This is a genomic window from Salipiger marinus, from assembly GCF_035481585.1.
Taxonomy (GTDB): domain Bacteria; phylum Pseudomonadota; class Alphaproteobacteria; order Rhodobacterales; family Rhodobacteraceae; genus Salipiger; species Salipiger marinus.
Genome location: NZ_JAYKSL010000008.1, coordinates 56380 through 112349 on the forward strand (window position 1 = coordinate 56380; position 55970 = coordinate 112349).

At 67.3% G+C, this 55970-nt stretch carries 53 protein-coding genes and 2 tRNA genes (2 of these 55 only partly in view); 30 read left to right on the forward strand and 25 right to left on the reverse strand.

The annotated features are described in order from the left end of the window. The 3 genes from VK682_RS12325 to VK682_RS12335 all read right to left on the reverse strand — a co-directional run. Positions 1–168, reverse strand: partial view of a M23 family metallopeptidase gene (locus tag VK682_RS12325; RefSeq protein ID WP_324782015.1) — the beginning only. Its footprint begins 1134 nt before the window's first position; 168 of the gene's 1302 nt are visible here — the first part of the coding sequence; the start codon lies at positions 166–168; the stop codon falls past the left edge of the window. Between the two features lie 197 nt (positions 169–365). Beyond that, positions 366–1181 (reverse strand): ferritin-like domain-containing protein, encoded by an 816-nt coding sequence (locus VK682_RS12330; protein ID WP_324782016.1) that lies wholly within the window; start codon positions 1179–1181, stop codon positions 366–368. Further along, positions 1178–1642 (reverse strand): peroxiredoxin, encoded by a 465-nt coding sequence (locus VK682_RS12335; protein WP_089849931.1) that lies wholly within the window; start codon positions 1640–1642, stop codon positions 1178–1180. The genes VK682_RS12330 and VK682_RS12335 overlap by 4 nt, the downstream gene beginning before the upstream one ends. A 147-nt stretch (positions 1643–1789) precedes the next feature. Here VK682_RS12335 and VK682_RS12340 point away from each other — a divergent pair, with 147 nt between their 5' ends. The 7 genes from VK682_RS12340 to VK682_RS12370 all read left to right on the forward strand — a co-directional run bounded on the left by VK682_RS12340 (position 1790) and on the right by VK682_RS12370 (position 12938). Continuing rightward, positions 1790–5020: a YhdP family protein gene (locus VK682_RS12340; RefSeq protein WP_324782017.1), complete on the forward strand. Its 3231-nt coding sequence runs from the start codon at positions 1790–1792 to the stop codon at positions 5018–5020. Between the two features lie 5 nt (positions 5021–5025). Beyond that, complete coding sequence (gene queA / locus VK682_RS12345; RefSeq protein WP_230796857.1) at positions 5026–6075, forward strand: tRNA preQ1(34) S-adenosylmethionine ribosyltransferase-isomerase QueA; 1050 nt, start codon at positions 5026–5028, stop codon at positions 6073–6075. Between the two features lie 236 nt (positions 6076–6311). Next, positions 6312–7613 carry an MFS transporter gene (locus VK682_RS12350; RefSeq protein ID WP_089849937.1) on the forward strand — a complete coding sequence of 434 codons (1302 nt, stop codon included), beginning with the start codon at positions 6312–6314 and terminating at the stop codon, positions 7611–7613. Positions 7614–7748: 135 nt separating this feature from the next. After that, on the forward strand, positions 7749–8330 hold the full coding sequence (locus VK682_RS12355; RefSeq protein ID WP_089850003.1) for a DUF924 family protein: 582 nt from the start codon (positions 7749–7751) through the stop codon (positions 8328–8330). 138 nt (positions 8331–8468) lie between these two features. After that, a complete protein-coding gene (lpdA, locus tag VK682_RS12360) occupies positions 8469–9863 on the forward strand; it encodes a dihydrolipoyl dehydrogenase (RefSeq protein ID WP_324782018.1) in 1395 nt (464 codons plus the stop codon). A gap of 458 nt (positions 9864–10321) precedes the next feature. Continuing rightward, positions 10322–11620 (forward strand): DEAD/DEAH box helicase, encoded by a 1299-nt coding sequence (locus VK682_RS12365; RefSeq protein WP_089849942.1) that lies wholly within the window; start codon positions 10322–10324, stop codon positions 11618–11620. Between the two features lie 79 nt (positions 11621–11699). Beyond that, a complete protein-coding gene (locus tag VK682_RS12370) occupies positions 11700–12938 on the forward strand; it encodes an Hsp70 family protein (protein ID WP_230796852.1) in 1239 nt (412 codons plus the stop codon). On the opposite strand, the gene VK682_RS12375 is transcribed toward VK682_RS12370, so the two are convergent. Beyond that, positions 12935–13741: a VOC family protein gene (locus VK682_RS12375; protein ID WP_230796850.1), complete on the reverse strand. Its 807-nt coding sequence runs from the start codon at positions 13739–13741 to the stop codon at positions 12935–12937. The genes VK682_RS12370 and VK682_RS12375 overlap by 4 nt on opposite strands. A gap of 123 nt (positions 13742–13864) precedes the next feature. On the opposite strand from VK682_RS12375, the gene VK682_RS12380 reads away from it, so the two are divergent. Further along, on the forward strand, positions 13865–14755 hold the full coding sequence (locus VK682_RS12380; RefSeq protein WP_324782019.1) for a LysR family transcriptional regulator: 891 nt from the start codon (positions 13865–13867) through the stop codon (positions 14753–14755). 3 nt (positions 14756–14758) lie between these two features. Here the strand turns inward: VK682_RS12380 and VK682_RS12385 are convergent, their stop codons facing one another. Genes VK682_RS12385 through VK682_RS12395 form a run of 3 tightly spaced genes read right to left on the reverse strand, consistent with a single transcriptional unit; the run spans position 14759 to position 16239 of the window. Then, positions 14759–15343: an HD domain-containing protein gene (locus VK682_RS12385; RefSeq protein ID WP_230796847.1), complete on the reverse strand. Its 585-nt coding sequence runs from the start codon at positions 15341–15343 to the stop codon at positions 14759–14761. Beyond that, positions 15340–15570 carry a hypothetical protein gene (locus tag VK682_RS12390; protein WP_089849951.1) on the reverse strand — a complete coding sequence of 77 codons (231 nt, stop codon included), beginning with the start codon at positions 15568–15570 and terminating at the stop codon, positions 15340–15342. The genes VK682_RS12385 and VK682_RS12390 overlap by 4 nt, the downstream gene beginning before the upstream one ends. Positions 15571–15585: 15 nt before the next feature. Continuing rightward, the gene (locus VK682_RS12395; protein ID WP_089849953.1) at positions 15586–16239 is read right to left on the reverse strand and encodes an alpha/beta hydrolase; all 654 of its coding nucleotides are present in this window, start codon (positions 16237–16239) and stop codon (positions 15586–15588) included. 164 nt (positions 16240–16403) lie between these two features. Here VK682_RS12395 and iscR point away from each other — a divergent pair, with 164 nt between their 5' ends. The 10 genes from iscR to VK682_RS12445 all read left to right on the forward strand — a co-directional run bounded on the left by iscR (position 16404) and on the right by VK682_RS12445 (position 24853). Further along, positions 16404–16865, forward strand: a complete 462-nt coding sequence (iscR, locus tag VK682_RS12400) for a Fe-S cluster assembly transcriptional regulator IscR (protein ID WP_089849955.1) — start codon at positions 16404–16406, stop codon at positions 16863–16865. A 145-nt stretch (positions 16866–17010) separates the two neighbouring features. After that, entirely contained in the window at positions 17011–18054 is a 1044-nt protein-coding gene (locus VK682_RS12405; protein WP_230796846.1) for a cysteine desulfurase family protein, read from the forward strand. Positions 18055–18103: 49 nt separating this feature from the next. Continuing rightward, positions 18104–19624 carry a Fe-S cluster assembly protein SufB gene (sufB, locus tag VK682_RS12410; RefSeq protein WP_230796845.1) on the forward strand — a complete coding sequence of 507 codons (1521 nt, stop codon included), beginning with the start codon at positions 18104–18106 and terminating at the stop codon, positions 19622–19624. Between the two features lie 13 nt (positions 19625–19637). Further along, a complete protein-coding gene (locus tag VK682_RS12415) occupies positions 19638–19832 on the forward strand; it encodes a hypothetical protein (protein WP_230796844.1) in 195 nt (64 codons plus the stop codon). 84 nt (positions 19833–19916) lie between these two features. Then, positions 19917–20516 (forward strand): hypothetical protein, encoded by a 600-nt coding sequence (locus VK682_RS12420; protein ID WP_230796843.1) that lies wholly within the window; start codon positions 19917–19919, stop codon positions 20514–20516. A 19-nt stretch (positions 20517–20535) separates the two neighbouring features. After that, the gene (gene sufC / locus VK682_RS12425) at positions 20536–21288 is read left to right on the forward strand and encodes a Fe-S cluster assembly ATPase SufC (protein WP_089849963.1); all 753 of its coding nucleotides are present in this window, start codon (positions 20536–20538) and stop codon (positions 21286–21288) included. Positions 21289–21290: 2 nt separating this feature from the next. Beyond that, positions 21291–22568: a SufB/SufD family protein gene (locus VK682_RS12430; RefSeq protein ID WP_089849965.1), complete on the forward strand. Its 1278-nt coding sequence runs from the start codon at positions 21291–21293 to the stop codon at positions 22566–22568. Next, complete coding sequence (locus VK682_RS12435; RefSeq protein ID WP_324782020.1) at positions 22568–23056, forward strand: YIP1 family protein; 489 nt, start codon at positions 22568–22570, stop codon at positions 23054–23056. Before VK682_RS12430 ends, VK682_RS12435 begins: the two co-directional genes overlap by 1 nt. Next, positions 23053–23640 carry a YIP1 family protein gene (locus VK682_RS12440; protein ID WP_110506217.1) on the forward strand — a complete coding sequence of 196 codons (588 nt, stop codon included), beginning with the start codon at positions 23053–23055 and terminating at the stop codon, positions 23638–23640. Before VK682_RS12435 ends, VK682_RS12440 begins: the two co-directional genes overlap by 4 nt. After that, the gene (locus tag VK682_RS12445; protein WP_230796842.1) at positions 23633–24853 is read left to right on the forward strand and encodes a cysteine desulfurase; all 1221 of its coding nucleotides are present in this window, start codon (positions 23633–23635) and stop codon (positions 24851–24853) included. The genes VK682_RS12440 and VK682_RS12445 overlap by 8 nt, the downstream gene beginning before the upstream one ends. An 82-nt stretch (positions 24854–24935) precedes the next feature. Here VK682_RS12445 and VK682_RS12450 read toward each other — a convergent pair whose 3' ends face one another. From VK682_RS12450 to VK682_RS12465, 4 genes are all read right to left on the reverse strand, one after another. Continuing rightward, on the reverse strand, positions 24936–26423 hold the full coding sequence (locus tag VK682_RS12450; protein ID WP_089849970.1) for a replicative DNA helicase: 1488 nt from the start codon (positions 26421–26423) through the stop codon (positions 24936–24938). A gap of 193 nt (positions 26424–26616) precedes the next feature. Continuing rightward, positions 26617–27300: an orotate phosphoribosyltransferase gene (locus tag VK682_RS12455; protein WP_230796841.1), complete on the reverse strand. Its 684-nt coding sequence runs from the start codon at positions 27298–27300 to the stop codon at positions 26617–26619. Between the two features lie 172 nt (positions 27301–27472). Further along, entirely contained in the window at positions 27473–28507 is a 1035-nt protein-coding gene (gene pyrC, locus VK682_RS12460; protein WP_230796839.1) for a dihydroorotase, read from the reverse strand. Positions 28508–28651: 144 nt separating this feature from the next. Beyond that, positions 28652–29848 (reverse strand): bifunctional cytochrome b/YceI family protein, encoded by a 1197-nt coding sequence (locus VK682_RS12465; protein ID WP_230796837.1) that lies wholly within the window; start codon positions 29846–29848, stop codon positions 28652–28654. Between the two features lie 160 nt (positions 29849–30008). Here VK682_RS12465 and fabD point away from each other — a divergent pair, with 160 nt between their 5' ends. From fabD to VK682_RS12480, 3 genes are all read left to right on the forward strand, one after another. Beyond that, entirely contained in the window at positions 30009–30950 is a 942-nt protein-coding gene (fabD, locus tag VK682_RS12470; protein WP_230796836.1) for an ACP S-malonyltransferase, read from the forward strand. Between the two features lie 119 nt (positions 30951–31069). Continuing rightward, positions 31070–31807, forward strand: coding sequence for a 3-oxoacyl-ACP reductase FabG (gene fabG, locus VK682_RS12475; protein WP_089849979.1), 738 nt, complete (start codon positions 31070–31072; stop codon positions 31805–31807). Positions 31808–32030: 223 nt separating this feature from the next. Further along, a complete protein-coding gene (locus VK682_RS12480; protein WP_007800270.1) occupies positions 32031–32264 on the forward strand; it encodes an acyl carrier protein in 234 nt (77 codons plus the stop codon). Positions 32265–32484: 220 nt separating this feature from the next. On the opposite strand, the gene VK682_RS12485 is transcribed toward VK682_RS12480, so the two are convergent. Continuing rightward, positions 32485–33243 (reverse strand): hypothetical protein, encoded by a 759-nt coding sequence (locus tag VK682_RS12485; RefSeq protein ID WP_230796835.1) that lies wholly within the window; start codon positions 33241–33243, stop codon positions 32485–32487. 82 nt (positions 33244–33325) lie between these two features. Here VK682_RS12485 and VK682_RS12490 point away from each other — a divergent pair, with 82 nt between their 5' ends. Beyond that, positions 33326–34204, forward strand: a complete 879-nt coding sequence (locus tag VK682_RS12490) for a glycosyltransferase family protein (RefSeq protein ID WP_230796834.1) — start codon at positions 33326–33328, stop codon at positions 34202–34204. Between the two features lie 9 nt (positions 34205–34213). Here VK682_RS12490 and VK682_RS12495 read toward each other — a convergent pair whose 3' ends face one another. Both VK682_RS12495 and VK682_RS12500 read right to left on the reverse strand, forming a co-directional pair. Then, complete coding sequence (locus tag VK682_RS12495) at positions 34214–34750, reverse strand: hypothetical protein (protein ID WP_230796833.1); 537 nt, start codon at positions 34748–34750, stop codon at positions 34214–34216. Between the two features lie 216 nt (positions 34751–34966). Then, positions 34967–36340 (reverse strand): M20/M25/M40 family metallo-hydrolase, encoded by a 1374-nt coding sequence (locus tag VK682_RS12500; protein ID WP_089849984.1) that lies wholly within the window; start codon positions 36338–36340, stop codon positions 34967–34969. 245 nt (positions 36341–36585) lie between these two features. Here VK682_RS12500 and hemA point away from each other — a divergent pair, with 245 nt between their 5' ends. The 4 genes from hemA to VK682_RS12520 all read left to right on the forward strand — a co-directional run bounded on the left by hemA (position 36586) and on the right by VK682_RS12520 (position 42237). Continuing rightward, the gene (gene hemA / locus VK682_RS12505) at positions 36586–37809 is read left to right on the forward strand and encodes a 5-aminolevulinate synthase (RefSeq protein ID WP_230796832.1); all 1224 of its coding nucleotides are present in this window, start codon (positions 36586–36588) and stop codon (positions 37807–37809) included. Between the two features lie 246 nt (positions 37810–38055). After that, positions 38056–39681, forward strand: coding sequence for a helix-turn-helix domain-containing protein (locus VK682_RS12510; RefSeq protein WP_230796831.1), 1626 nt, complete (start codon positions 38056–38058; stop codon positions 39679–39681). Between the two features lie 127 nt (positions 39682–39808). Then, positions 39809–40945 carry a flavodoxin-dependent (E)-4-hydroxy-3-methylbut-2-enyl-diphosphate synthase gene (gene ispG, locus VK682_RS12515; protein ID WP_089849988.1) on the forward strand — a complete coding sequence of 379 codons (1137 nt, stop codon included), beginning with the start codon at positions 39809–39811 and terminating at the stop codon, positions 40943–40945. Between the two features lie 5 nt (positions 40946–40950). After that, positions 40951–42237, forward strand: coding sequence for a sensor histidine kinase (locus VK682_RS12520; RefSeq protein ID WP_230796830.1), 1287 nt, complete (start codon positions 40951–40953; stop codon positions 42235–42237). A gap of 31 nt (positions 42238–42268) precedes the next feature. Here VK682_RS12520 and VK682_RS12525 read toward each other — a convergent pair whose 3' ends face one another. Beyond that, positions 42269–43078, reverse strand: coding sequence for a DsbA family protein (locus VK682_RS12525; RefSeq protein ID WP_380715223.1), 810 nt, complete (start codon positions 43076–43078; stop codon positions 42269–42271). Continuing rightward, the gene (locus VK682_RS12530) at positions 43078–44418 is read right to left on the reverse strand and encodes a M48 family metalloprotease (RefSeq protein WP_089849992.1); all 1341 of its coding nucleotides are present in this window, start codon (positions 44416–44418) and stop codon (positions 43078–43080) included. The genes VK682_RS12525 and VK682_RS12530 overlap by 1 nt, the downstream gene beginning before the upstream one ends. Positions 44419–44486: 68 nt before the next feature. Between VK682_RS12530 and VK682_RS12535 the strand changes: the two genes are divergently transcribed. The 4 genes from VK682_RS12535 (at position 44487) to VK682_RS12550 (ending at position 49846) form a co-directional block, all read left to right on the forward strand. After that, positions 44487–45632, forward strand: coding sequence for a pyridoxal phosphate-dependent aminotransferase (locus tag VK682_RS12535; RefSeq protein ID WP_230796828.1), 1146 nt, complete (start codon positions 44487–44489; stop codon positions 45630–45632). Positions 45633–45697: 65 nt separating this feature from the next. Then, entirely contained in the window at positions 45698–46909 is a 1212-nt protein-coding gene (locus tag VK682_RS12540) for an N-acetylmuramoyl-L-alanine amidase (RefSeq protein ID WP_089849996.1), read from the forward strand. Between the two features lie 139 nt (positions 46910–47048). Next, on the forward strand, positions 47049–49586 hold the full coding sequence (locus tag VK682_RS12545) for a penicillin-binding protein 1A (protein ID WP_230796827.1): 2538 nt from the start codon (positions 47049–47051) through the stop codon (positions 49584–49586). A 183-nt stretch (positions 49587–49769) separates the two neighbouring features. Then, a tRNA-Arg gene (locus tag VK682_RS12550) sits at positions 49770–49846 on the forward strand. A gap of 68 nt (positions 49847–49914) precedes the next feature. Here the strand turns inward: VK682_RS12550 and VK682_RS12555 are convergent. The 9 genes from VK682_RS12555 to VK682_RS12595 all read right to left on the reverse strand — a co-directional run. Then, entirely contained in the window at positions 49915–50310 is a 396-nt protein-coding gene (locus tag VK682_RS12555; RefSeq protein WP_230797198.1) for a YbaN family protein, read from the reverse strand. A 116-nt stretch (positions 50311–50426) separates the two neighbouring features. Then, a tRNA-Met gene (locus tag VK682_RS12560) sits at positions 50427–50503 on the reverse strand. Positions 50504–50596: 93 nt separating this feature from the next. Further along, positions 50597–51904 carry a DUF8689 domain-containing protein gene (locus tag VK682_RS12565; protein ID WP_324782021.1) on the reverse strand — a complete coding sequence of 436 codons (1308 nt, stop codon included), beginning with the start codon at positions 51902–51904 and terminating at the stop codon, positions 50597–50599. A gap of 99 nt (positions 51905–52003) precedes the next feature. Next, positions 52004–52501, reverse strand: coding sequence for a prepilin peptidase (locus tag VK682_RS12570; RefSeq protein ID WP_207543552.1), 498 nt, complete (start codon positions 52499–52501; stop codon positions 52004–52006). An 11-nt stretch (positions 52502–52512) separates the two neighbouring features. After that, a complete protein-coding gene (locus VK682_RS12575; protein WP_324782022.1) occupies positions 52513–53373 on the reverse strand; it encodes a tetratricopeptide repeat protein in 861 nt (286 codons plus the stop codon). 29 nt (positions 53374–53402) lie between these two features. After that, on the reverse strand, positions 53403–53978 hold the full coding sequence (locus VK682_RS12580) for a tetratricopeptide repeat protein (protein ID WP_230797196.1): 576 nt from the start codon (positions 53976–53978) through the stop codon (positions 53403–53405). A gap of 6 nt (positions 53979–53984) precedes the next feature. Then, the gene (locus VK682_RS12585; protein WP_089844610.1) at positions 53985–54959 is read right to left on the reverse strand and encodes a type II secretion system F family protein; all 975 of its coding nucleotides are present in this window, start codon (positions 54957–54959) and stop codon (positions 53985–53987) included. 13 nt (positions 54960–54972) lie between these two features. After that, complete coding sequence (locus tag VK682_RS12590) at positions 54973–55938, reverse strand: type II secretion system F family protein (RefSeq protein WP_089844608.1); 966 nt, start codon at positions 55936–55938, stop codon at positions 54973–54975. 6 nt (positions 55939–55944) lie between these two features. Continuing rightward, positions 55945–55970, reverse strand: partial view of a TadA family conjugal transfer-associated ATPase gene (locus VK682_RS12595; protein ID WP_230797195.1) — the 3' portion only. Its footprint extends 1405 nt past the window's final position; the window shows 26 of its 1431 coding nt (coding positions 1406–1431); its start codon lies off the right edge, out of view; the stop codon is at positions 55945–55947.

Sequence of the window (55970 nt, forward strand, 5' to 3'; positions counted from 1 at the left end):
GATGATGGTCCAGGAGACAAGAAGGCCTCCTCCCGCAAAGGCCAGAGCCTGTGTGCCCGGCCTCAGGCGGATGAAACGAGTGTCGGAGTCCGACCTAAGAAAGAGCCGACGTTCCGGAAAGAAGCGCTCCATGAATGCATGGAGTCGTATCGCGAGCCGCGTTCGCACCTGTCTGTCCCTTGTTCCGTCCCTACCTTCGGTGCTCGGTTCCCCAAAAACTCCGGCACCTTGGGAAAAGGGCAGTACCAGACAGAGGGCATTACGCAAGAATTTTGGACCTGTGGCGCGGAAGTGACGGCAGATCCGCGCCTAGGCGGCGAGAATCCGCCGAAATCACGCGTTTATGACAGAAACATGATATCTGCTCAGGCGTCCGCCGACTCGACCAGCGGCCAGTAGAAATCCAGGGGCAGTCCGGCCTCGGCGCGCTTTTCATCATTGAAGGGCGGCTTCAGGTTGCCGTGGAAATAGGTGCGCACCAGTTTGTGGAACACGTCGCGCGGATCCAGATCGTGCCTGCCGCAGAGAAAATGGAACCATTTGGAGCCATAGGCGACATGGCCCACCTCTTCGGCATAGATGGTTTCCAGCGCGGCAACGGCGCCGCTATTGCCCGCCTTGCGGAAATGTTCGATCATGCCCGGCGTCACGTCGAGCCCGCGCGCCTCCAGCACCATGGGCACCACGGCAAGGCGGCCCATCAGGTCTTCGGCGGTGTCTTCGGCGGCGCGCCACATCCCGGCATGGGCGGGCAGGGCGCCGTAAAAACTGCCCTCCGCCTCAAGACAGTCGCACATCAGGTTGAAATGTTTGCTTTCCTCGTCGGCGGCTTTCACCCAGTCGTCATAGAATCCGGGCGGAAACGGCACATCGGTAAAGCGCGCAAGGATGTCCCAGTGCAGATCCACGGCGTTGAGTTCGATATGCGCCACCGCATGCAGCAGGGCGATGCGGCCCTGCGGGCTGCCGGGCTTGCGCTTGGGCACCTCGCGCGGGTCCAGCAGGGCGGGCGCCTCGGGGCGGGCCGGGCGCAGTGGCGGCGTGGCCTGTCCCACCGGCAGCGGCGTGCCCGCCGCGCGCGCGGCGAACCACGCGGCGGCATGGGCGCGCGACTTGGCGGTCTTTTCGCGGCCATCGGCGGTGGTCAGAACGTCCACCGCCATCTCTGCAAGGCTGGTCATAGGGCTTTTGCCGCCTCCAGCACCGCCTCGGCATGGCCGGGCACCTTCACCTTGCGCCATGCCTGCGCGATGCGCCCCTCGCCGTCGATCAGGAAGGTGGAGCGTTCGATCCCCATGAAGGTCTTGCCATACATGCTTTTCTCTTTCCACACGCCATAGGCGGCGCAGGCCGTGGCGCCTTCGTCGGACAGCAGCGGCACGGTCAGCGCCTTCTTGCGCATGAATTTTTCGTGGCTTTCCAGACTGTCGGCAGAGATGCCAAACACCCGGATACCGGCGGCATCAAACTCGGGCAGCAGGCGGGTGAAATCCTGATTTTCCACGGTGCAGCCCGAGGTGTCGTCGCGCGGATAGAAAAACAGCACCACCGGCGCAGGGCGCAGCGCGGACAGCGTGACCGTCTCGCCCCCCGTGGCTGGCAGGGTGAAATCGGGGGCCAATTCGGACGTGATCTCGGACATGGGAAGCTCCAACACTTGGGTCGCAAGTTCCGGCCTATGGGCTAGAACGGATGGGAGCAAGTGTAACCGCGAAAGACGGCATTTCCAGTGACGGACCACCCTTCTCCTGTAAAACTTGCCCCGCGCCGCCGCTGGCACTGGCGTCTGATGAAAGGCTGCCTGCTGGGGGTCGTGCTGCTGGTGGCGCTGGCCACGGGGATGCTGTGGTATGCGATGGGGCGCACGATGTCGGCGCCCGTCTGGCTGCGCGACCAGATCGAGTCGCGGCTGGCCGTGGCGCTGCCCGGCTTTCAGGTCGATTTCGGCGATCTGCGCCTGCAGCTGCAGGGCGAGGGGCTGACCCGCATCGCGCTGAGCGATGTGGCGGTGCGCAGCCCGACCGGCGCGCAGATCGCGGTGCTGTCCGATCTGGAGGTGGGGCTGGCGCCGACGCGGCTGCTGCTGGGCCAGTATGAGCTGCGCGAGGTGCGGCTGACCGGCGCCATGCTGACCATGCGCCGCGACGAGGAAGGCCGCATCGGGCTGGCGCTGGGCGATGTCTTCGCCGCCGACACGCCCGCGCCCGACCTGCCCACCATCATCGCGCAGCTGGATCAGCTTGCCGCCGATCCGCGGCTGGCGGGGCTGTCCTTGGTGGCCGCCGAGGCGCTGACCATCCGCTATGAGGATGCGCGGGCCGGGCGCGGCTGGACAGCGGATGGCGGGCGGCTGCAACTGACCCGCGACGCAGGGTCGCTGAGGCTGTCGGGGGATGTGGCGCTGCTGGGGCAGGGCGATGTGGCGGCGACGCTGGCGCTGAATGCCGACAGCCTGATCGGGCAGACCAGCGCGCGGTTCGGCATGAACCTTGAGGGGCTCGCGGCGCAGGACATCGCCAGCCAGAGCCCGGCGCTGGCATGGCTGAACGGGCTGCGCGCGCCGATCTCTGGCGCGCTGCGCGGCGAGATGGCGGCGGACGGCGCGCTGGGGGCGCTCAGCGCCACGCTGCAGATCGGCAAGGGCGTGCTGCAGCCGCGCCCCGAAACCCGCCCGATCCGGTTCGAGGGCGCGCGCAGCTATTTCTCCTATGATCCGGCCACTGCCACGCTGCAGTTCGACGAAATCTCGGTCACCAGCCGGTTCGGCACGCTGGTCACCGATGGCCGCGCGGTGCTGGGCGACATCCGCCGCGGCATGCCGCAGGAAATGGTGGGGCAGTTCCGCATCTCCCGGCTGGAGGCTGATCCGGCGGGGGTCTTTGCCACGCCGCTGAAACTGGCGGGGGCGGAACTGGACTGGCGGCTGAGCTTTGCGCCCTTCCGCTTTGAGCTTGGCCGTCTGCGCATCGCTGACGCCGCGCTGCCGCTGCGCGCCAGCGGCGTGCTGGCGGCAGAGCAGGGCGGCTGGCGGCTGGCGGTGGATGCCCGGCTCGACAGCGCCACGCCCGAGCAGATCCTTGCGGTCTGGCCTGCCAGCGCCCTGCCGCCCACGCGCAGATGGGTGGCCGAGAACATCCATGCCGGGCGGCTGCGCGACGCGCTGGTGTCGCTGCGGCTGGAGCCGGGCGGCACGCTGGAGCCCTATCTGGACATACGCATCGAAGGCGTGGAGCTCAGCTATTCGCCGTCGCTGCCGCGGCTGATGGAGGCCGAAGGGCAGGTGAGTTTCTATCAGAACCGTCTGTCCGCCACGGTGGACAGTGGCCGCCTGATCCCGCCCGAAGGCGGCGAGATCGACGCGTCGGGATCAAGCTTTGTCATCCCCGACCTGCGCGAGCGGCCCAATATCGGCGAGGTCAATGTGGTGGCCCGCGGCCCGCTGGTGGCGGCGCTGTCCTATCTTGACCAGCCGCCGCTGGAGATCATGACCAAGGCCAACAAGCCCGTCACGCTGGGATCGGGCAGTGCCGAGATCACCGGGCAGGTGGTGCTGCCGCTGGAACCGCATGTCCCGCGGGAGGCGGTGACGGTCCGCGCCACCGCCGTGCTGCGCGATGTGCAAAGCGACCAGATCGTGCCGGGCCGGGTGCTGCAGGCCGAGCGGCTGGATGTGGCGGTGGATGACACGCAGGTGGCGGTCACCGGCAGCGCCGATCTGTCCGGCGTGCCCTTCACCGGCACATGGACGCAGCCGCTGGCGCCGGGGATGGCGGGCCGGGTCGAAGGCGATGTGGTGCTGTCCGATGCGGTGGCCCGCGCGCTGGGGATCGGCCTGCCTGCGGGCACCTTTTCGGGGCAGGGGGTGGGCCGGGTGGGCATCGACCTGCCCCCGGGCGAGGTGCCAAGTTTTGCGCTGCGCTCCGATCTGGCGGGGCTGGGGGTGGCGCTGCCGCAGATCGGCTGGCGGCTGTCCGAAGGCGGCACCGGCACGCTGGAGGTGGCGGGCCGTCTGGGCGCGCCGGTGACGGTGGACCGGCTGGCGCTGCAGGCGGCGGGGCTGCGCGCCGAAGGCTCGGTCTCGCTGAACGCCGATGGCAGCTTTGACCGGCTGTCGCTGCCGGTGCTGCAGGCGGGCGACTGGCTGCAGGGCGGTGCGGTGCTGACCGGGCGGGGCCGCAATGCCGTGCCCGCCGTGGCGCTGCGCGGCGCGCTGCTGGACATGCGCCGCGCCCCGCTTGGCGCGGGCGGGGGCGGCGGTGGCGGCGCGGCGGGCGGCCCGGTCGAGGTGGCGGTGGATCGGCTGCAGGTGACGGACAGCATCGCGGTGGAGGGGTTTCAGGGCAGCTTTGACACGTCGGGCGGGCTGACGGGCAGCTTTACCGGGCGTGTCGGCGGGCGGGCGCCCATCAGCGGCGATGTGGTGCCGCGCAACGGCGCCAGCGCGTTTCGGATCCGCAGCCGCGACGCGGGCGACGTGCTGAAAGGCGCGGGGATTTTCCAGAACGTGCAGGACGGTCTTTTCGACATGACGCTGGTGCCGGTGACGGGGCAGGCGGGCACCTATGACGGGCTTCTGCGCATCGAAGGCGCGCGGCTGCAGAAGAACAACGTGGCGGTGGCGCTGCTGGACGGGCTCAGCATCGTCGGCATCCTCGACCAGCTGAACGGGCCGGGCATCTTCTTCAACGAGGTGGAGGCGCGGTTCCGCATGACCCCCGACCTTATCACCCTGACCCGGGCAAGCGCCGTGGGCCCGTCCATGGGCATCTCGATGGACGGGTACGCCAATCTGGGCACCGGCATGATGGATCTGCAGGGGGTGCTGTCGCCGATCTATATCCTGAACGGGCTCGGGCGGGTCTTTGCCCGCAAGGGCGAGGGGCTGATCGGGTTCAATTTCAACCTGCGCGGCGCCATGACCCAGCCGCAGGTCAGCGTGAACCCGCTTTCGGTCTTCACCCCCGGCATGTTCCGTGACATCTTCCGCCGCCCGCCCCCCACCATAGACCAAGGGAACTGACCGCGATGCTGCTTTCGGATTTCGACTTTCCGCTGCCGGAGGATCTGATCGCCACGCGCCCGGCCAGCCCGCGCAGCGCCGCGCGCCTGCTGGTGGCGGAAGGCGCGCGCCTCACCGATGCCGTGGTGCGCGACCTGCCCGACTGGCTGCGCCCCGGCGACCGGCTGGTGCTGAACGACACGCGGGTGATTCCCGCGCGGCTGTCGGGGCTGCGGCACCGCCATGGCGCGCAGGGCGACACGGCGGCGCAGATCGAACTGACCCTGCTGGAGCCGCGCCCCGGCGGGCTTTGGGCCGCACTGGTCAAGCCGCTGAAAAAGCTGCGCGAGGGCGAGACGGTGGTGCTGTCGGACGAGCTGTCCGCCACGCTGGAGGGGCGCGAGGACGGGCAGGGCCTGTTCCGCTTCAACCTGACGGGCGAGGATTTCGACGCGGCGCTGGCGCGGGCCGGGGCGATGCCGCTGCCGCCCTATATCGCCGCCAAACGCCCCGCCGACGAGCAGGACAAGACCGATTACCAGACCGTCTGGGCCCGGCATTCCGGCGCCGTGGCCGCGCCGACCGCCAGCCTGCATTTCGACGCGCCCCTGCTTGCGGCGCTGGAGGCGCGCGGCGTGAGCTTCACCCATGTGACGCTGCATGTGGGGGCAGGCACCTTCCTGCCGGTCAAGGTCGAGGACGTGACCACCCACCGCATGCATGGCGAATGGGGCGAGGTCACGGCGCAGGCCGCCGCCGAGATCGCCGCGACCAAGGCGGCGGGCGGGCGGGTGATCCCGGTGGGCACCACCGCGCTGCGCCTGATCGAGACGGCGGCGCGCGACAGCGGGCAGGTCGTGCCATGGCAGGACATCACTGACATCTTCATCTATCCCGGCTTCACCTTCCGCGCCGCCGACGCGCTGATGACCAATTTCCACCTGCCCAAATCCACGCTGATGATGCTGGTGGCGGCCTTCATGGGCAAGGCGCGGATCGACCGGGTCTATGCCCATGCGCTGGCGGAACGGTATCGCTTCTTTTCCTATGGCGATGCCTCGCTGCTGATCCCCTGACAGCACCACAGCGGATCCGCAGCGCCGCCGGAGGGCAAAACGGCCAAGATGCGACGCGCGCTGGCTTTTCCCCGCCCTGCGCTCCGTCCTGCCCGCGCCGCTGCCGCGCCTGCTTTGCACGATGCTGCTATTGCGGGCAGTTCGGGGTTGCGCCGGGGCGCGGGCACAGGCAGGCCTGAGGGCGGACAGCCCCGGATTCGGGGAAACCTGTGGCCCGCTTGCAAACGGAGACAGACATGCGCGAGGTTCTGAGAAACTCCTGGGCCCTGCTTCTGGGCATCATGCTGCTCATGGTAGGCAACGGTCTGCAGGGCTCTCTGCTGGGGGTCCGGGGCGGGCAGGCGGGCTTTTCCGCCCTGTCCATGTCGCTGGTCATGTCGGGCTATTTCGCGGGCTTCCTTGTCGCCTCGCGCATGACGCCGGGGATGATCCGCCGTGTCGGCCATGTGCGGGTCTTCGCCGCGCTGGGCTCGTTCATCTCGGCGGTGCTGATCCTTTATCCCGCCTTTCCGCATCCGGCGGTCTGGATGGTCGAACGCATGATCATCGGCTTCTGTTTCTGCGGGGTCTATGTCACCGCCGAAAGCTGGCTCAACAACGCCTCGACCAACGAGAACCGGGGGCAGGCGCTGTCGGCCTACATGATCGTGCAGATGGTCGGCATCATCTCGGCGCAGGCGATCCTGCTGATCCCCGACCCCTCGGGCTTTCTGCTCTTCGTGATTCCCTCGGTGCTGGTGTCCATCGCCTTCGCGCCGATTCTGCTGTCGATCTCGCCGACACCGGCCTTTGACAGCACCAAACCCATGAGCCTGCGCGAGCTTTACCGCGTCTCGCCGCTGGGCGTCACCGGCATGTTCCTGCTGGGCGGCGTGTTCTCGGCGCAGTTCGGCATGGCAGCGGTCTATGGCTCCGAAGCCGGGCTGCGGCTGGGCGAGATCTCGATCTTTGTCGCCAGCTTCTATGTGGGCGCGCTCATCACGCAATATCCGCTGGGCTGGCTGTCGGACCGCATGGACCGCCGCCAGCTGGTCGCCATGGTGGCGGCGGTGGGCGGGATCGCGGCGGTGGTCGCGGTCACGGCGGGCGGCAATTTCCCGGTCCTGCTGGCGGCGGCCTTCCTGATCGGTGGCGCCTCCAACCCGCTCTATTCGCTGATCATTGCCCATACTAACGACTTCCTGAAGTCCGAAAACATGGCCTCCGCCTCGGCGGGGCTGCTGTTCATCAACGGCTGCGGCGCCATCGCGGGCCCGATCATCACCGGCTACATGATGGAACTGATGGGCCCGGGCGGCTATTTCGTGCTGATCGCCGTGCTGATGCTGGGGCTGACCGCCTATGCGGGCTGGCGGATGACCCGCCGCGCGGCCCCTTCGGTGGAAGAAACCAGCAGCTATACGCCGGTGGCGCCCACCGGCTCGCCGGTTGCGCTGGAAGTGGCGCAGGAAGTGGCGATCGAGGCGGCGGAATCCGCCGCCGAAGCCGCCGAAGCCGCCGCCGAAGCCGAAAATACCCGCGCGCAGCCCGGCCAGTAGCGCCTTGGCCGGGGTCCGTCGCAGGTTCTGTCGCAATTGACAGAAAACGTGACTTCTGATGTTGGCTTGGAAAACTGTAAACTTTCCATGACGACCATCAGGCATTGCAAAAAAGGACCCGGACAGGTGGACAACGTGAAATCGCCCGAGGAGATCCTCTCGTTCTGGCTCGACGAGGTGGGAGAGGCGAAATGGTATGTGGCAGAGGAGGCGCTGGACGCCACGGTCCGTGACCGGTTTCTGACCACATGGGAGGCGGCGATGGAGGGCCGCTTCGGCCTGTGGCTGACCCATCCCACCGGCGCGCTGGCCTATGTCGTGCTGCTGGACCAGTTCCCCCGCAACATGTTCCGCGACAGCGCGCGCGCCTTTGCCTCCGACGGGGTCGCGCTGGCGGCGGCCAAGCAGGCGATCCATCGCGGCTGGGATCTGCGGATCGACGAGCCCGCACGGCAGTTCTTCTACCTGCCGCTGATGCATTCGGAAAACCTTTGCGATCAGGACCGCTGCATCCGCCTGATGAAGGAGCGGATGCCGCAGACCGGCGCCTCCAACCTGCTGCATGCCCGCGCGCATCGCGAGGTGATCCGCAAGTTCGGGCGCTTCCCCACCCGCAACGCCGCGCTCTCCCGCCCCTCCACGGCGGCGGAATCCGGCTATCTCAGCGATGGCGGCTATGGCGCCACGGTGCGCCGCCTGCAGGCCGAAGCCGCCTGACCGCCCCGCGCTTCCCGACCCGGCCACCTTCGCGGCCGGGTCTTTTTCCCTCCGCCGCCCCGCGCCCTGCCGCAACGCGTTGAAGCCGCGCGGAGGATGGTTTAACGTCAAACCACTTTGACACGGCGGGAGAGAGCCATGGCTTCGCAAGACTTCGACATGATCGTGATCGGCGCCGGACCCGGCGGCTACGTGGCCGCCATCCGTGGCGCCCAGCTTGGCCTCAAGGTGGCCTGCGTGGAACGCGAGCATATGGGCGGCATCTGCCTCAACTGGGGCTGCATTCCCACCAAGGCGATGCTGCGCTCCTCGGAAATCTACCATTACATGGCGCGGGCCAAGGAATACGGCCTGACCGCCGAAAAGATCGGCTATGATCTTGATGCCGTGGTCAAACGCTCGCGCGGCGTGGCCAAGCAGCTCAATTCCGGCGTCACGCATCTGCTGAAGAAGAACAAGGTCACCGCCTTCATGGGCGAGGCCTCGATCCCGGCCAAGGGCAAGGTCACGGTCAAGACCGACAAGGGCACCGAGGAGCTTTCGGCGAAATCCATCGTCATCGCCACCGGTGCCCGTGCCCGCGAACTGCCGGGGCTGGAGGCGGATGGCGATCTGGTCTGGACCTACAAGCACGCCCTGACCCCCAAGCGCATGCCGAAAAAGCTGCTGGTCATCGGCTCGGGCGCCATCGGCATCGAATTCGCCAGCTTCTACAACACGCTCGGCACCGACACGACCGTGGTCGAGGTGATGGACCGCATCCTGCCGGTGGAAGACGAGGAAATCTCGAAATTCGCCAAGAAGCAGTTCGAAAAGCAGGGCATGACCATCCGCGAAAAGACCATGGTCAAGAAGCTCGACCGCGGGCAGGGCAAGGTCACCGCCCATATCGAACAGAACGGCAAGACCACGACCGAGGAGTTCGACACGGTGATCTCCGCCGTGGGCATCGTCGGCAATACCGAAGGTCTGGGCCTCGAAAAGATCGGCGTGAAGGTCGAAAAGACCCATGTGGTGGTCGACCGCCACTGCCGCACCGGGGTCGAGGGCATCTATGCCATCGGCGACATCGCGGGCGCGCCGTGGCTGGCGCACAAGGCCAGCCATGAAGGCGTGATGGTGGCCGAACTGATCGCGGGCGGCCATCCGCATGCGGTGGAGCCGTCCAGCATCGCGGGCTGCACCTATTGCCATCCGCAGATCGCCTCCGTGGGCCTGACCGAAGCCAAGGCCAAGGAACAGGGCTATCAGATCAAGGTCGGGCGCTTCCCCTTCATTGGCAATGGCAAGGCCATCGCGCTGGGGGAATCCGAAGGCATGGTGAAAACCATCTTCGACGCCAAGACCGGCGAGCTGCTGGGCGCGCATATGATCGGCGCCGAAGTCACCGAGCTTATCCAAGGCTATGTGGTGGGCCGCCAGCTGGAAACCACCGAAGAGGATCTGATGAACACCGTCTTCCCGCATCCCACGCTCAGCGAGATGATGCACGAATCGGTGCTCGACGCCTACGGCCGCGCCATCCACTTCTGATCCTGCGGGACGGCGGCGCACCGGGCGCCGCCGTCCCCCCTCCTGCCGCTGCGCCCTGCGCTTCCAGCGGCCGCAAATATCCCGGGGGGGCCGCGTCAGCGGACGGGGGCAGCGCCCCCTGCATCCTCTCCGCCCCCGCGTCCCGCTCGCTCTGCCGCGCCACCACCTCCGCCGCGCTGCGGCGCCATTCTCCTTGACATTGTGCCGCCCATGCCCCACTTGAACGGGGTGCGCCGCGCTGCCGCGTGAGCAAGCCATGCCCCGAGGGGCATAGCGGCGCCCAGACATCTCCGGTTCCCATTCACGCAGGGGTTCGCAGGCAAGGCCAGTCACGCGGGAAACGCCCGTCTGATCCGAGGTCCTGCCACACCTCGTGCGCCACGGCTGGCTTCGTGCCCCCGTGTCCATGACCTCCGCCGGTGCGGGCCGCAGGGTCTTGCCGGTTCAAAGGAACACTCTTGTCCGAATTTCAGTCTCTTGGCCTCGCGGCCTCCCTGATCGAGGCGCTGAACCGCGCCGCCCTGACCGAACCCACCCCCATCCAGAGCCAGGCGATCCCGCTGGCGCTTGCGGGCCATGACGTGCTGGGTCTGGCCCAGACCGGCACTGGCAAGACCTTTGCCTTCGGCCTGCCGCTGATCCATCATCTGCTTTCGGCCCAAGGCAAGCCCGCGCCGAAATCCGCCCGCGCGCTGATCCTTGCCCCCACCCGCGAACTGGTGAACCAGATCGCCGACAGCCTGCGCGTGCTGACCACGGGCGGCCATCTGCGCGTCGCGACCGTGGTGGGCGGCCAGTCCATCAACCGCCAGATCGGCGTGCTGTCGAAGGGCACCGACATCCTTGTCGCCACCCCGGGCCGTCTCATCGACCTGATGGAGCGCGAGGCGGTGCTGCTGGGCAGCGTCACCCATCTGGTGCTGGACGAGGCCGACCAGATGCTGGATCTCGGCTTCATCCATGCGCTGCGCAAGATCGCGCCGCGCCTTGGCACGCCGCGCCAGACCATGCTGTTTTCGGCCACCATGCCCAAGCAGATGGAAGAACTGAGCCGCGCCTATCTCAAGGATCCGAAGCGGGTGCAGGTCGCCCCTCCGGGCAAGGCCGCCGACAAGGTCACCCAGTCGGTGCATTTTGTCGACAAGAACGACAAGCCCACCAAGCTGCGCGAAATCCTGTCGCGCGACCGTGACGCGCTGACGCTGGTCTTTGCCCGCACCAAACATGGTGCGGAACGGCTGATGAAGGGCCTCAAGGCCGACGGGTTCAACGCCGCCTCCATCCACGGCAACAAGAGCCAGGGCCAGCGCGACCGCGCCATCAAGGCCTTCCGCGATGGCGAGATCACTGTGCTGGTGGCCACCGATGTGGCGGCGCGCGGCATCGACATTCCGGGCGTGGCCTATGTGGTCAATTTCGACCTGCCCGAGGTGCCCGACAACTATGTCCACCGCATCGGCCGCACCGCGCGCGCCGGGCGCGAGGGCGAGGCGATCGCCTTCTGCTGCGCCGAAGAAGTTGATCTGCTGCGCCAGATCCAGAAGCTGATGAAGATCGACATCCCCGTGGCCAGCGGCGTGATGCCGAAGGCCGTGGCCCCCAGCAGCCCCTCGCGCGGGCCGCGCGGCGGTCAGGGCCATGGCCGGGGTGGTCAGGGGCAGGGGGCAGGCCGGCGCGGTGGCGCCAAGGCGCCTGCGGCCTTCACCGGCGAAAAGTCCGGCGGCGCGCGTCGCCGGCGGGGCCGTTCGGCAGCCTGAGGCGGCGGACGGGACAAGGCTCTTGCGGCGGGCGCCCCTTCGGGTGTAGCCACGCGCCTCGCCGCCAGAGGATCCCGTCATGACCCCCCGCACGCTTGCCATCGACTTTGGCACTTCGAACTCCGCCGCGGCCATCGTGGCGGAGGGCAGGCCCCGGCGCCTGATGATCGAACCGGGCGCGGACACGCTGCCCACCGCCGTGTTCTTTCCCGAGGACCGTTCTGCCATGCGCATCGGTGCCGCCGCAGCGGAGGCGCTGATCGCGGGCGAGGACGGGCGCTACATGCGGGCGCTGAAATCGGTGCTGGGCACCGCGCTGTTTCATGAAAGCCGGATGATCGGCGGCAGGCGCCGCAGCCTCGCCGAGATCGTCACCGAATTTCTGGCCGAAATGAAATCCCGCGCCGAAGCGGATGCCGGGGGCCGGTTCGATGCGGTGCTGTCGGGCCGTCCGGTGCATTTCCACACCAAGGACGAGGCGCGCGACGCGCAGGCAGAGGCCGATCTGCGCGCCTGCTATCACGCCGCAGGCTTTGCCGAGGTGGATTTCCTGTTCGAACCCGAAGCCGCCGCGCGGGCCAGCCATGGCGGCGCAGAGGGGCTGGGGCTGATCGTCGACATCGGCGGCGGCACCTCGGATTTTTCGGTCTTTCGCAGCACGCCCTCGGGGGCGGAAATTCTGGCAAGCCACGGCATCCGGCTGGGCGGCACCGATTTTGACCATGCCGTGTCGATGACCCATGCCATGCCGCTGCTGGGTCTGGGCAGCGAATTGCGCCGCGAGTTTGGCGAGGGGCTGCTGCCCCTGCCCAACGCGCTGTTTGTCGAGCTGTCGACATGGGCCACGATCCCGTTCCTGTATACCCGCGACACCGAACGCAGCATCGCCGAGATGCTGCGCCTTGCGGTGGAGCCGGAAAAGCTGCGCCGTCTGGCCAGCGTCATCATGGAACATCTGGGCCATGACCTTGCCTTCGCGGTGGAGCGGGGCAAGATCGCCGCCAATGGCGGGCAGGCGGCGCAGATCGCCATGGGGCTGATCGAACCGGGCCTTGCCGCCCCCATCACCCCCGGCACCCTGAACGCCGCGCTGGTGCAGATGCGCGAGCCGCTGCGCATGGCGATGTATCAGACGCTGATGATGGCGCAGGTCTCGCCTGCGCAGATCTCCTCGGTCGTGCTGGTCGGCGGCTCCAGCCTGATGGCGCTGGTGGCGGAGGAGGCGGGCGCGGTCTGTCCCGGCGCCAGGCAGCACCGGGCAGAGGCGTTTACGGCGGTGGTCGACGGGCTGGCGCTGGCGGCGGCCGCGCGCGGCTAGGGCTGGGCGGCCAGCCTGTACCGGATGCCCCACGGATCGGCCAGATCGGTGCCGATCCGGGCGCGCAGCGCCTCGGGCGCCTCTGCGCCAAGGCGCAGTTCGATTTCGGCAATCCCTGTCGCCTTGGGGTCGCGCGGCCCGGCGCCCCAGCTGTTCCAGATATTGGTCGCCAGATGGTGGTGATAGCCGCCAGAGCCGAAGAACAGCGCGCCGCGATAGGTGCAGGTCAGATCAAACCCCAGATCCTCGGTATAGAACTGCCGCGCCGCCTCCAGCGCGCCGGTCTGCAGATGCACATGGCCGATCACGCTGCCCTCGGGCGCACCACGCCACGGCGCCTGCGCACGCGCCGCCAGCGCCTGCAGATCCAGCGGCTGCGTGTCCATCGCAATCTCCGTCCCCTGCCAGCGCCAGCTGGCGCGGGGGCGGTCCGCATAGACCTCGATGCCATTGCCTTCGGGATCGGCGAGATACATCGCCTCGCTCACCAGATGGTCAGAAGCGCCCTGCCAGTGGATGCCGCGTTCCGCCACATGCCGCAGCCATGCCGCCAGATCGTGCCGCGTGGGCAGCAGAAAGGCGATGTGAAACAGCCCCGCTTCCCGGCGGGAGGCGCGGCGGGCGGCGGGATCGGCGCGCAATTCGATCAGCACCCGGTCGCCCACGCCCAGACTGACATGGCTGGCATCGCCCGCCATGGGGTGCAGCCCCAGAACCTCCTGATAAAACGTGCTCATGGCGGCAAGGTCGCGCACGGTCAGCGTCACGCGACCGATTTCGATGGGGGCATCGCTGCTGGGCATGGCCGGTCTCCTTGTGGCTGTGACGGATCCGCTCCGCCTCTGGAGATATGGCGCTTGTGATTTGCCAATGAAATGGCGACTGTCGGGAATGACTTTCGCCATTTCGTTCCGAATGAGGCGCGCATGGATCTTGTGACCGGGCTCAAGGCCTTTGTCGCCACGGTGCAGACCGGATCCTTCACCGCGGCTGCCGAACGGCTGGGCGTGTCGAACCGGCTCACCTCGAAATATGTGGCGGAGCTTGAGGCGCGTCTGGGGGTGCGGCTGCTGCAGCGCACCACGCGGCGCGTCGGGCTGACCCCCGCCGGTGAACAGATGCTGGCCCGCGCGCCCGCGCTGCTGGACGATCTGGAGGAGCTTCTGGGTGCCGTCAGCGAGGAAAGCCGCGGCTTTTCCGGCATGCTGCGGATCGCGGCGCCGGTGACGCTGGGAGAGGCGCATCTGGCCGGGCTGCTGCACCGCTTTGCCGCGCCGCATCCGGGCCTGACCATCGACCTGCAGCTGACCGATGCCTTTGTCGACCTTGCCTCGGACGGGATCGACCTTGCCTTCCGGGTTGGGGCACCACCCGCCACGGCGCTGGTGGCGCACCGGCTGGGCCATATCCGCAGCCGGGTGGTGGCGGCCCCTGCCTATCTGGCGCGGCAGGGCGTGCCCGAGCGGCTGGAGGATCTGGACCAGCACACGCTGCTTCTGGACAGCAACCGCCGGGGCGGGCCGCGCTGGCAGTTCCAGCGCCACGGCCAGCCGGTCGACTGGCCGGTGACCAGCGCCTTTCACGTCAACAGCGCGCGGGTGGCGCGCGATCTGGCGGTGGCGGGGGCGGGGCTGACGCAGGTGCCGGATTTTGTGCTGGACGAGGCCATCGCCACCGGCCAGCTTGTGCCGGTGCTGACCGAGTTCGAGGGGCCGGGCCATGTGCTGTCGGCGGTCTGGCTGGAAGGCGCGCGCCTGCCGCGCAAGCTGCGCGCGCTGATCGATTTTGCCGAGGCCGATCTGCGGCAGCGGCTTTAGGCGTCAGCCCGCAAGCCGGGCGAGAAAACCGCGCACCTTGGGCGCCAGCCAGTCCCAGAGCACCGGCGCGCCATGGCTGATGCGGGGGGCGATCTTGGCCTCGAACACCGGCCATGTCACCGCGTAATCCACCCAGGATCCGCCCTCTGTGGCAAGGTTCATGTTGGGCGGCTGAAAGCGGTCCAGCGATTTGGCGAAGCGCGCATCGACGGTCTCGTTCGCCTCGAACTCGTCCCAGAGCGCGCGCAGGCTGGCGGCCTGATCGGCGGGCAGCAGGCCGAACAGCCGGGTGGCCGCCGCATCTTCGGCATCGGCGGTGGCGGCGGCATCGACATGGCCGAAGACCGGCACGTCGCCCGCGTCGATCTCCACCAGATCATGCAGCAGCAGCATCCGGATCACCCGGTCGATCTGCACGCCCTCGGGCGCGTGTTCGCCCAGCACCAGCGCAAACAGCGCCAGATGCCACGAATGTTCGGCGGAGTTTTCGAACCGCGCGCCATCGGCGGTGCGGGTGGCGCGGGTGACCGCCGAAAGCCGCCCCGCCTCCATCAAAAACGCCATCTGCGCGTCGATCCGCTGGGTCACAGCCCCGCCTCCCGTTCCATCTGGGTCACCCGCTCCATCAGGAAGGCGCGGGCGCGCTGTTCGGCCATGCGCACGCGGATCGAGGTCAGGAACGCCTCTTCCAGCGTGGTGGAGGAGGCGCCGATGATCGCCGCCACCTCCATGAAGAAGCGGTCATCGCCGCTGGCCTGCATGATCTTGAACGTATCCTCGGCCAGCTTGTCGGCCAGATCCTCGGCAAGTGACATGAGACCCTCCGGCGGTCAGCGGGTGCTTTCGGTCAGGCGCCGTTTGACATAGCCGGTCACCGTGTCGATCATCGGCTTCATGTGCGGATCCTTGAAGAAGTGATCCGAGCCTTCGATCTGCTCGTGGGTGATGGTGATGCCGCGCTGTTCCTTCAGCTTGTTGACCAGCGACACGGTGTCGGCGGGCGGGGCCACGCGGTCACTGGTGCCGTTGATGATCAGCCCCGAAGACGGGCAGGGCGCAAGGAAGGAAAAGTCATACATGTTGGCGGGCGGGCTTACCGAGACGAAGCCGGTGATTTCCGGCCGCCGCATCAGCAGCTGCATGCCGATCCACGCGCCGAACGAGAACCCCGCCACCCAGCAATGCTTGGAGTTGTTGTTCATCGACTGCAGGTAATCAAGCGCAGAGGCGGCATCCGACAGCTCGCCGATGCCCTGATCGTATTCGCCCTGACTGCGTCCGACGCCGCGGAAATTGAACCGCAACACGGTGAAGCCCATGTTGTAGAACGCATAGTGCAGGTTATAGACGACCTTGTTGTTCATCGTGCCGCCGAACTGCGGATGCGGATGCAGCACGATGGCGATGGGGGCGTCATTGTCCTTTTGCGGATGGTAGCGGCCTTCAAGGCGACCTTCGGGTCCGGGAAAAATGACCTCGGGCATGGGATGAAAGGGCTCCTGACAGGGTGCGTGATATTCTTGACGAATTCTCTTGGGCACCTTAGAACGGTTCTAAGTCCCGCTCTGACGCGGAACGGGCTCGATTGCAGATAGGCAATCGGCCGCACAAGGTCAATCGGTTGGCGCGGCGGCGCAGGAGGTAAGGCATGAAGCTGAGCACCAAGGGACGCTATGCGATGGTGGCGCTGGTGGACATCGCGCTGCAGCCGCCGGGGGATCTGGTGACGCTGGGCGACATCGCGCGGCGGCAGGACATCTCGCTGCCCTATCTGGAGCAGCTTTTTGTGAAGCTGCGCCGCGCCGGGCTGGTGGAGTCGGTGCGCGGCCCGGGCGGCGGCTACCGGCTGGCGCGCGCCACCTCGGAGATCCGGGTGGTGGACGTGCTGGCGGCGGTCGACGAGACGGTGGACGCGATGCACAAGGGGGCGGGCGCCTCGGGCGGCGCCTCGGGGAGCCGGGCGCAGTCGCTGTCGAACCGGCTCTGGCAGTCGCTGTCGGCGCATGTCTATGTCTGGCTGCATCAGACCCGGCTGTCGGACATCGTGCAGAACACGCTGGCCCCCTGTCCGGCGGTGCCGTCGCTTTTCGCCGTGGTGGACGAGTCGTGAGGCGCAGGGCCGCAGGGGCGGGGGGGCTGCCGCATTTTAAGGGGGGGGCTCTGCCGCTTCGTGAAGGGGGGGCTCTGCCCCCGGCCGCGCTGGCGCGCGGCCTCCCCCGGGATATTTGTGGCCGCTGGAAGCTGCGGGGCGGGGCATGAGCCGGGTCTATCTGGACTGGAATGCCACGGCGCCGCTGCGGCCCGAGGCGCGGGCGGCGATGATCTCGGCGCTGGACGTGACGGGCAACCCGTCTTCGGTGCATGGCGAGGGCCGCGCGGCCAAGTCGCTGGTCGAACGGGCGCGGGCGCAGGTCGCCGCGGCGCTGGGGGCGGACGGGGCGGATGTGGTCTTTGTCTCGGGTGCGACCGAGGCGGCGGCGCTGGCCTGTGCCGGGCGCGGCCTGCAGGCCGGCGATATCGAGCATGACGCGGTGGCGGCATGGGTGGCGGGCGATCTGCCGGTGGACGGGCAGGGGCGCGTGACGGTGGCCGATCCCGCGCGCACGGCGCTGCAGCTTGCCAATTCCGAGACGGGCGTGGTGCAGGATCTGCCCGGCGGGCTGGCCGTGGTCGATGCGACGCAGGGCTTTGGCAAGATCCCCTTCGCCTTTGGCTGGTCGGGGGCGGAGATGGTGCTGGTATCGGCGCACAAGCTGGGCGGGCCGAAGGGCGTGGGGGCGCTGGTGCTGCGGCGCGGCACCGATCTGGCGGCGCAGATGCGTGGCGGCGGGCAGGAGCAGGGGCGCCGCGCGGGCACCGAGAACCTGCCCGGCATCGCCGGGTTTGGCGCTGCGGCGGAGGCGGCGGCCCGGGATCTGGCGGAGGGAGTCTGGGCTCCGGTCGAGAAATTTAGAAACATTCTAGAGAATGTGATTGCGGACGGCGCGACAGGCACTATTTTTGTCGGGAAAGATGCGCCGCGCCTGCCCAACACGTCCTGTTTTGCCAGCCCCGGCTGGAAGGGCGAGACGCAGGTGATGCAGATGGATCTGGCGGGGTTCGCCATTTCGGCGGGATCGGCCTGTTCCAGTGGCAAGGTCCGCGCCTCCCGCGTGCTGCGGGCGATGGGATACGGGGACGAGGTGGCGGGATCGGCGATCCGCGTCAGCCTTGGGCCCGACACGACGGAAGAGGATGTGCTGCGCTTCGCCGAGGCGTGGCTGCGACAGTTCAGGAAACGCCCCGCGCCTCGCGCGTGAGGACAGGCTGGCCGCTTTGGGCGGTCTGCGACGACAGGAGACAAGGCTCATGGCAGCTTTTGACAATGTCACCGTCAAGGACGGTGTCGAACAGGAAACGGTGGACGCGGTCGAGAAGATTTCGACCTATAAATACGGCTGGAACACCGACATCGAGATGGAATACGCCCCGAAAGGGCTGTCGCCGGACATCGTGCGGCTGATCTCGGAAAAGAACGGCGAGCCGGAATGGATGACCGAGTGGCGGCTGGCGGCGTTCGAGCGCTGGACCAAGATGACGGAGCCCGACTGGGCGATGGTCAGCTATCCCAAGATCGACTTTCAGGACCAGTATTACTATGCCCGGCCCAAAAGCATGGCCGAGAAGCCCAAATCGCTGGACGAGGTCGATCCCAAGCTGCTGGCGACCTATGAAAAGCTGGGGATTCCGCTGAAAGAGCAGATGATCCTTGCTGGGGTCGAAGGCGCCGAATCCGCCCCCGCCGAAGGCCGCAAGGTCGCGGTGGATGCGGTGTTCGACAGCGTCAGCGTCGGCACCACCTTCCAGAAAGAGCTGAAGAAGGCGGGTGTCATCTTCTGTTCGATTTCGGAGGCGATCCGCGAGCATCCCGAGCTGGTGAAGAAATACCTCGGATCCGTGGTGCCGGTGTCGGACAACTATTACGCCACGCTCAACAGCGCGGTGTTTTCCGATGGCTCCTTCGTCTATGTGCCGCCGGGGGTGCGCTGCCCGATGGAGCTGTCCACCTATTTCCGCATCAACGCGGAAAACACCGGGCAGTTCGAACGCACGCTGATCATCGCCGACAAGGGCAGCTATGTCAGCTATCTGGAAGGCTGCACCGCCCCCAAGCGCGACACCGCGCAGCTGCATGCGGCGGTGGTGGAGATCGTCATCGAGGAAGACGCGGAGGTGAAATATTCCACCGTGCAGAACTGGTTCCCCGGCGACGAGGAAGGCCGTGGCGGCATCTACAACTTCGTGACCAAGCGCGCCGACTGCCGGGGCGACCGGGCCAAGGTGATGTGGACGCAGGTGGAAACCGGGTCGGCGGTGACGTGGAAATACCCCTCCTGCATCCTGCGCGGCAATGAAAGCCAGGGCGAGTTCTATTCCATCGCCATCACCAACAACCACCAGCAGGCCGATACCGGCACCAAGATGATCCATCTGGGCCGCGACACGCGCTCGCGCATCGTGTCCAAGGGCATTTCGGCGGGGGTGGCGCAGAACACCTATCGCGGTCTGGTGTCGATGCATCCCAAGGCGAAGAATTCGCGCAACTACACCCAGTGCGACAGCCTGCTGATCGGCGACAAATGCGGGGCGCATACGGTGCCTTACATCGAGGTGAAGAACAATTCGAGCCGGGTGGAGCACGAGGCCACCACGTCGAAGGTCGATGACGACCAGCTGTTCTACTGCCGCAGCCGGGGCATGGACGAGGAAGAGGCGGTGGCGCTGGTCGTCAACGGCTTCTGCCGCGAGGTGCTGCAGGCCCTGCCCATGGAGTTCGCCATGGAAGCGCAGGCGCTGGTGGCGATCAGCCTTGAAGGCTCGGTGGGCTGAGGGCAGGCGCGTGATGCAGGAGCTTGTGCAGCAATCTGCCGGTGTGGGTCTGGGCGTATTCCTTGGCCTGCTTCTCGGGCTTGGCCTGCGCAAGCGGCAGGGCCGCAGCGGCGGGCTGCTGGGGGGATCGGTGATCCTGACTGCCAGCGCCGCCGGAGGGGTCGCGCTGATCGTGACCATGGCGCTTTATGCCGTGACGGCGGGCTAGGGCGCGGGTCCCGGGAAAGGTGTTGAGGATGGCCAGCATGAGCTTGCAGGGAACGCGCAGGATCACCGCCATGGCGGTGATCCGGTGAGCGGCGACGCCCTGCCGCGACCGCAGCTGACCCTGCCCGAGGCGGAGGCGGCGCTTCTGCGCGATGTCTATGCGCGCGCGCGCGTGATCCTTGAATACGGATCGGGCGGCTCGACGGTGCTGGCCTCGGAGATGCGCGGCAAGACGGTCTTCTCCGTGGAGTCGGACATGGACTGGGCGCAGATGATGCGCCGCTGGTTCACCGAGCACCCGCCCGCCACCGGCACCGAGGTGGATGTGATCTGGTCCGATATCGGGCCGACCAAGGAATGGGGCCATCCGGTCGATGACAGCGCATGGCGCAGCTTTCCGGACTATCCGCTGCAGGTCTGGTCGCTGCCGGAATTCCGCCAGCCCGATGTGGTGCTGGTGGATGGCCGCTTCCGCGAGGGCTGCGCGCTGGCCACGGCTTTTCTGACCGAGGCGCCGCTGGTGCTGCTGTTCGACGATTACGGCCAGCGCCCGCAATATCACCGGGTCGAGGAGTATCTCGGCCCACCGCAGATGACCGGGCGGATGGCCCGGTTCGAGATCGTCCCCCAGCCCTTCCCGGTGAAGCGGCTCTTGGGGATCATGAAGCTGATGGTGCGGCCCTGACCGCACGAAGGAGAAAAACATGCTGGAAATCAAGAACCTTCAGGTGAAGCTGGAAGAAGAGGACAAGCAGATCCTCAAGGGTGTCGACCTGACCGTCGAGGCGGGCAAGGTGCATGCCATCATGGGGCCGAACGGGTCGGGCAAATCCACCCTGTCCTATGTGCTGTCCGGCAAGGACGGCTACACGGTGACCGACGGCAGTGCGACGCTGGACGGCGTCGACCTGCTGGAGATGGAGCCCGAGGACCGCGCGGCAGCCGGGCTGTTTTTGGCCTTCCAGTATCCGGTGGAAATTCCCGGCGTGGGCAACATGACTTTCCTGCGCACGGCGGTGAACGCACAGCGCAAGGCGCGCGGGCAGGAGGAAATGTCCTCTACCGAGTTCCTGAAGGTGGTGCGCGAAAAGGCCGCCAGCCTGAAGATCGACGCCGAGATGCTGAAGCGTCCCGTGAACGTGGGCTTTTCCGGCGGCGAGAAGAAGCGCAACGAGATCCTGCAGATGGCCATGCTGGAGCCGAAGATGTGCATTCTGGACGAGACCGATTCCGGGCTCGACGTGGATGCGATGCGGCTGGTGGCTGATGGCGTGAACGCGCTGCGCGACGAGGGCCGGGGCTTTCTGGTCATCACCCATTACCAGCGCCTGCTGGACCACATCAAACCCGACGTGGTGCACATCATGTCCAATGGCCGCATCGTGAAGACGGGCGGGCCGGAACTGGCACTGGAAGTCGAACAGAACGGCTATGCCGATCTGGTGGAGGAGGCGTGACCATGGCGCTGCCGCAAGCGAAACAGACCGCGACAGAGGCGCGGCTGGCCGCGCTCAGCCTGCCCGAAGGCGGCTGGTCCGGCCCCGCCCGCGCCGAAGCGCTGGACCGGGTGCGGGCCATGGGCCTGCCCGGGGCGCGCGACGAATACTGGAAATACACCCGCCCCGACACGCTGGTGGCCGCAGAGGCGCCCGTTGCAAAGGTGGTCGCCGATGACGAGGTGCCGCTGTTCGACGGCACCGACCGGCTGTCCATCGTGTTCGTGGACGGGGTGTTTGATGCCGAAGCCTCGGACGATCTGACGCTGGAGGGGCTGACCATCGACCGGCTCGCCGATGCGCCTGACATCCACTGGGCCAAGGATCTGTATGGCCGTCTGGAAACCCATGGCCAGACCCCGGTGCAGCGGCCGCTGGCCGCGCTCAACACCGCCTTTGCCAGCGACGGGCTGCTGATCCGCGTCACCGGCAAGGTGGCAAAGCCGGTCAACCTGATCTACCGCCATGCCGACGAGCGGTCCGACGTGATCCTGCACCATGTGGTGAAGGTCGAAGAAGGCGGCGATGTCACGCTGCTGGAAAACGGCCCCGCCGCCGCGCGCCTGAACAAGGTGATGGAAGTCGACGTGGCCGATGGCGCGGGCTTTCATCATGTGCGGGTGCAGGGGCGCGAGCATGACCGCCGCGCGGCCACGCATATCTTTGCCCGGCTGGGCACGGAAAGCACCTTCAAGACCTTTACGCTGACCATGAACGGCGTGCTGACCCGCAATGACTGCGTGGTGGAACTGACCGGCGATGACGCGGTGGCGCATATCGCGGGCGCCTGTCTGGGCGATGGCGATTTCCACCATGACGACACGGTGTTCATCACCCATGACGCGGTGAACTGCGAAAGCCGTCAGGTGTTCAAGAAGGTGCTGCGCAACGGCGGCGTCGGCGTGTTTCAGGGCAAGATCCTCGTGAAACCCGGCGCGCAGAAAACCGACGGCTACCAGATCAGCCAGTCGCTGCTTCTGGATGGCGACAGCCAGTTTCTGGCCAAGCCCGAGCTGGAGATCTATGCCGATGACGTGGCCTGTTCGCATGGCTCCACCTCTGGCGCCATCGACGAGGACGGGCTGTTCTATCTGCGGGCGCGCGGCCTGCCGCGCGGCATCGCCGAGGATCTGCTGACCATCGCCTTCATCGCCGAGGCGGTGATGGAGATCGAGAACGAAGATCTTCAGGCCGAGATCAACGCCCGCGTCGAGGCGTGGCTGGGTCGGCGTCGCGGCTGATGTCGCTGTCGCGCGAGATCGTCGCGACCTATCGGGGGCCCGGTGCCGTCATGCGCCGCCTGCTGGCGCAGGGCCCCCGCGAGGATCGCGCGCTGATGTTCATCCTGGCGGCCTGCGCGCTGTTCTTCGTGGCGCAGCTGCCCGCGCAGGCGCGGCAGGCGCATCTGGACGGCGTCGATCCGAACCCGCTGATGGGGGGCGCGCTGCTGGGCTGGCTGGTGCTGGCGCCGTTGCTGTTCTACGGGCTTGCCGCGCTCAGCCATCTGATCGCGCGGGTCTTTGGCGGGCGTGGCACCGGTTATGGCGCGCGGCTTGCGCTGTTCTGGAGCCTTCTGGCCGCCTCGCCGCTGCTGCTGCTCAACGGGCTGGTGGCGGGATTCATGGGGCCGGGGCCGCAGCTGATGCTGGTCGGGCTGCTCTGGTTCGTCATCTTTCTGTGGTTCTGGCTGCGCAGCCTGACCGTGGCCGAACGCGAGGGTCAGGCATGACCATATCCGGATTTCTGCGCCTTGCCGCGCAGACGCTGACGGCGCCACAGGAGGTGGCGCGGCTGCTTCTGGCGCTGAACCTGCCGCGCGAGGTGCTGCTGACCGGCTTTGCGCTGGTGGTGGTGCTGAACGCGCTGCTGGTGGGCGGGATGCAGGCCATGGGCGGCACCGCTGGCGCCATGCCGCTGGGGTTTGGCCCGGGGGTGATGGCGGCGCTGCTGGCGATGATGCTGGCCGCCACCATCTTCTTCATGACTTGGGCGGGCCGGGTGGTCGGCGGCACCGGGCGGATGCAGGATGTGGCCGTGCTGCTGATCTGGCTGCAGGCGCTGCGTGCGCTGGCGCAGCTGGGGGTGGCGCTGGTGGCGGGGCTGTCGGGGGCGCTGGCGGCGGTTCTGGTGATGGCGGCGCTGGTGGCCGGGCTGTGGATCGTGGTCAATTTCCTTGACGTGGCGCATGGGCTGAACAGCCCGCTCAAGGCAATTCTGGTGCTGGTGCTGGCCACGGTCGGCCTGATGCTGGCGCTGACGCTTCTTCTTCCCCTGCTGGGGATCACGCCGGACAGGATGGCTGGTTATGTATGACGTGATGAAAATCCGCGAAGACTTCCCGATCCTGTCCCGGCAGGTGAACGGCAGGCCGCTGGTCTATCTCGACAATGGCGCCTCGGCCCAGAAGCCGAAGGTGGTGATCGATGCCGTGACCCGCGCCTATTCCGAAGAATATTCCAACGTGCATCGCGGGCTGCATTACCTCAGCAACCTTGCCACCGACAAATACGAATCCGTGCGCGGCACCGTCGCCCGCTTTCTGGGCGCCCGCGACGAGGAGGAGGTGGTGTTCACCACCGGCTCCACCATGGGCATCAACCTTGTCGCCTATGGCTGGGCCATGCCGCGGCTGCAGGCGGGCGATGAAATCGTGCTGTCGGTGATGGAACATCACGCCAATATCGTGCCGTGGCATTTCCTGCGCGAACGGCTGGGCGTGGTGCTGAAATGGGTCGATGTGGATGCGGTCGGCGCGCTTGATCCGCAGAAGGTGATCGACGCCATCACCCCCCGCACCAGGCTGGTGGCGATCACGCATCTGTCCAACGTGCTGGGCACCGTGGTGGACGTGAAGACGATCAGCGCCGCCGCCCGCGCGCAGGGTGTGCCGGTGCTGGTGGACGGCTCGCAGGGCGCGGTGCACATGCCGGTCAATGTCGAGGATCTGGGCTGCGATTTCTACGCGGTGACCGGGCACAAGCTTTACGGGCCTTCCGGCTCCGGCGCGATCTGGATCCGCCGCGCCCGCATGGACGAGATGATCCCCTTCATGGGGGGCGGCGACATGATCCGCGAGGTCCACAAGGACCAGATCACCTATGCCGACCCGCCGATGAAATTCGAGGCGGGCACGCCCGGCATCGTGTCGCAGATCGGTCTGGGCGTGGCGCTGGATTACCTGATGGATCTGGGCATGGAGAATGTCGCGGCGCATGAGGCCAAGATCGCCGCCTATGCGCGCGACCGGCTCGACGGGCTCAACTGGCTGAACGTGCAGGGCAAGGCCCCGGGCAAGGCCGCGATCTTTTCCTTCACGCTCGACGGCGCGGCCCATGCGCATGACATCTCCACCATCCTCGACAAAAAAGGCGTGGCGGTGCGTGCGGGGCATCACTGCGCGGGGCCGCTGATGGACCATCTGGGCCTCACGGCCACCTGTCGCGCCTCCTTTGGGCTCTACAATACCGAAGCGGAGGTCGACGCGCTGGTGGAGGCGCTGGATCTCGCGCACGAGCTTTTCGGCTGACGCTGCCGCCGCGTGCCGCCTTTGGGCGGCGCTCCCGCAGGGAAGGCGCAGAAAAAAGGCCCCGTCCTGCGGGGCCTTTTCTTCAGAAATTGTCGCCTTCGCCGTTCTGCCAAGGCCGCACGAGGTTGCCGAAGCGGGTGAACCGGCCCTCGAAGGACAGATCCACCGACCCGATCGGCCCGTGCCGCTGCTTGCCGATGATGACTTCGGCCTTGCCATGCAGGCGCTCCATGCGCTCCTGCCATGCCGCCATCTCGTCCAGCCGGTCATCGGAAGGCTTTTCGCGTTCGACGTAATATTCCTCGCGGAACACGAACATCACCACGTCCGCATCCTGTTCGATGGAGCCCGATTCGCGCAGATCCGACAGCTGCGGGCGCTTGTCCTCGCGGCTTTCCACCTGACGGCTCAGCTGCGACAGCGCCACCACCGGCACGTTCAGTTCCTTGGCGATGGCCTTGAGCCCCATGGAGATCTCGGCGATCTCGTTGACCCGGTTCTCGGCGGTGCCGCGCACCAGCTGCAGGTAGTCGACCATCAGCACGTCCAGCCCATGCGTCCGCTTCAGCCGCCGCGCGCGGGCGGCAAGCTGCGCGATGGGAATCGCGGGCGTGTCGTCAATGAAGAGCGGACAGGCTTCAAGGCTTTTTGCGGCATCGACGAAGCGGCGGAATTCGGCCTCGGTCATGTCGCCACGGCGGATCTGTTCCGACGGTACCTCCGCCGCTTCCGACAGGATCCGCGCCGCCAGCTGTTCCGCCGACATTTCCAGCGAGAAGAAGCCCACCACGCCGCCATCCACCGTGCCTTCGCTGCCATCGGGGCGCAGCCCGCGCTTGTAGGCCTTGGCGACGTTGAAGGCGATGTTGGTGGCGAGCGACGTCTTGCCCATCGACGGGCGCCCGGCAAGGATCAGCAGGTCCGACGGGTGCAGCCCGCCCAGCTTCTTGTCCAGATCGACCAGCCCGGTGGACACGCCCGCCAGCCCGCCTTCGCGCTGATAGGCGGCATTGGCCATGTTCACCGCATCGGTGACGGCGCGCAGGAAGGACTGGAAGCCGCCCTCGCTCTGGCCCTGTTCGGCCAGCTTGTAGAGCGCCTGTTCGGCCTCCACGATCTGCTCGCGCGGCTCGGAGCGCACGTCGACCCGCGCCGCCTTGGCGGAAATGTCGCGGCCCAGCCGGATCAGGTCGCGGCGCACCGCCAGATCATAGATCATCTGCGCGTAATCGCGCACCGCAAAGGACGACACCGCCGCCCCCGCCAGCCGCGCCAGATAGGCGGGGCCGCCCAGTTCCTTCAGCCCCTCGTCCTCCTCCATGAAGGCCTTGAGCGTGACCGGAGAGGCGAGGTTGTTCTTGGAAATCCGCGCCGCCGCGATCTCGAAGATGCGGGCATGCACGGGGTCGTAGAAATGCTGCGCGCCAAGGATGGCCGCAACCCGGTCATAGACGTCATTGTTGGTCAGGATCGCGCCAAGCAGCTGCTGCTCGGCCTCGATCGAATGCGGCATGGTTTCGGCCTGTTCGATCTCCACGCCCGTCGGATTGAAGATGCTTGCGTCGTTCATGTGCTCTGCCTCTTGTCCGGATGGCCCCATCCCCGTCCCTACGCCAGATGGCGGTGGTCCACCAAGGGGAACAAGTCCGGGGATAGGGCCGGGAAAACCCTGTGGATAAATCTACGCGCCACAGATAGGGTAGCACAGTCCTGTGCTCCCCCCAAATCTTGACATCTGCCGCGAGTCGCGCCGCCCTGCCGGCTCAGGCGGACTGGCCGTTTTCCGCCTGCCATTTGCGCGGATCGGTCAGGAACGCCTCCACCGCCGTCAGCGTCTCGGCGCTGAAGGTGCCGCGCGACTTGGCCTCGGCCAGCACGTCATGCCAGGTGCAGAGATAATGCAGCGCCACGCCGTGATCGCCCAGCGTCTTTTCGGTTTCGGAGAAGATGCCGTAATAGAAGATCACCGCCGTATGGCCGCAGGTGGCGCCGGTCTCGCGGATCGCGTCGACGAAGGACAGCTTGCTGCCGCCATCGGTGGTCAGATCCTCGACCAGCAGCACGCGGCTGCCTTCGGTCATCACGCCTTCGATGCGGGCGTTGCGGCCATAGCCCTTGGGCTTCTTGCGCACATAGGTCATGGGCAGGCCCATGCGCTCGGCGACCAGCGCCGCAAAGGGAATGCCCGCCGTCTCGCCGCCCGCGACATTGTCGAAGGCCTCGAAGCCTGCGTCCCGCATCACCTTGGCGGTCAGGAAATCCATCAGCGTCGAGCGGATGCGCGGATAGGAGATCAGCCTGCGGCAGTCGATATAGACCGGCGAGGGCAGGCCGGAGGCCAGCTTGAACGGCTCCTCCCCCATGAAATGCACCGCGCCGATGTCCCACAACATGCGGGCAGTCAGCCGGGCCATGTCTTCGGATGAAGGATGCGAGGTGGGGATCATCGGGCTACTCCTGTTTCGGACCGCGCCCGACTTAGCCCGAATGTGCGCGCCGGAGAAGGCCGGATTGCCGCCTGTGGCTTCTTCTTGGGAAAAATATCCCGGGGGGAGGCCGCGCCCTGCGCGGACGGGGGGCAGAGCCCCCCGCCAGCCCTGTCATCAGCGCCGTGCCGGATCAGAGCACCCGCCAGTGCAGCGGAAAGCCGGGATCGAAGACGGTGACCGGCCCTGCGCCGGTCTCGATCCGGGCGGGGTAGCTGACCGGGTCGCCGCGCTGCAGCACCACGCGCGCCTCGTTGGCGGGCAGGCCATAGAAGGCCGGGCCGTTCAGCGAGGTGAAGGCCTCGAGCCGGTCCAGCGCGCCGTCCTGCTCGAACACCTCCGCCAGAACCGACAGCGTGTTGGTGGCGGTGAAACAGCCCGCGCAGCCGCAGCCGCTTTCCTTGGCGGCGTCCACATGCGGGGCGCTGTCGGTGCCAAGGAAAAAGCAGCCCTCGCCCGAGGTGGCGGCGGCGCGCAGCGCAAGCCGGTGTTCCTCGCGCTTGGCGACGGGCAGGCAGTAATAATGCGGCCGGATGCCGCCCACGAGGATGTGGTTGCGGTTGAGCACCAGATGATGCGTGGTGATGGTGGCGCCCAGATCGGCCCCACCCGAGCGGGCATAGTCCACGCCCTGTCTGGTGGTGATATGTTCCATCACCACCCGCAGCCCCGGCGTGGCGCGGCGGATCGGGTCAAGCACGCGGTCGATGAACACCGCTTCGCGATCGAAGATGTCGATCTCCGCATCCACCACCTCGCCATGCACGCAGAGCGGCATGCCGATTTCGGCCATGCGCTCCAGCACCGGGCGGACCTTGTCGAAATCGCGCACGCCGGATGCGGAATTGGTGGTGGCGCCCGCCGGATAGAGCTTGGCCGCCGTCACGATGCCTTCGGCATGGGCGCGGGCCAGATCCTCGGGATCGGTGGCCTCGGTCAGATAGAGCGTCATCAGCGGGGTGAAATCGCTGCCCTCGGGCAGGGCGGCGCGGATGCGGTCGCGATAGGCTGTGGCCTCGGCGCCGGTGACCACGGGGGGCACCAGATTGGGCATGATGATGGCGCGCCCGAAATGGCGGGCGGATTCGGGGGCCATGGCGGCCAGCATTGCGCCATCGCGCAGATGCAGGTGCCAGTCGTCGGGGCGGCGAAGCGTGATCTCTGTCATGACGTCTGCGTTACCACGCGCCGCAGGGCCGATCCAGAGGCTTGCGCGGACCGGGGCGGGGCGCGGGCGGAGACGGGGGCAGGGGGCGCTGCCCCCCTCCGCCTGCGGCGGAGTCCCCCGGGATATTTGGGGCCGAAGGAAACGCTAGGGCCGGGGCGCGCGGGTGGCGCTGAGCGCCACGTCCACCGCCACCTCGAAACCCAGCTGGTCCCCGTCGGACATGGTCTCGCCGATGCCGAAGCTGCGGCGGTCGATCACCGTGCTGCCCAGCATCACCGCCTTGTCCCCGTCGAGGCGCAGGGTGAAGGGCAGGTCCAGCGGCTGTTCGACCCCGCGCAGGCTCAGGGTGCCGCGGGCAAGGTAATCTTCGGCGCGGCGCAGCAGAGTTGCCGTGAAGGTGGCGGTGGGAAAGCTGTCGGCGGCGAAAAAATCCGCGCCCATGGCCTGCTGGCTGACCGAGCCCAGCGTCAGCGAGGGGATGGCGATCACCACCGTGACCTCGCCCGCCGGGCCTTCGCTGTCGCGCGGCTCGAAGGTGATGGCGGCGGTCCAGCTGGAAAACTCGCCCTCGATCTCGCGGCCCATCTGGCGCAGGCGCAGCGCCAGCGCGCCTTCGGTCACCTGCCAGTCGGAGGGGGCGGCGGCGAGCGCCGGGACGGGATCGGGCCGGTCGGTGCTGTAAAGCCCGGCTGCCGCGCCGCCGCCCAGCACCACCCCCCAGAGCGCCAGCGCCAGCGCCATGGCGGCAAGGCCGCGATGGGGGGCGGGTTGGCCTGCGGGCGTGCCGCGCCACATGCGGGCCAGCGTGGCGTCGCGGTCGATGACCGCGTGTTTGACGGCACCCGCCACATGCAGCCCCAGCACCGCCGCGAGCAGCCATTGCGACAGCAGATGCACCGTGGCCGCGCCATGGGCCAGCGCGTCGGATTTCGGCACGAAGGGCAGATCCTGCCCGAAGGGCCAGAGGATGGGGGCAAAGCCGGTGGTGGCGGCATGGGCGATCCAGCCCGACAGCGGCACAAGGATCAGCGCGGCATAAAGCGCCCAGTGCACGGTTTCGGCCAGCAGCGTCTCGATCCGGCGTCCGGGATGCAGCGGCGCGGGCCGGGGCTGGCTGATCGCCCAGAGCACCCGCAGCAGCGCCACGAGGATCAGCGCCACGCCCAGCGTCTTGTGGAGGGAGAACAGCTGCGCCTTGAGCGCAAGCTCCGCCTCGGTCTGCCATGGCGCCAGATGCGCGGCCCAGCCCAGCGGGAACATCACGAGGATGCCGGTGGCGGTGATCCAGTGCAGGCTGCGGGCGATGGTGCCGTAGCGGCGGGGGGAGTTGGTCAGGGTCATGGCGGAGTCCTTGGCTGGCGCGGGGCACAGATCGGGGCAAACCGGGCTGCGGGCAATCTTCACCAGCGCACAGGCGCGGTGCGCAGGCGTTGCGCGGGGGGCTGCGGGCTTGTATGCAGCGCCCCCAAGAGCCCGGAGCGGCAGTTGAGGAGAGAGACACATGGCGCGAGCCTTCATTTTCCCCGGTCAGGGGGCGCAGACCATCGGCATGGGCCGGGCGCTGGCCGAGGCCTATCCCGCGGCGCAGGCGGTGTTTGACGAGGTGGACGCGGCGCTGGGGGAGAACCTGTCCGGGCTGATCTGGGAGGGCGACATCGAGACGCTGACGCTGACGCAGAACGCCCAGCCCGCGCTGATGGCGACCTCGATGGCGGCGATGCGGGCGCTGGAAAGCGAAGGCGTGACCATCGCGGCGGCATCCTTTGTGGCCGGGCATTCGCTGGGCGAATATTCCGCCCTGACCGCAGCGGGCGCGCTGGCGCTGGCCGACAGCGCGCGGCTGCTGCGGCTGCGCGGTCAGGCGATGCAGGCGGCGGTGCCGGTGGGCGTGGGCGCCATGGCGGCGCTCTTGGGGCTTGATCTCGCCACGGCGCGCGAGGTGGCGGCAGAGGCGGCGCAGGGCGAGATCTGCGAGGCCGCCAATGACAACGATCCGGCGCAGGTGGTGATATCGGGCCACAAGGCCGCGGTGGAGCGGGCGCTGGACATCGCCAAGGCGCGCGGCGCCAAGCGCGCGCTGCTGCTGCCGGTCAGCGCGCCTTTCCATTGTGCGCTGATGGCGCCCGCTGCCGAGGCCATGGCGGCGGCGCTGGCGGAGGTGACGATCAGCACGCCCGATGTGCCGCTGGTGGCCAATGTGCTGGCCGCCCCTGTCAGCACGCCCGAGCAGATCCGCGAACTGCTGGTGCAGCAGGTCACCGGATCGGTGCGCTGGCGCGAGTCGGTGGAGGTGATGGCCGCCGAGGGCGTGGCCGAGTTCTGGGAGATCGGTGCGGGCAAGGCGCTGTCGGGCATGGTCAAGCGCATCCGCCGCGACAGCCTGCAGCGCAGCATCGGCACGCCCGACGAGGTGCGCGCCGCAGCAGCAGCGCTTGCCGGCTGATCCGGCGCGGGCGGGCGGGCAAGGTTGCCCCGCTGCCTGCGCGATGCCATATGCGGCCAGACCCGCCGCAGAAGATCCCCTGCGGCCAGACCCGCATCGTTTGAAAGGACCACGCAGCCATGTTTGATCTGACTGGGAAAAGCGCGCTGATCACCGGGGCCTCCGGGGGCATTGGCGGCGCCATCGCCAAGGCGCTGCACGGCGCGGGCGCCACGGTGGCGCTGTCGGGCACGCGCGAGGCGCCGCTGCAGGCGCTGGCCGAGGAGCTTGGCAGCCGCGCCCATGTGCTGCCCTGCGATCTGGGCGATGCCGAGGCGGTGACCGCCCTGCCCAAACGCGCCGCCGAGGCCATGGGTGCCGTCGACATTCTGGTGAACAATGCGGGCATCACGCGCGACAACCTGTTCATGCGCATGTCCGAGGACGAATGGCAGCAGGTGCTGGACGTGAACCTGACCGCCAATTTCCGGCTCTGCAAGGCGGTGCTGCGCGGCATGATGAAGGCGCGCTGGGGGCGGATCGTCAACATCTCCTCCATCGTCGGCGCCACCGGCAATCCCGGTCAGGGCAACTATGCCGCCGCCAAGGCCGGTCTGGTCGGCATGACCAAATCGCTGGCCTATGAGGTCGCAAGCCGGGGCATCACCGCCAATGCGGTGGCGCCGGGCTTCATCGAGACGGCGATGACCGACAAGCTTAATGACGAGCAGAAAGCCGCCATCATGGCGCAGATCCCGGCGGGCCGCATGGGCCATGCCGAGGAGATCGCGGCGGCGGTGCTGTATCTGGCCAGCCCCGAAGCGGCCTATGTGACCGGCGCCACGCTGCATGTGAACGGCGGCATGGCGATGCTGTAAGCCGCCCGCGGATGGGCGGGTGGAAAGCATTTGCCATCCCGCATCCGTATGCTATAGGCGCGCAAAGGAATGAGGCCGGGTAGGTGCGGGTGCCGTGCCACGAGGCCGCTCCCGGTTCTGCCGGGTCTGAGCCGTCCGGAGCCCGGGCGGATGGAGCAGCCACCCCGGTGGGGCGAGGGCAAGAGATGGGTCGAATGACCCGGAGACATGTGAGGACTTAAGAATGAGCGATATCCCTGATCGCGTGCGCAAGATCGTGGTAGAGCATCTGGGCGTCGAAGAGGACAAGGTGACCGAGAGCGCCTCCTTCATCGACGATCTGGGCGCTGACAGCCTCGACACCGTGGAGCTCGTGATGGCCTTCGAAGAAGAGTTCGGCATCGAGATCCCCGATGACGCCGCCGAGACCATCCAGACCTTCGGCGACGCGGTCAAGTTCATCAAGGAAGCCTCCTGAGGCCTTCCGATCCCTCGCGGATTTCACGAGCGGCGCCCTTCGGGCGCCGTTCTTGCGTTTGGGGGCAGCGGTCTGCGTGTCAGCGGTGAGAGGGGCTGCCCCGTCTGCCACAGGCGGACAGCGAACGTGCAGGGGGCTCTGCCCCGTCTGCCACAGGCAGACAGGAAGCATGCAGGGGGCTCTGCCCCCGTCTGCGCGGAGGCGCAGACTCCCCCGGAGTTTAGGGGCAAGATGAAGCCGCGTAGCGGTAGCCGAGGGCGGCTTCGGTTGCGAGGTCGAGCTGGCCCGTCAGGAAGGCCAGATCCTCGGGTGCGAGCGCGGGCGGGGTGGCCGGGCGCGGCGTGACGGCGGGGCGGAACCGGGTGCCGAGCCGTCTGGTGACCGGGCGATAGGCGGCGGCGGGCAGCGCCAGCCCGTGGCGCAGGTCGTGCAGGAAGGCTTCCGGCGCCGCCTGCACCGATTCAAGCCGGCAGAGCAGCACCGAGGCGCCGCGATGGAGGAAGCCCAGCAGCGCCTCCTGCTTGGCGCGGCGCAGGGCGAAGAGATTGGCGAAGGGGCGGCCACTGAGCGGGTGGCGGTCCTGCTGCAGCGGCTGGCCCTCGCCGCCTTCGGCGGCAAGCTGCGGGAAATAGCGGGGGCGGTCGGCAATGCTGCGCCATTCGGCGCGCAGGAAATCGGAAAAGGGCAGGGCCTGCATCTCGGGCGGGCAGTGCCATGGTCTGGCATGCATGGATCTGGCCCAGTCGGCGGCATGGCGGAAGGTGCAGACCACCAGCAGATCCTCGGGCAGGACGGTCATCTGCGGAAAGCCGTGTTTCCAGCCGAAGCTTTCGGTGGGGGCAAGCGCGGTGTTGCGCCCGATCAGCCGCTTGACAAAATTCGTGCCGGTGGAGCGTTCGCCAAAGACCTGAAACCGGGTCAGGGGCGCGCCGGTCGGGGCAAGCTGCCAGCCGGTTTCGGGGAAGTCGGGCGCGATCATGGGCTTGTCCTTGGGCGGCGGCTGGGTCAGGCTCGGGCGATCTTGGCCCGCCTGACCGGGGGCCGCAAGGCGGGGAGAGGGCATGCAGACGGTGGCCGCGGCGGTGACCATGGTGCGCGACGACGCCTTCTTCCTGCGCGCATGGCTGCGCCATTATGGCGGGCTGCTGGGGCGCGAGAACTGTTACGTCTTCAATCACGGGCGCGGGGCCGAGGTGGCGGCGCTGGCGGCGGGCTGCAACATCATCGGTCTGCCCGGCGATCCGCATCCCAATTTCGACATGAAGCGCTGGCGGCTGCTGAACGGGCTGGTGGCGGGGCTGCGCGGCTATTACGCCCATGTCATCGTTGGCGATGTCGACGAGCTTGTGGTGCTGGATCCGGCGGAAGGATCGCTGCTGGACTGGCTGGCGGACCAGCCGGGGCGGCGGGTGCTGACGCCGCTGGGGCTGGAGGTGATCCACCGCCCCGAGCTGGAGCCCGATCCGGTGACGGAGGTCATCCTTGGCCCGCGCCGTCATGTGCGGCTGGCGCCGCTTTATTCCAAGCCCAGCATCCTGTCGCTGGGCACCAAGATCGCGCGGGGCGGGCATTTTACCCAAGCCAGCAAGCTGCACACGCCGGATCCGCTCTATCTGCTGCATCTGAAATACTGCGATTTCGCCACCTATGCCGAGGTGATGGACCGCCGCAATGCCGTGGCGGCGGCGGCGGCGGCGGGGGTGGCGGTGAAGGAGGCGGCGATCGGGCGGCACTGGTTCGCGCAGGCGCGCGGCGAGGATCGCGCGCTGTTCGAGGGGTTTGCCGATCTGCCGCTGCAGGAGGGCTTCGATCTGGGCTGGGTGCGCCGCCGGATGCATCGCAGCTGGCGCCCGCGGGGAGAGACCGGATACTGGCAGTTCGACCTGCCCGACTACCGGCAGCAATATCTGCTGCCGGAGCGGTTCTTTGGCATGGTCTGAGCGCCGCGCTCAGGGCTCCAGCGCGCTGAGATAGAGGGTTGCGTCCTGTGACGGACCGGGCAGCAGATTGCGCAGCCTCGCCTCCGTGGCGGCGATTGCGCCGGTTGTCTGTGCCTCGGCCAGCGCAAGGATCTGGCTGCGCACCGGGCCGGGGGTATGCAGCAGCGCGCCCGCCACCAGCACCCCCGCCAGCAGCCCGCCGGAGCTGCGGCGGGCGGGGCCGCGGCGCAGCACGCAGCGCAGGCCATGTATCAGGATCATCACGCCGGACACCGCCAGCATGGCGGCCAGCGTGCCAAGGATGACATCATGGTGCTGGCTGGGCAGGCTGCCCTGCATCAGGCTGGCGCGGATGCGGTCGGGATCGCGGGCCAGCGTGAACACCACCCAGAACCAGCCAAACCCCAGAAGCGGCGAGAGCACGGGCAGGGGGCTGCGGGGGGCGCGTGGCGCGCTGTGGCCGTGATGGGCGAAATGTGGATCAACCCGCTGCACGCGCAGCATGAAGTCGTCATGGGTCAGCTTGCGAAACGCGTATCTCTGCATGGCCTGCTCCCTGACCAATCGCTGCCGCCGGACAAGGCTGCCGGGTTCCGTTAACCTTTGTCGGAGGATTGTGGCGAATTATGGCGGCGAATAAGGCCTGATCCGGGTTTCTTCGCGGGCTTTTTCGACGAATTTTCCGCAGGATTTTCGGACCTTGCGGGCTTAGGCTGATGTAGGCCGCAGGGCGGGCGGGGCCGCAGGGCCCCGCCACAGAGATTACCGGGAGACGGCGTCCAGCACCCGGGCCCAGCTGCGGATGCCCTTGTGGAAGCTTTCGAGGTCGTATTTCTCGTTGGGGGAATGCAGCTGGTCGTCATCCTTGCCCCAGCCCACCAGCATGGCATCCATGCCAAGGATCTGCTGGAAATAGCCCGCGATCGGGATCGATCCGCCGCAGCCCGCATAGGCGGCGGGCTGGTTCCATTCCTGCGCCAGCGCCGCGCGCGCCTGCTCAAACGCGGGATGCGAGGTGCCCATCTCCGACGCGGCGGAGGCGCTGTAATCGGTGAAGGTCACGCTGCAATCGGCGGGCACCTGCGCGCGCACCCAGGCCTGAAAATTCTCGCGGATCGCCAGCGGATCCTGCTGGCCCACCAGCCGGAAGCTGATCTTGGCCGAGGCTTCGGCGGGCAGCACGGTCTTGAAGCCCGCTCCGGCATAGCCGCCGCGGATGCCGTTGATTTCGGCGGTGGGGCGCGACCAGATCATTTCGATGGGGCTGCGGTCGGATTCGCCCGCAGGCTGCGACAGGCCGACATCGCCCAGAAATGCTGCGGCGTCGAAATCCAGCGCCTGCCACTGCGCCGCGATCTCGGCGGGCAGGTCGGGCACGCCCTCGTAGAACTCCGGCACCTGAATGCGGCCCTTATCGTCGAACAGCCCGCCAAGGATGCGGGTCAGCACGCGGATCGGGTTCATCGCCACGCCGCCATACATGCCCGAATGCAGATCCTTGCTGGCGCCGCGGATCGTCACCTCCTGCCCCAGAAGCCCGCGCAGGCGGGTGATGATGGCGGGGGCCTTGGACTGGAACAGCCCGGTGTCGCAGATCAGCGCCAGATCGGCCTTCAGCTCTGCGGCATTCTCCTGCATGAACGGCACCAGCGACGGCGAGCCGCTTTCCTCCTCGCCCTCGAAGAAGAAGGTGATCTTGCAGGGCAGGCTGCCATGCACGCCCTTCCAGGCGCGGCAGGCTTCCAGAAAGGTCATCAGCTGGCCCTTGTCATCCGAGGCGCCGCGGGCGCGGATCACCTGCCCCTTGGCGGTCTCTTCCAGCGCGGGATCGAAGGGATCGCGGTCCCACAGGTCCAGCGGATCGACCGGCTGCACGTCGTAATGGCCGTAAAACAGGATATGCGGGCCGGGGCCGTCCACATGGCCCACCACCATCGGGTGGCCGGGGGTGGGGCGCTTTTCCGCCGCGATGCCCATGCTGGCCAGATCCGCCACCAGCCAGTCGGCGGCGCTGTCGCAGGCCTGCTTGTAGGCGGGGTCGGTGGAAATGGAGGGGATGCGCAGCAGATCCATCAGCCGGTCGAGGGCTGCGGGCATCTCGCCGTCGATGCGGGCCAGAACGGTGTCGAGGGACATGGGGGAGGGCTCCTTCTTTCGGTCGCGGTGACCCTACCAGCCGCGTCCGTCCTGTCCAGAGCCGGGCGCGGGGCAGGCGGGCTGCGCCGAAGGTCTTGATACACATCAAAGCCGCGACGCTTAGTCTCGGTCTAAAGCGTGGACATGCGGCGCCATCGTCGCTAGGTATTCGCAAACGTGAATGCGGCGCAGAAATCCGCAGACACCGCGCAACGTCGCGGGCCAGATGAAGGAAGGAGATGCCGGTGACTTACACCGCAAAGCTCGACGAAGCCCTGAACCGTCTTCATGTCGAAGGGCGCTACCGCACCTTCATCGACATCGAGCGCAAGAACGGCAACTTCCCCCATGCCACGTGGCGCCGCCCCGATGGCAGCGAAACCTCCATCACCGTGTGGTGCGGCAACGACTATCTGGGCATGGGCCAGCACCCCGTTGTGCTGGAGGCGATGCACGAGGCCATCGACGCCACCGGCGCGGGATCCGGCGGCACGCGCAACATTTCCGGCACCACGGTCTATCACAAGCGGCTGGAGGCGGAACTGGCCGATCTGCACGGCAAGGAATCGTCGCTGGTCTTTTCCTCGGCCTACATCGCCAATGATGCCACGCTGTCGACCCTGCCGAAGCTGTTTCCCGGCCTCATCATCTATTCCGACGAGCTGAACCATGCCTCGATGATCGAAGGCATCAAGCGCAATGGCGGGGCCAAGCGCATCTTCCGTCACAATGATCTGGACCATCTGCGCGCGCTGCTGGCGGCGGATGACCCTGCGGCGCCGAAGCTGATCGCGTTTGAATCGGTCTATTCCATGGATGGCGATTTTGGCCCCATCGCCGCGATCTGCGATCTGGCGGAGGAATTTGACGCGCTGACCTATCTGGACGAGGTGCACGCCGTGGGCATGTATGGCCCGCGCGGCGGCGGCGTGGCCGAACGCGACGGGCTGGCGCACCGGATCGACATCATCAACGGCACGCTGGGCAAGGCCTTTGGCGTGTTCGGCGGCTATATCGCCGCCTCGGCCAAGATGTGCGACGCCATCCGCTCCTATGCGCCGGGCTTCATCTTCACCACCTCGCTGCCGCCCGCCATCGCGGCGGGGGCTGCCGCCTCCATCGCGCATCTGAAGCGTGACCAGACGCTGCGCGCCCGGCACCAGACGCAGGCCAAGATCCTCAAGCTGCGGCTGAAGGGCATGGGCCTGCCGATCATCGATCACGGCAGCCATATCGTGCCGGTGATCGTGGGCGATCCGGTGCACACCAAGAAGCTGTCGGACATGCTGCTGGACCGCTACGGCATCTATGTGCAGCCGATCAACTTCCCCACCGTGCCGCGCGGCACAGAGCGGCTGCGCTTCACCCCCTCGCCGGTGCATGGCCCCGAGGAGATGGACAAACTGGTCCGCGCCATGGACGCGCTGTGGTCGCATTGCGCCCTGAACCGGCAGGAGCTGAGCGCCTGAGTCTCAGCGCTAACGGTTTCCTAATTCGCGGCCTTCCGGCGGGATCCGGAAGGCCGCGCTGCGTTGCGGCGTCTGGCTGCAGAAAACCCGTGCAGGCTGGGCAGAACCACGCCGATTAGGGGGCGAACTTCTGTAATTTCAGTTGTGATATGCTAACGTTCCCTCAATAAAGGCCGCGACTCGAATCGCGGACCCGTGATTGGGCAGGCTTAGACCTCTGGGATGTCGGCAAAGAAGGCGGATCGCATGATCGGGCGTAAATCCCCTCGCAAGTCTGAAGACATGGCCGGTGACGGCCCGCGAGGTTTTGACGATTTCACCTTGAAGCTGGGCGATGTCATGCGGGGCGAACGGGCCACGCTGGGCAAGTCCCTGCTGGACGTGCAGCGCGAATTGCGGATCAAGGCAAGTTACATTGCCGCGATCGAAAATTGTGACCCCTCGGCCTTTGACACTCCCGGCTTCATCGCGGGCTATGTGCGGTCCTATGCCCGCTATCTGGGCATGGATCCCGATGAATGCTACGCGGAGTTCTGCGCCGAAAGCGGCTTTGCCGTGGCGCATGGCATGTCCGACCGCGCCTCGACCATGCGCAAGGGCCAGACAGAGCCGCTGCCGCGCCCGGCGGCACGCGATCCCTTCGCCAACCCGCGCATGCCCTTTGCTCCGGCAGGCGAGTCGTTCTTTTCGCGGATCGAACCGGGCGCCATCGGCTCGCTGCTGGTGCTGGTCGCGCTGATCGGCGGCATCGGCTATGGCGGCTATGCGGTGCTGCGCGAAGTGCAGCGGGTGCAGCTTGCCCCCGTCGACCAGACCCCGCTGGTGCTGAGCGATCTGGATCCGGTGCAGCCCGCCGCCGCTGGCCCCGAGGTCGAGGGCGAACAAATCGCCGTTGCCAGCGGTGCCGGTCCCTTCACCCCGCCCACCGCCGAAGCCATGGACCGGCTCTATCGCCCGCAGGCGCTTGACGTGCCGGTGCTGGTGGCGCGGGATGCGCCCATCTCTTCGCTTGATCCGTCGACCGTGGGCGCCTTTGCGCAGGCGGTGCGGCAGCGCATGCCGCAGCCCGTCGCCTCTCCGGATGGCAGCGAGGCGCTGCTGGCCCGCGTCGATGGCGCCCCGGCACTGCCCGGCTCGGGCGAGATCACGCTGGTGGCCGTGCGTCCGGCATGGGTGCGCGTGCGCGGCACCGATGGTGGCGTGATCTATGAACGCGTGATGAACGCGGGCGAGACGTGGACCGTGCCCGCAGGGGAACAGGGGCCGCTGCTGAACGTGGGCGAATCCGGTGCCGTCTATCTGGCGATGGCAGGCCGCACCTATGGCCCGATTGGCCCCAGCGGCACCGTGACCAGCGATCTGCCGCTGGACACCGAGGTGCTGCAGGCGGCCTACAGCCCCGCCGATCCGCAGGCCGACCGCGATCTGGTCCGGCTGATGGCGCAGCTGGAGCCGGTTCTTGCGCAGTCCCGCCCCGCCGAGCAGGTCGCCAGCGCAGAACCGGGCATGCCCAAGGTGCTGCAGGATGGCGCGCCCGGCGTGACCATGATCGCCGTACGTCCGGCATGGGTGCGGGTGCGCTCTGCCGACGGGTCGGTGATCTTTGAAAAGACCATGGCCGCTGGCGAGACATGGGTGGTGCCCGCCACGCAGGATCCCGCCACGCTGCGCGTGGGCGAATCCGGTGCGGTGTATTTTGCGGTCAATGGCCAGACCTATGGCCCGGCCGGGGCCCGCGGCGCCGTCACCTCGAATCTCGCGCTGTCGGTGGATCACCTGACCAAGACCTATGAGGTGGCGGATGCCACCAGCGACGCGGATCTGGAACGGGTCTTTGCGGAGCTTTCCGAAACGGCGCTGCGCGTCGACTGACACGCCCGCGTTCACGCAAGCGTGGCGTCACAGGGCCCGGGGGCGATCCCGGGCCTCTGGTGTTGTGGGGGCCACGGGCCTATGCTGTGCGGGAACGGAACTACTGCCCGTGGAGGGGCCTTTTGCGATGAGTCATAACCCGGTCCGACCCTGGCGCAGCATCGCGCGGCGCACGTCCCGCCAGATCATGGTGGGTTCGGTGCCGGTGGGCGGGGATGCGCCGATCAGCGTGCAGACCATGACCAACACGCCCACCACCGATGTCGCCGCCACCGTGGCACAGGTGCAGCGCGCCGCCGAGGCGGGGGCCGACATCGTGCGCGTCTCCGTGCCTGACGAGGCCAGCGCCCGCGCGCTGAAAGAGATCGTGCGCGAAAGCCCGGTGCCGATCGTCGCGGACATCCATTTCCATTACCGCCGCGGCATCGAGGCGGCAGAGGCGGGCGCCGCCTGCCTGCGCATCAATCCCGGCAATATCGGCAGCCCGCAACGCGTGCGCGAGGTCATCGCCGCCGCCCGCGACCATGGCTGTTCGATGCGGATCGGGGTGAATGGCGGCTCGCTGGAAAAGCACCTGCTGGAGAAATACGGCGAACCCTGTCCCGAGGCGATGGTGGAATCCGCGCTGGATCACATCCGCATCCTCGAAGACAACGATTTCCACGAATTCAAGATCTCGGTAAAGGCGTCGGACGTGTTCCTGTCGGCGGCAGCCTATATGGGGCTGGCCGAAGTCACCGACAAACCCATCCATCTGGGCATCACCGAAGCGGGGGGGCTGACCTCCGGCACGATCAAATCCGCCATCGGGCTGGGCAACCTGCTGTGGATGGGCATTGGCGACACGATCCGCGTCTCGCTGTCCGCCGATCCGGTCGAAGAGGTGAAGGTCGGCTTCGAGATCCTCAAATCGCTGGGCCTGCGTCATCGCGGCGTGAACATCATCTCCTGCCCGTCCTGCGCGCGGCAGGGCTTTGACGTCATCAAGACCGTCGAGGTGCTGGAGCGTCGGCTGGAGCATATCAAGACCCCGATGAGCCTGTCGATCATCGGCTGCGTGGTCAACGGCCCCGGCGAGGCGCTGATGACCGATGTGGGCTTCACCGGCGGCGGGGCCGGGTCGGGCATGGTCTATCTGGCGGGCAAGGCCAGCCACAAGATGTCCAACGACCAGATGGTCGACCACATCGTGAGTGAAGTCGAAAAACGCGCAGCCGCGCTTGAGGAAGCCGAAGCCGCCAAGGCCCGGCACGCTGCGGAGTAGGCAAGATGGCGGACGGGACCTTCATTCCGGGTCTCGTTCCGCCGCAAGATCGGCTGCGGGATTTTACCCTGTTCCGCAGGCTGGAGCGGTTCCGCCCGTCGGAACTGCTGGTCAGCGGGCTGATGCTGGGCAGCGTCGTGGCGCTGCTGGCGGTGCATTACGGCCAGCAGCTGATGATCTACTGGTATGGCCTGTTTCTGGTGACCCGCAGCCTGCATTTTCTGGCGGTGGAGACCCTGCCGGACCGGGGTCCGCCCCGGCTGCTGGTCCTGCCCATGGCGACCATGGTGCTGTCTGGGCTGATCTACATGGCGGGGGGGCTGCTGCTCTGGGTGCAGGCCACGCCCGCGCTGCACAGCTTTTCGCTGGGCCTGCTGTTTGTCTCCGTGCTCAACACCCTGTCGATCCGGTCGCATCTGCGGCTGCTGCTGCGGGTGGATCTGGGGCTGATCGCCACCGGCTGCACCGCGCGGGTGGGCTGGCTGTGGCTGACCGATCCGGGCAGTCTGGACACGCTGGGCCTGACGCTGATGATCGGCTTCGGCTTTCTGTACTTCGTCAAGGTCGCGATGGACGTCACCCGCCTGCGCGAGGTGCTGGACGCGCGGGCAGAGCAGGCGCTGCAATCAGCGCGCCGCCGCGCCTTTGAACAGCTCACCGGCGGCGTGGCGCATGATTTCAACAACCTGCTGACCGCCGTTCTGGGCAATATGGAACTGGCGCGCCTGACCGAAGGCAAGGACGAGCGCGAGGAACTGATGGAGGCCGCCGAACAGGCGGCGCGGCACGGCGCCGAACTGACCGGGCGGCTTCTGACCCTGTCCAGCCGCGCGCGGCTGCAGCCTGCTCGGGTCACCCCCGCAGAGGTGGCGCGGCAGCTCGCGGATCTGGCGGGGCCGCTGCTGCATCCCACCCACCGGCTGCGCTGCGATCTGCCGCGCGGCCTGCCGCCGGTGCAGGCCGATCCGTCCAAGCTGACCGCCGCGCTGATGGAACTGGTGCGCAACGCCCGCGACGCGCTGCCCTGCGGCGGAGAGATCACACTGCGGGCGCAGGCGGGCCGTGGCGAGGTGACGTTCGAAATCGGCGATGGCGGCAGCGGCATCCGGTCCGAGGTGCTGCCCATGGTGCTGGAGCCCTATTTCACCACCAAGCCGGTGGGGCAGGGATCCGGGCTGGGGCTGGCCATGGTGCGCGGCTTTGCCGAACAGTCGGGGGGCCGGATCGAACTGTCCTCGACCCTTGGCAAGGGCACGCGGGTGCGGCTGATCCTGCCCGAGGCGCCGTCCTGACCCAAAGCCGGGCCGGGACGGCGGGTGCGGCTCAGCCCGCGTCGCGCTGATCCTCGACGATCTGGCGCATGCCCTGCAGCGGCACATAACCGCGCAGCATCTGGTCGCCGATCACGAAACTGGGCGTGCCGTTGATCTGCAGCTGTTCGGCCAGCGCGCGGGTCTCGCGGATGCGGCGCTCCACCTCCGGATCGCTCATCCGGGCAAGGATCGCGTCCGCGTCCAGCCCCAGCGTCTCGGCCAGCCGCCGCAGCACCGGCTCGGTCGGATCCTGCTCCAGCACCATCAGCGCGTCATGCACCTGCTTGTAGGCGTCACCGCCCGCCTCCAGCTGCGTGGCGATGGCAAAGCGCGACGAGGCGACCGAGCCTTCGCCAAGGATCGGGAATTCCTTCAGCACGAAACGGATGTTGCCGTCGCTGGCGATCAGTTCCTCCACCTCGGGAAAGGCGCGGCGGCAGTAGCCGCAGCGGTAGTCGGAAAACTCCACCACGGTGATGTCGCCTTCGGGATTGCCGCCCACGAAGGAATAGCCGTCATCCATCAGCGCGTCGCGATGCGCGGCCACCAGATCGCTGTCGGCGGCGCTTTGCTGGTCGGCCTGCCGGGCCTCCAGCGCGGCCACCGCCTCCATGATGACCTCGGGGTTGTCCAGCAGATAGGCGCGGATTTCGGCGCCAAAGGCCTCGCGCTGCGCGGGGGTCATGCTGGAAGGGTCGAACTCCTGCGCCTGAGCTGTCGGGGCGGCAAGACCTGCCGCAAGGATCAGCGCGGCTGTGGCGGGGCGGGCAAGGCGAAAGGGCATCGTGTCTCCGTCGGTCAGGGCCCGGATCGGGCGCATCAGCGTTTCTTTTTGGCGCGATCCGCCTCGTCTAGCACATCCTGCGCGCGCCGCCACGGGGCAGAGCCGCGCGGCAGCAGGTCCAGCGCGCGGCGGGCATGGATGGCGGCATCGCTCAGCTTGCCCTCCAGCGCGTATCTTTGCGCCGTGGCCTCTGAGGCCATGCCGGGATTGCCGGTCTTGGCATAGGCGGTGGCCAGATCGCGCAGGATGCGCGCATCGGCAAAATCGCGGCCCCGCGCGGTTTCCAGCGTCTGCACGGCGGCGGCGGCATTGCCGCTGGCCAGCTGGGCGCGGCCCAGCCCGCTGAGGATCTGCGCGTTGCGCGGCGCAAGACGGCTCGCCTCGGTCGCCACGCGGGCGGCATCGGCGGCGCGGCGCGATTCCAGTAGGATCTGCGCTTTCAGATCGCGGTAGAACGGATCGTTCGGGCGCTGTGCGATGGCGGCATCAATCGCCGACAGCGCGCCGCCCAGATTGGCCTGCCGGTGCTGCGCCACCGCCTCGCGCATATGCGCGATATCGGCGGCACCACTGTCTCCCAGCCGCTGCAGAGTCCAGCCCGGCGCCCGCAGAAAGGCCGAGAGCTTGCCCCGGCTGCGGTGGAACCAGTAATCCGCCGTAGCGTCATTGGCTTCGGGCGCGCGGGTCGCGGCCACCAGCCCCTCCAGCGTGCGGAAGCGGTCGCGGGTCAGCGGATGGGTCTGCATATAGGGATCCTGCCGCCCGACGCTCAGCGCCTCCTGCCCGCGAAAGATTTCCTGCACCTCGACGGCGCCGCGCGGATCGATCCCCGCTCGCACCAGCGTGCGGACCGAGGCGATGTCGGCAGAGCTTTCCTCGGCCCGGGTGTGGCTCAGGAAATTGCGCATCACGCTGGACTGCGTGCCGATCATCAGCCCCATCGCCGCCTCGCCGGAACCGGTGGCGCCGCCCGCCGCCGCTGCCAGAAGCGCGCCCAGCAGGGCCGCGTTCTGCGCCGCGCGCTGGTTGCCAAGCCGTCGGCTGATATGGCCGCCGGTGATATGCGCGGCCTCATGCGCGATCACCGCCTGCAGCTGCTTGGCATTGCCAAGCCGCATGATCAGCCCGGAATTGAGGAAGATATGGCTGGTATCGGCGACAAAGGCGTTCAGGCTGTCGTCGCGGATCACCAGAATGCGCACCTGTGACGGGCTCAGCCCTGCGGCGCTCAGAACCGGGGCCGCGATCTGCCCCAGCGCATGTTCCAGATCGGCGTCGCGCAGCAGCACCGCCGCGCGGGCAGGCAGGGCCGCCGCCAGCATCAGCAGAACCAGAGCGGCGCCAAGGAGGCGGCGTGTCACAGCGGGTGCCGGCATTGACCCTCCCTTGGTTCGTCCGGTATCCGCGGCTCAGGCGGAAATCCGGGTCACCATGGGAGAGCGGGATGCGAAACTCAAGCCGGGGGGCGGTTGATCCCTTCATTGTGATGGATGTGATGGAAGCGGCCCGCGCCGCCGAAGCGTCGGGTCGGCACATCATCCATATGGAAGTGGGCCAGCCCTCGTCCCCTGCGCCCGCCGCCGCCCGTCAGGCGCTGGCAGAGGCGATGGAGCGCGAGTCGCTGGGCTATACCGTGGCGCTGGGTCTGCCCGCGCTGCGCGCCCGCATCGCGCGGCTTTACGCGGACTGGTATGGCGTCGATCTGGATCCGGCGCGCGTGGTGGTGACACCCGGATCCTCGGGCGGGTTCATCCTTGCGTTTTCGGCGCTGTTCGATGCCGGGCAGCGGGTGGCGCTGGGGGCGCCGGGCTATCCGTCCTACCGCCAGATCCTCAAGGCGATGGATCTGACCCCGGTGGAAATCCAGACCACCGCCGCCAACCGGTATCAGCTGGTGCCCGAGGATCTGGCGGGGATCGACTATGACGGGGTGATGGTCGCCTCTCCGGCCAATCCCACCGGCACCATGCTTGGCCTGCCGGAACTGTCGGCGCTGGTGGGGGCGGCGCAGGGGCGGGGCGCGGCCTTCCTGTCGGACGAGATTTACCACGGCATCGATTATGACCACAAACCGGTCACGGCGCTGCAGGTCTCTGACGATGTCTGCGTCATCAATTCCTTTTCCAAGTATTTCTCCATGACCGGCTGGCGGGTGGGCTGGCTGGTGGTGCCGGAGCCGCAGATCCGTCAGGTGGAACGGCTGGCGCAGAACCTGTTCATCTGCGCCTCCAATGCCAGTCAGGTGGCGGCGCTGGCGGCGCTTGACGCCCCCGAGGAGCTGAACGCGAACCTTGCCGTCTATGCCCGCAACCGCGCGCTGATGCTGGAACGGCTGCCGCAGGCGGGCTTCGACCGCATCGCGCCCCCGGACGGCGCCTTCTATATCTATGCCGATGTCAGCCACCTGACACAGGACAGCCGCGCCTTTGCGGCAGAGATCCTCGAACAGGCCGGGGTGGCGGTGACGCCGGGTCTGGATTTCGATCCCGTGCGCGGCGCGGGCACGCTGCGTTTTTCCTATGCGCGCGGCACGGCGGAAATCGAGGAAGGTCTGGACCGGCTGCGCCGCTTCATGGAAACGCGCGGCTGAGGATGCGAATCTGTGGCGCCGCTGCTAGGGTCGGGCGTCAGAGCAGAACAACAGGCGGTAGCAGGATGATCCGGATCGTGGCGGCGCTGCTGGTCTGCCTTGCGCTGGCCCCGATGGCGGGCGCGCAGCAGATGGGCGGACAGGCGCAGTTTGTGGCCGGAGAGGTCCGGGACCGTTTCATGGGGCGGGGCACCGATCTGACCCTGACGCTGAGTCAGGGTGTGCCATGGCGCGCCTTCACCCTGACCGATCCGCCCCGGCTGGTGGTGGATTTCCGCGAGGTGGACTGGACCGGGGCCGATGCCGACGCCATGGACCGGTCAGACGCGGTGACGGCGCTGCGCATGGGACCGTTCCGCGAGGGCTGGTCGCGGCTGGTGGCCGAGCTTGACGGGCCCATGGTGCTGGACCGCGCGGGCATGCGCGTCACCGAAAGCACCGGCAGCGCCGCGCTGGAGGTGGCGCTGAGCCCCGCGAGCCTGACCGACATGGCGGCCCGGTCGGGCGCGCTGCGCGATCCGGCATGGGATCTGCCCGCGCCCGCCGCCGTGGCGCCGCCCCGGCGTGATCCGGCGGCACCGCTGCGGGTGGTGCTGGATCCGGGCCATGGCGGCATTGATCCCGGCGCCGAACGCGCGGGACATACCGAAGCGGCGCTGATGCTGGCCTTTGCGCGCGATCTGCGCGACATGCTGCGCCGCGCGGGCTTTGACGCGGTGCTGACTCGCGAGGAAGATGTCTTTGTCTCGCTGGAAGCGCGGGTGGCCATGGCGCATCAGATGCGCGCCGACCTGTTCCTGTCGCTGCATGCCGACGCCATCGAGGAAGGTGTCGCCCATGGCGCCACGGTCTACACGCTGGCCGAGGATGCGTCGGACGCGGCCTCGGCGGCGCTGGCCGAACGGCATGACCGCGACGATCTGCTGGCGGGGCTTGACCTGTCGGGATCCGATGACCGGGTGGCCAACGTGCTGATGGATCTGGCGCGGCTCGACAATGCGCCGCGCAGCCTTGCGCTGGCGCAGCATCTGGTCGCGGGAATCCGCGGCGCGGTGGGACAGGTGCACAAGCGCCCGCTGCGGCAGGCGGGGTTTTCGGTGCTGAAGGCCGCCGACATCCCCTCGGTGCTGGTGGAGGTGGGGTTCCTGTCCACCGAGGAGGATCTGCGCAACCTGCAGGATCCGGCATGGCGTGCCCGCATGGCGGCGGGCCTGCGCGACGGCATCGCCGCATGGGCGGTGGAGGATGCGGCGCTGGCCCGGCTGCGCCGGCAGTAAGGCCGCGCAGGTTGTGAGGCCTGCGCCCGACGAGGCGGCCCGGTCACCGGCGGCGCCTTGCCGGGGTCACGCGCCCTTGTGTTTTGACGCAGGCCCCGCTGCGGTATAAGGGGAGCGGCAATCCAAAGGGGCATCGCGCGTGATCAGGTTCATTCTGTCGATATTCGGAGCCATCTTCAGCGTTCTCACGCTGGGGGCCATGATGATTGCACTGTCCATGGGCGCGATCTTCTGGGTCTATGGCCGTGACCTGCCCAGCCATGAAAGCCTTGCGCAATATACGCCGCCGACCATCTCCCGCATCTATTCGCAGGAGGGGCAGGTGATCGACGAATTTGCGCAGGAACGCCGCCTGTTCACCCCCGCCGACCAGATCCCCGACATGGTCAAGCAGGCCTTCATTTCGGCGGAAGACAAGAACTTCTACCAGCATCAGGGCTATGACCTGCGCGGCATCGGGGCTGCGGCGGTTGATGCGGTCAAGTCGCGGGGCCGCGACGTGCGCGGCGCCTCGACCATCACCCAGCAGGTGATGAAGAACTTCCTGCTGTCGGGCGACCGTCAGGCCGAGCGCAAGATCAAGGAGATCATCCTTGCCGCCCGGCTGGAGGAAACGCTGAGCAAGGAGAAGATCCTTGAGCTTTATCTCAACGAGATCTTCCTTGGGCAGAATTCCTATGGCGTGACCGCCGCCGCGCAGACCTATTTCAACAAGTCGCTGATGGAACTGGCCCCGCATGAGGCGGCCTTCCTTGCCTCGCTGCCCAAGGCGCCGTCGGATTACCACCCGGTGCGGCAGAAGGAACGCGTGCTGGCGCGGCGCAACTACGTGCTGCGCGAGATGCTGGAAAACGGCTATATCGACGAGCCCACCTACGAGACCGAAGTGGTGCAGCCGCTGAAATCGGTGCAGAACGGCGATTACGATCCCTATCAGAAGGCGCTGCCGCCGCGCGACTATTTCACCGACGAGATCCGCCGCCAGCTGACGCAGGATTTTGGCGAAGGCGAGTTTTTCTCGGGCGGCCTGTCGGTGCGCGCGACGCTGGATCCCGAAATGCAGGTGGAAGCGGCGCGCAGCCTGCGGCTGGCGCTGGAAGACTATGACCGCAGCCGGGGCCGCTGGACCGGCACCGGGATCACCATCCCCGAGGACCGGCTGGGATCGGAGGCGGACTGGCGCGCGGCGCTGTCCGAGGCGGCGGTGGCCCGCGACGTGGATCTGCGCGGCGTCTGGCGCCCGGCGGTGGTGCTGGAGGTGGGCGACCAGCAGATGCGGCTTGGCATCGAAGGCGTGGAGGCGACCGAGGCCAAGCCCTCGGTGGTGCCGCGCAACGACATCGCGTGGATGCGCGGCAGCTTCGTCGACAATTTCGAACGCGGCGACGTGGTGCATGTGCGCGAGATGACCGAGGACGGATCGGGCGCCTTCCTGCGCTGGTCGCTGCGGCAGGTGCCGGAGGTGCAGGGCGCCTTCATGGCGATGGACGTCAATACCGGCCGGGTCATCGCGATGCAGGGCGGGTTCAGCTATCAGGATTCGGTGTTCAACCGCGCCACGCAGGCGCTGCGCCAGCCGGGCTCGTCCTTCAAGCCCTTCGTCTATGCGGCGGCGCTGGATTCGGGCTATGCGCCCTCCACCATCATCATCGACGCGCCGATCGAGATCGACACGCCGCAGGGCGTGTGGCGCCCGCAGAACTCCTCCAACCAGTATTACGGCCCGACGCCGCTGCGCACCGGGATTGAACAGTCGCGCAACCTGATGACCATCCGTCTGGCGCAGGAAGTGGGCATGGACACGGTCGGGCGCTATGCCGAACGTTTCGGGGTCTATGACCATATGGGCCGGGTGCTGGCCAATGCGCTGGGGGCGGACGAGACCACGCTTTACAAGATGATCTCTGCCTATGCGATGTTCGCCAATGGCGGCGAGCGGGTGGAGCCGACGCTGGTGGACCGCGTGCAGGACCGCTATGGCCGCACCGTCTACAACCACGAGGCGGAGCGCGGCAACGAACGGGTCTGCGTGGACTGCGCCGATCCCAACCTGCCGCCGGGCAAGGGCCCGACCATCCGCAACAACCGCGACCGCATCATGGACGGGGTGACCGCCTATCAGCTGACCTCGATGATGCAGGGCGTGGTGCAGCGCGGCACGGCGGCAAGCGTCATCGACCTGCCGGTGCCCACGGCGGGCAAGACCGGCACCACCAACGACGCCAAGGACGTGTGGTTCATCGGCTTCACCTCCAACATCGTGGCGGGCTGCTATATCGGCTTCGACCAGCCGCGCAGTCTGGGCGAACATGCCTATGGCGGCACCATGTGCGGCCCGGTCTTCCAGCGCTTCATGACCAAGGCCGTGGAGAAATACGGCGGCACCGATTTCAAGGTGCCCGAGGCCTGCGAGTTCATCAACATCGACCGTTTCACCGGCGCCCGTCTGGGCGAAGGCGCTTCGGGGGCGAATGTGGTGGCCGAATGCTTCCGTCGCGGTCAGGAGCCGATGTTCGGCGTGCAGCTTGACGGGGGCTGGGCGATGTCGGGCAATTTCGACCTGATCCAGCCCGATGGCACCACCCGCTCGCGGGAGGTCACCACCTCCACCGGGCGCAAGGCGGTGGTGGGGCCGAAGGCCAGCTTCGGCACGCTGAGCTCGGGCGGGCTGTACTGAGCCCCGAGCCGCGCTCCGTGGAGGGAGGGCAGGGGGGCGCTGCCCCCCGCCTGCCTGCGGCAGGCTCCCCCCGGGATATTTCCACCAAGAAGAAGGGCGGGCGGCGCCTTCTGCGAAAGCCGGGGGGCCGAGGCGATTTGCGATTGCAGCCCGGCGCGCTTTGCCCTAAGAGGACGCGCACCGGCACCCGTAGCTCAGCTGGATAGAGCGCTGCCCTCCGAAGGCAGAGGCCACAGGTTCGAATCCTGTCGGGTGCACCACTTCTCCTTTTCAGGTCGGTTCAGTTGCCTCTATGGGGCGGTGTATCCGTGCTGTCTGCTGTGCGGCGTCAGTCGTGGCGGTGGGGCTGTGGGCCGTTGGGGCGGGTCAGGATGAAGGTTGCGGCCCCGGCGATGCAGATCGTCTGTATCGCGAGCAGGTGCAGCGCCAGCCCCATGGCGACGCTCAGCCCCAGGGCTGCGGCCATCATGGTCAGGGCCATCGCCTTGTATTTCGGCGCGATGGCGCCATGGGCGCGCCAGTCGGCGATCATCGGGCCGAAGGTCGGACTCTGTTCCAGCCGCCGCTGCAGCGCCGGGCTGGAGCGGCCAAAGGCGAAGGCGGCGAGGATCACGAAAGGCGTGGTGGGCAGCACCGGCAGCACCACGCCGATGACCCCCAGCAGCAGCGCAAGGGCGCCGACGCTGAACCAGAACACGCGCAGGGCGGCGACAGGGCGGGGCATGACAGGCTTTCGGATGGGCACCCCCCGAAAGCTAGGCCGCGGCACGGGGCAGGGCAAGCCCGCCCGCCGGGGCGCGCGGAATGCCGCAGGGGCGGCCGGATCGAGACAGGGGGGGATGGTAGCGGAGGAGGGACTCGAACCCCCGACACGCGGATTATGATTCCGCTGCTCTAACCAACTGAGCTACTCCGCCAGAGAGTGCGCGCTGAATATGGGAGCGCCGGGGGGAGGTCAAGCAGGAAAATGCGCGCCGGGAGCAGGAAAAATGCGCAGCCCCGTTCGGCGCTTATTTGACGATATGTTCGTTGCGCACGAACATGTTGGACCACGCCCGGTCGACGAGGTCAGGGGTCATGCGATAGGGCCAGCCTTCGAAATTGCAGACCGCGATCATCTGCTCGATCAGGAAGACCGGCTGGTAATTGGCATAGACGTTGCCGATGGTCGGGTATTTCGATTTCAGCAGGTAAAGCAGCGACGCCTCGTCAAGCTGCATCTTCTTCCTGCGCGCCACCATGGCGAAGATCTTGAGGAAATCCTGCTGGCTGGGCCCGTCGATCTTGATCTTGAAGAAGATCCGCCGCAGCGCCGCCTGATCGAAGATCTCGTTGGGGTGGAAGTTGGTGGAAAAGATCACCAGCGTGTCGAAGGGCACCTCGAATTTTTCGCCCGACTGCAGCGACAGGATGTCCTTGGATTCCTCCAGCGGCACGATCCAGCGGTTGACCAGTTTCTGCGGCGGTTCGGCCTGACGGCCAAGATCGTCGACGATGAAGATGCCGCCGGTGGATTTGAGCTGCAGAGGGGCCTGATAGGTGCGCGCGGTGGGGTTGTAGACCAGATCCAGCATCGACAGCGAAAGCTCCCCCCCGGTGATGACGGTGGGGCGCTGGCAGAGCACGTAGCGCGTGTCAAAGCGGGTGCTGCGGCGCAGGCGGGTGGGGTCGTCCTCCTCGGTCTCGGCGGCGGAATGCACGATGGGGTCATAGACGGTGATGACCTGTCCGGAATATTCGATGGCGCGCGGCACATAGATCCGGTCACCCATCGCGTCGCGGATGCCGTTGGAGATGGAGGATTTGCCGTTGCCCGGCGGGCCATACATCAGGATCGACCGCCCGGCGCTGACGGCGGGGCCCAGATGCGAGATCAGATCTTCGGGCAGCACCAGATGCCCCATCGCGCCCAGAAGCTGGTCGCGCGTCACCTGCAGGTTGCGGATGGACTGGTGGGCGACCTGATCGCGATAGACCTCCAGCGGTACCGGCATCGGGCCGAAATATTCCGACTGGCTCAGCGCATCCAGCGCGCGGGCCTTGCCGCTTTCGGTCAGCTGATAGCTCATCTCGCCGTTGGAGGCGGCGCTGAGCGTGCCCATCGCCTCCAGCAGGCTGTGCGAGCGGGCAAGGTCGATCAGTTCCTGCGTGATCACCGTGGGCAGGCAGATGGCGCGGGCCAGACTGGTCACGGTGTTGGTGGTCTTGCGGAACAGCGTCTTCAGCACGATGTCGCGCATCATGATCTGCGGCAGCCGCATGTCTTCCAGACGTTTCGGCGGGGGTGGCGCCATGACGGCGCGGGGGTCTAGGGTCATGTCGGCGGGGCCTTGCTGCGGAACCTGCGGCTTTTGCCCAGCAAAGCCCAGCAATGTGGCAACAGATGGGCCGGGCGCGGGGAAAAGCGCGGCGCGGCGTCACTTGCCGTAGATCATGCCCAGCACGAGATAGAGCGCCAGCGTGCCCCCCAGCGCCAGCCCCATGGGAAAGCGCGTGCCGCTGGACCAGCTTTTCCAGTCCGGCGCCAGACGGCGCAGCGGCGTGGCCCGGGCCAGCCGGTGGGTGACAAAGGCGGCAAGCAGGTTGGCGGCAAACAGCGCCATCAGGAAGCGCAGGTCGGCCAGATGCACGAAAGGGGCGGCGGCGGCGGCGAATTTGGCATCCCCCGCGCCCAGCACCCCCCCGGCGTTCAGCGCGATCCCCGCCACCAGCACCACGCCCAGATGCACATAGCGCCACAGATAGGACTCGAGCGGCAGCAGCAGATAACCCGCCACCGCAAAGACCAGCGCCAGCGCCACCACGGTGCGGTTGGTGATCCGCATCCATTTCATGTCGGTGTAGCAGACGTAAAGACAGAGCGGCAGCACGAAGGGCGCATACCAGCTGGCGGCATGGGCGGGAATGTCCAGCATGGGCCGCCCCCTCAGTTGGTGACGCTGCCGTCCAGCGCCTCAAGCGACCGGGCGGCGGCCTCGAAATGCTGCGGATGGGTTTCCAGCGCGTCGCGCAGCAGGCCCTTGCCGATCTCGACATCGCCGCGTTTCACCGCCGCAAGCCCGAGCGTCTGCAGCAGTTCGGCGCGTTCGATCTGGGTCATGGTCATCACGGGCAGGGTGTAGTTGCCCTGCGCGCCCCGGGCCAGCACAAGGTTGTTCTTGGCGGTGAACAGCGAGGGATCCTGCCGGATCGCATCGGTGAACAGCTGTTCCGCCTCGGTATGGTCGCCCCGGCTGAGCTTGGAAAATCCCCAGTTGTTGAGGATGGTGGCAGGGGTGTTGGTCAGCCCCACCGCCACCTCGTAAAAGCTGTCGGCCTTCTGCCATTCCTGATTGCCGTCGGCGATCATCGCCTCCAGCCGGTAGCGTTTGAAGGTCTCGTGGGTGGGGGGGATGGCGTCGAGCACCTGTTCGGCCCGCGCCCAGTCATTGTTGCGGATCAGCGCATCGGCCAGTTCCACCCGGTCATCGCTGGTGGACTCCGGATGCTCCACCACCTTGGCCCAGGCGATGGCGGCTTCGCTGTTGCGCCGCGCCTTGACCAGCGAGGCGGCCAGTCCGCGCATGAAATCCAGCCGTTCGGGCTGTTCGGCGGCGCTGCGCTGGAAATAGGTGACTGCTTCGGCGGGGTCGGCGGCGGTCAGCATCAGCTCGCTCAGCCCTGCGCCCTCCAGCGCGTTCACCCCGGCAAACTCCCGGTCAACCGCGTCCTTGTCGATGGATCTGTCACAGGCGGACAGCCCGATGACCCCTGCCACGCAGAGGAGTCCAAGGATGGGGTGGCGCATTTTTGCGTCCTTTTACTGCACTTGCCTCGTCACATGGCGCGACGGATCAGATAAGTCCCGCTACCCCGGCGCACCAGCTTGTAGTCTTGCCCTTGCGGGTCATCATAGCCGGGGTTTTCCATTTTTGCGAGCGCCAAGCGCAGATTGTCGCGGATTGCGTCACTTTCGCCATTGTCGAGCCCATAGGCCCGCCGGAAGATCGCCGCCGCTTCCGGCACCTGACCGCGCTCCATCAGCACCACGCCCAGATTGTTCCACGCCTCTGGCCAGTCGGGCGCGTCTTCCACCGCCCGGCGCAGCAGGCGTTCGGACTGGTTGAGCCGCCCCAGCGCCAGATTGGCCGATCCCAGTGCGGTCAGCACCTCGGGCGTCAGGCCCTGATCGCCTGCGGCGCGCAGGAAGGCATCCAGCGCCAGATCATACTGCCCGGCCTGCATCAGCCGGTGCCCCACCAGCAGCCCATCCACCGCCTCGCCGCGCGGATCAAGGGCGGGCGCATAGGGGGTGGCGGGATCGGGGCGCAGCCCCGCATCAGAGCCAAGGCCGCCCGCAGAGCAGGCGGCCAGCAGCGGCAGCAGCAGTAACAGCAGTGATCCCCGGCGCATTTGGTCCTAATTCGGTGACATGGATCCCAGATTGGCGATGCTCACGATCGACGGCCCGACAAGAATGATGAGCAGCGGCGGCACCGTGAAGATCATAGTGGTCAGCGTCATCTTTGTCGGCAGCTTGTTTGCCTTTTCTTCGGCGCGCATGACCCTTTTGTCACGCATTTCCGCCGCATAGATGCGCAGCGCGTCGGCGATCGAGGTGCCGAAACTGGCCGCCTGATTGAGCACGGTCACGAAGGAGGCGACGTCCTGCACGCCGCAGCGCTCTCCCATGTCGTTGAGCACCTGCGTCTTGTCCTTGCCCGCCTTCATCTCGTGGCTGATGATCTGGAATTCATCGGCCAGCGCCGGATAGGAGGCGCGCAGTTCCCGCGCCACCCGGACGATGGACTGGTCCAGCGACTGCCCGGCCTCGACGCAGACCAGCAGCATGTCCAGTGCGTCGGGGAAACCTTGGGTGATCTGTTCGCGCCGCTCTTCGACGCGGCGGGTGATCCAGTATTTCGGCGCCATGTAACCCACGGCGCCCGGCCCGATCATGTAAAACATCTTCTGCTGCATGGTGGCATCGGGGGTCGCCTTGAACATCAGGTAATAGACCACGCCCGCCGTCAGCAGGCCCACGCCCAGCACCACCTGCGCGAGATAGTAAAGCCGCACCGCATCGCGGCTGCGATAGCCCGCCTGCAGCAGCCGCAGCCGCACCTGTCCCAGTTCCTCGGCGCTTTTGGGCTCCAGATACTGGGCGTATTTGTTCAGCTTGGCGTTGCGGCGCTTGTCGCGCAGGATGGCGCGGGTTTCGGAATCGACCTTCTGCTTCGCGGTCTCGCGCAGCTTGTCCATGGGGTCGGGTTTCTGGTTCAGCATCAGGGGGATGCTGGCAAGGATCAGCACAAAGGCCAGCCCCGCCACCACCATCAGCGGCCCGGCGGGCCCCAGAAGCCCGGTCACGAGCGTGTTCAGCTGGTCGATCATCGGAAGACGCCTTTCAGACCTTGATGTTGACGAGAATGCGCATCACGAACAGGTTCGCGGCAAGAAAGATCGCGACGATGAAGCAGGCCGGAATGAACCACGGATGGTCCAGCACCTCGTCGTAGTAATGCGGATCGAAGATCTGGATCGCCAGCAGCACCGCCACCGGAAAGCCGGACAGGAACTTGCCGGACCACTGCGCCTCGGCGGTGATGGCCTTGACCCTGCGGAACAGGCGGAAGCGGGCGCGGATCACCTTGGCCAGCCCATCAAGGATTTCGGCAAGGTTGCCGCCCGACTGCTGCTGGATCGTGACCGCCACGGCGAGAAAGCGCAGATCCTGCATATCCAGCCGTTCGGCCATGTGTTTCAGGCTTTCGCCGATGTCGCGGCCATAGGTCGCCTCGTCCGCGATCACGCCGAATTCGGTGGCAAGCGGATCCTTGATCTCCTTGGACACGATGGCGATGGCGGAACTGAACGGATAGCCCACGCGCAGGCTGCGCACCATCAGTTCGACCGCATCGGGCAGCTGTTCCTCGATCAGCGCCAGCCGCTTTTTCGCCTTGTGGTTCACCCACATGAACACGCCGCCGACGCCGATGCCCAAGCCCATCACCAGCCGCACCGGCAGGCTGGTTTCCGTGGCCATGGTCAGGCCAAGAAACGCGAAGACGCTGACCGCCGCCATCATCATCAGCAGCTGGTTGGGGGTAAAGGCGATCGCCGCCTTCTGCGCCCGGTCCGCCAGCAGCGAATAAAGCGGCACGCCCCGGCTTTCCAGATGCTGGTCCATCTCCTTGCGGAGCTTGGCCAGAACCTCTTCGCGACTGGTGGACTTGTTCAGCATCTCCAGCCGCCGGTTCACCCGGCTGTTGAGGCTGATCGACTTGCCGAAGGCCACCAGATAGACACCTTCGACCAGCACGAGCACGCCCAGAAAGATCAGGCCGTAGATGATCGGTTCTGCGGAAAGCATGGGGCGTTACTCCGGACGGAAGGGTTCGTAGA

What these genes read in the sequence shown, in the direction of transcription:
- VK682_RS12330 (WP_324782016.1), bottom strand. Translation starts at nt 1,181, where the DNA reads ATGACCAGCCTTGCAGAGATGGCGGTGGACGTTCTGACCACCGCCGAT.
- VK682_RS12335 (WP_089849931.1), bottom strand. Translation starts at nt 1,642, where the DNA reads ATGTCCGAGATCACGTCCGAATTGGCCCCCGATTTCACCCTGCCAGCC.
- VK682_RS12340 (WP_324782017.1), top strand. Translation starts at nt 1,790, where the DNA reads ATGAAAGGCTGCCTGCTGGGGGTCGTGCTGCTGGTGGCGCTGGCCACG.
- queA (WP_230796857.1), top strand. Translation starts at nt 5,026, where the DNA reads ATGCTGCTTTCGGATTTCGACTTTCCGCTGCCGGAGGATCTGATCGCC.
- VK682_RS12350 (WP_089849937.1), top strand. Translation starts at nt 6,312, where the DNA reads ATGCGCGAGGTTCTGAGAAACTCCTGGGCCCTGCTTCTGGGCATCATG.
- lpdA (WP_324782018.1), top strand. Translation starts at nt 8,469, where the DNA reads ATGGCTTCGCAAGACTTCGACATGATCGTGATCGGCGCCGGACCCGGC.
- VK682_RS12370 (WP_230796852.1), top strand. Translation starts at nt 11,700, where the DNA reads ATGACCCCCCGCACGCTTGCCATCGACTTTGGCACTTCGAACTCCGCC.
- VK682_RS12375 (WP_230796850.1), bottom strand. Translation starts at nt 13,741, where the DNA reads ATGCCCAGCAGCGATGCCCCCATCGAAATCGGTCGCGTGACGCTGACC.
- VK682_RS12380 (WP_324782019.1), top strand. Translation starts at nt 13,865, where the DNA reads ATGGATCTTGTGACCGGGCTCAAGGCCTTTGTCGCCACGGTGCAGACC.
- VK682_RS12390 (WP_089849951.1), bottom strand. Translation starts at nt 15,570, where the DNA reads ATGTCACTTGCCGAGGATCTGGCCGACAAGCTGGCCGAGGATACGTTC.
- VK682_RS12395 (WP_089849953.1), bottom strand. Translation starts at nt 16,239, where the DNA reads ATGCCCGAGGTCATTTTTCCCGGACCCGAAGGTCGCCTTGAAGGCCGC.
- iscR (WP_089849955.1), top strand. Translation starts at nt 16,404, where the DNA reads ATGAAGCTGAGCACCAAGGGACGCTATGCGATGGTGGCGCTGGTGGAC.
- VK682_RS12405 (WP_230796846.1), top strand. Translation starts at nt 17,011, where the DNA reads ATGAGCCGGGTCTATCTGGACTGGAATGCCACGGCGCCGCTGCGGCCC.
- sufB (WP_230796845.1), top strand. Translation starts at nt 18,104, where the DNA reads ATGGCAGCTTTTGACAATGTCACCGTCAAGGACGGTGTCGAACAGGAA.
- VK682_RS12415 (WP_230796844.1), top strand. Translation starts at nt 19,638, where the DNA reads ATGCAGGAGCTTGTGCAGCAATCTGCCGGTGTGGGTCTGGGCGTATTC.
- sufC (WP_089849963.1), top strand. Translation starts at nt 20,536, where the DNA reads ATGCTGGAAATCAAGAACCTTCAGGTGAAGCTGGAAGAAGAGGACAAG.
- VK682_RS12430 (WP_089849965.1), top strand. Translation starts at nt 21,291, where the DNA reads ATGGCGCTGCCGCAAGCGAAACAGACCGCGACAGAGGCGCGGCTGGCC.
- VK682_RS12435 (WP_324782020.1), top strand. Translation starts at nt 22,568, where the DNA reads ATGTCGCTGTCGCGCGAGATCGTCGCGACCTATCGGGGGCCCGGTGCC.
- VK682_RS12440 (WP_110506217.1), top strand. Translation starts at nt 23,053, where the DNA reads ATGACCATATCCGGATTTCTGCGCCTTGCCGCGCAGACGCTGACGGCG.
- VK682_RS12445 (WP_230796842.1), top strand. Translation starts at nt 23,633, where the DNA reads ATGTATGACGTGATGAAAATCCGCGAAGACTTCCCGATCCTGTCCCGG.
- VK682_RS12450 (WP_089849970.1), bottom strand. Translation starts at nt 26,423, where the DNA reads ATGAACGACGCAAGCATCTTCAATCCGACGGGCGTGGAGATCGAACAG.
- VK682_RS12455 (WP_230796841.1), bottom strand. Translation starts at nt 27,300, where the DNA reads ATGATCCCCACCTCGCATCCTTCATCCGAAGACATGGCCCGGCTGACT.
- pyrC (WP_230796839.1), bottom strand. Translation starts at nt 28,507, where the DNA reads ATGACAGAGATCACGCTTCGCCGCCCCGACGACTGGCACCTGCATCTG.
- VK682_RS12465 (WP_230796837.1), bottom strand. Translation starts at nt 29,848, where the DNA reads ATGACCCTGACCAACTCCCCCCGCCGCTACGGCACCATCGCCCGCAGC.
- fabD (WP_230796836.1), top strand. Translation starts at nt 30,009, where the DNA reads ATGGCGCGAGCCTTCATTTTCCCCGGTCAGGGGGCGCAGACCATCGGC.
- fabG (WP_089849979.1), top strand. Translation starts at nt 31,070, where the DNA reads ATGTTTGATCTGACTGGGAAAAGCGCGCTGATCACCGGGGCCTCCGGG.
- VK682_RS12480 (WP_007800270.1), top strand. Translation starts at nt 32,031, where the DNA reads ATGAGCGATATCCCTGATCGCGTGCGCAAGATCGTGGTAGAGCATCTG.
- VK682_RS12485 (WP_230796835.1), bottom strand. Translation starts at nt 33,243, where the DNA reads ATGATCGCGCCCGACTTCCCCGAAACCGGCTGGCAGCTTGCCCCGACC.
- VK682_RS12490 (WP_230796834.1), top strand. Translation starts at nt 33,326, where the DNA reads ATGCAGACGGTGGCCGCGGCGGTGACCATGGTGCGCGACGACGCCTTC.
- VK682_RS12495 (WP_230796833.1), bottom strand. Translation starts at nt 34,750, where the DNA reads ATGCAGAGATACGCGTTTCGCAAGCTGACCCATGACGACTTCATGCTG.
- VK682_RS12500 (WP_089849984.1), bottom strand. Translation starts at nt 36,340, where the DNA reads ATGTCCCTCGACACCGTTCTGGCCCGCATCGACGGCGAGATGCCCGCA.
- VK682_RS12510 (WP_230796831.1), top strand. Translation starts at nt 38,056, where the DNA reads ATGATCGGGCGTAAATCCCCTCGCAAGTCTGAAGACATGGCCGGTGAC.
- ispG (WP_089849988.1), top strand. Translation starts at nt 39,809, where the DNA reads ATGAGTCATAACCCGGTCCGACCCTGGCGCAGCATCGCGCGGCGCACG.
- VK682_RS12520 (WP_230796830.1), top strand. Translation starts at nt 40,951, where the DNA reads ATGGCGGACGGGACCTTCATTCCGGGTCTCGTTCCGCCGCAAGATCGG.
- VK682_RS12525 (WP_380715223.1), bottom strand. Translation starts at nt 43,078, where the DNA reads ATGCGCCCGATCCGGGCCCTGACCGACGGAGACACGATGCCCTTTCGC.
- VK682_RS12530 (WP_089849992.1), bottom strand. Translation starts at nt 44,418, where the DNA reads ATGCCGGCACCCGCTGTGACACGCCGCCTCCTTGGCGCCGCTCTGGTT.
- VK682_RS12535 (WP_230796828.1), top strand. Translation starts at nt 44,487, where the DNA reads ATGCGAAACTCAAGCCGGGGGGCGGTTGATCCCTTCATTGTGATGGAT.
- VK682_RS12540 (WP_089849996.1), top strand. Translation starts at nt 45,698, where the DNA reads ATGATCCGGATCGTGGCGGCGCTGCTGGTCTGCCTTGCGCTGGCCCCG.
- VK682_RS12555 (WP_230797198.1), bottom strand. Translation starts at nt 50,310, where the DNA reads ATGCCCCGCCCTGTCGCCGCCCTGCGCGTGTTCTGGTTCAGCGTCGGC.
- VK682_RS12565 (WP_324782021.1), bottom strand. Translation starts at nt 51,904, where the DNA reads ATGACCCTAGACCCCCGCGCCGTCATGGCGCCACCCCCGCCGAAACGT.
- VK682_RS12570 (WP_207543552.1), bottom strand. Translation starts at nt 52,501, where the DNA reads ATGCTGGACATTCCCGCCCATGCCGCCAGCTGGTATGCGCCCTTCGTG.
- VK682_RS12575 (WP_324782022.1), bottom strand. Translation starts at nt 53,373, where the DNA reads ATGCGCCACCCCATCCTTGGACTCCTCTGCGTGGCAGGGGTCATCGGG.
- VK682_RS12580 (WP_230797196.1), bottom strand. Translation starts at nt 53,978, where the DNA reads ATGCGCCGGGGATCACTGCTGTTACTGCTGCTGCCGCTGCTGGCCGCC.
- VK682_RS12585 (WP_089844610.1), bottom strand. Translation starts at nt 54,959, where the DNA reads ATGATCGACCAGCTGAACACGCTCGTGACCGGGCTTCTGGGGCCCGCC.
- VK682_RS12590 (WP_089844608.1), bottom strand. Translation starts at nt 55,938, where the DNA reads ATGCTTTCCGCAGAACCGATCATCTACGGCCTGATCTTTCTGGGCGTG.